Raw genomic sequence first — 57671 nt, forward strand, 5'->3', positions numbered from 1 at the left:
GCAAGGTTTTTACATGTGTGGTGACAACATGCAACACCATAATCAATAACGCTTTGCATATAAGTGTCCACTAATTTCTGTACAGTTTTTGCATCGCCTTCCCATACTCCCTGTTGTGCCATATAAATCATCCAAGCAGTTGAAGATTGGGCACCTGCAGCCAATTGAGAATTTGTTACTCCGGAATTAATTGTAACTACAGTATCGGCCAATTGATTACCTATTTCCTTGTTTAACTTTTCACCGCCTAAAATGTTGCTGGCGTAGAAGTTTTGGAATCTTGAAGCATATGAATTCATTCCAGCAGGAGTTTTAACCAATGCATTATAATATTGCGGGTTCAATAACATGCTGCGTATTTCAAACTCTATTTCTTCTTGATAGGTCCTTGAAATATAGTTGTTCTTATTTCTAATATCGAAAAATGCTGTATCCGGCTTAGATTTGCCTGATTTGTTTTTCAATGTATTTGCAGCATTATATAAACCGCCGAACCAATCATAATAATCATCTGAGTCAAATAATCTCCAAGTACTGTCAAAGTTCTGAGTAATTACATCTACATTATCAAGCAAGTACTTATAGTTCTCCTTTTCATTGTTGACAACAATGTTGCCCTTTTCATCAAGGGTCCATGAGTAAGATACTTTACTTAAATATATATCCATTGCATATTCATTGATTGAATCAATGCTCCAATCAGCAGTATTCGGAATAAGATTTGACATACCTGTACCTTCTAATACATTACCTGGAAGACCAAATAACCTATCCAAAGTAGGATTTTCTTCATAATGCTTTTTGACATAATTATTAGATGCGTCCTCACCAGTGACATTTAGGGCCAAATTAACTGAAGTCAGCATCCAAGTAATCCAATCCTTATTGTTTGTAACCATACTGGCAAATACATCAATTCTCGGCCTATTGACAACAGAACCATTATTCAATGTTACATTTAAATCTTCTAACGGAATTTGTTCAACTCCAAGAACTTTACCGTTATCCGCCCATACTGGCTTACAACCTAAGAAGTACATAAATTCAGCAACACCGATTCCTTCAGTTCTTGATATTTCAGTACCCCATAATATCAATGAGGTCAATTCAGGCCACTTGCCATGTTCCTCATAGTAATTGGCTAAAAGCATATCAACAATCCTAACGGCAGATTCGTATGCCGCAGGAGACGGCATTCTTGTAGGGTCTGAAGCATAACCATCATATCCTGTAGGTATTGAATCCCCATAAGAAGGATCGGCGAATAATCCTGATTTAACATAATGTCCACTTAATGATAATAAAATGGCATTCCACTCATTATTTCTCTGAATATTTGCAATGATATCCTCACAATAAAGTGTTGAATTGTATAATGCAGAACCTTCTTCTATTCCTAACTCTTTATTTAAATCTTTTACTGATGTTCCGTTTACAAGACGATTAGAATACTTGTTCAAGAAAGTTTTGATAGCTTCAACTTCCTTAGCATATTTGAAATTGCCTTGCATATCATCATAGAAATTCAAACCTTTCAAATCAGGATACAAGAATTCGATTAACTGATTATATATTTTTGTTTGAGAAGTTACGATTGTAATAACCTCTTCGGCCATTTCATAACCTGTTAAAACCTTACCTAATGTGTGAAGACCATAAGTATTGAAGTCATCCTCCATCGCATCCAAGTAATGGTGCAAGTCATCAATCCAATCCTGGAATGTTTCGTTATTTGAATAGTTTCTAAAACCTAATTTTGGAGCCAATTCCAAAATCATGTTCTTATATGATTCCGCATTGGAAGTCACATTAAGAGACAACTGTTCCTTATAGTAATTGATATAATTCTTCAAGGTAGTGTAATTACCATATAACTCAGACGAAACCATAGCAGGAGTCATGTGAGTGAGTAGCAATGCAGAGCTTCTGTCTCTTGCAACCATCGCTTCACCAGGGTTGGAAACAATATAAGGATAAACTGTAGGAATCAAAGTCAATTCAAAAGTCCAGTCCCCCGGAAATGCACCCAGATTAATACCCGGCAACCATTCCAAGGTACCATGAGTTCCCATACTTACAATTGCATTTATTTTAGCTGTCTTTTCCATCCATTTATAAAATGAAACATATTGCTGATGCGGAGGAATAGTCAAACTGTGATAATCCTGAACTTCCTCCCAACCTCTACTTGGCTGGAAAGTAATGAACACATTACCAAACCAGACACCAGGAATTACAATATAGCTGTCCTGATATACCATTGCAGGACCTAAACCATCGTTCCAATAAAGCATCATCTGATTAAATAAATCATCCCTAATATCAGCTGTCAGATATTCAAAATCTTCAAGGGAGATCAATTGATGATGTCCCATCAAATAATCCCAATTATCCTCAACATATTTGTCAAGCAATCCTGAAGCCCAAGACCCCTTGTTGTTCATGTCAAATATGATTTGAGTCAGATTATACAATGAAATTAATTTGGTTAAGGTTCCATTGATATTGTATCCTTTGCCTGCAGTCTTGATAATCCATTCATATGTATTGTTATAGCAGTTTAAGTATTCAACAGACCCCCCGATATCATATCCCTGACTATACAAGTTGATAAGCAAATCATATGCACTATTAAATACATCCAAGTATGACGCACCAATTTCAGCTTTACCAGGTGGGTAATTGTAAAGCATGACTGCGATTTTCTTATCGGCGTTGTTCAAATCATGAAGATCCGCCCATTTACAGTTTAACTGAACCATCTTTTCAACACCTTCCTGAATAATATGGGTCTTTCCTTCACCATCTACCCAAGTCAGTGCAACCTGACCGAATACTCCTTCAAAACTTGGATAAGTAACCATATATGTCCATTCAATTTGTGGACCCAATTCACTTTTATAACTGTATTCTGAAATTTCAACGATTCCTTTCAAAACATGCAAATCGATGTCGGTCAAATCAGGCTCTGCAGTACCATTGGCATAATCCAATGACCAGCTGCATAAAGAGTTAATAGCAGATAGGCCAACAGTTGATACAGACTTGATCTGATTGATTATTGAAGACATAGGAGGCTGGGTTCCAGTTTTAAATACGTTAAAAGCTGGTCTACCTTGTGCTTCATAACCCCTAATCAGCGCATCAGTGACTTCTTCACCACCATAATAAGAAGCAATTACTATGAAAGATTTATCGGGGTTGAATTTGGCAATATAATCATTTTCAAACTTTTTGAACAATTCAGTAGGGTCCAAAACATTCCTTAGCCATTCCACATAATTCTCAGTCATCCAATTCAGACTACCGTCTGAGCTGTGAGTATAACCCGGATTTTCGCAAATCCATTGATTGATTAGATTTCCACCCGGAACCAAGGTATAAATGCCTAAATCAGGATGGTAAAATCCGCATTCCGGAGACATTAAAGGAGCATTGGCCTCATCTAAGGTCGGATTGGAATATTTGTTAGGATTAATCAAATAATAAACATAATCTAAATAATTTTTCATGTTGGCCTGTAAAATATTGGATTCCACAATGTCTTTCGCTTGGAAATAGGAACCTATATAAGTGTTTTCAATGGTATCGAAAGTGTTGTTTCCAGCAGAGGCTCCGACAATATGCAAGCCCGTGTTGTTTAAGATTTGCTGTGAGAAAACACTGAAAGTGTATGCCACATTATATTTTGCATTAGCTGGAGATACTGCCAAAAGCTCTTTTAGATATTGTCCTGTGAGAACACTGTAAGCTGATTCCGAAAACATATCTATATGCATGAAATTGGCATATTCAACAAGCCAGGCTCTTGATTTATCAAAATCTGTAGTACTGATGTATGCCACCCTTTTTGACATGTTCATCAATAGGTCGACCTTCTCATTGTGAGAGTTATAGTCCACCAACAATAATATGTCCGGGACGAACATTACATCATCGATTTTAAGTGTACCGCTATTTTTTGTAAAATCTATGTTATTCAATTTGATTGGTTCATAAGTTGAATAACTTACTTCAAGGTTGTATTTATCTGAAGCCAAATTATTGATTACCACATTACCTTTCAAATCAGTAGTTTGTGTTGAAATCAATTTATTATTGGAATTGTATACCTTAACTGTAGCGCCAGCTAAATCAAACCCGTCTTCATCCCAAGTCTTGCCAGTTTCGTTATAAGAATCAGTAACATGAATATTGATTACATTATTATTTGCTTCTAATATCCCCTCCTCTGACTGAGATGTTGCAGCAACTGGAATATCTTGAAACCCATTTACCGAGTCCAGATCAGTTGAAACACCCACTACATCAGAAATTGTTTCATTATCTCCTGCAAATACTGCACTTGCAGAAAACAGAAGCAAAGTAGAAATAATAAATGCGAATACTAATTTATTACTTATTTTTACCGTATTTTCACCTCCTTTTAAATCGATTATAACAAACACATAGCAAAATATTTACTATAAGTTTAAATTTGATTTGAAAACATATAAAACTTGCTGAACTAAAATCCAAATTATAATTTTACACATTACATTAAAACAAATAAGATACATTTAAATACCTAATCAACAAATTAAAATGTACTAATATAATAGAGGTGATATTATGCGTAAGATTAGTATTGGTATGATTATCTTAGCAATAATCATGATAGGAATGCTTATCCCAGCAGGTTTTTCAGCTAATGACAATCAAGTTGTTATAACCTATGGTGAAACTACTCACCACAATGCAAATTACAAGAATATCGTTGATACATTCTTTGAAAATCAAGCAAATGTTGATTTACACGCTGTCGACTTAAAAATAATCACTGCTGATGAGGTAAACAAAATTTCAAGCACAATTACCGGAAAATATTATAATTCCGAACAAATTTTCTCTTCAGCATTAGTTGATTTGAATGATAATGATGATCTCGAAGTTAGCGTTGACAAATCCACAATTACAACAATAACAGGAGACATGTATTTATCTGCATTGAAATCAGTTGGAATTACAAGCGGACATGTATATGTAACCAGTCCGGTCACAGCTACTGGTGAATCTGCACTTGCAGGAATTATGAATTCCTATGAAGTGGCAACAGAAGTAGAAATTCCCGATACTGTAAAAGAAGCAGCCAACAATGAAATTTACACACAAGCAGAAATTGTTGAAAATTCAAATGTTAGCGCTGATGACTTATCCAAATTAGTGGATGACGTTAAAGAAACAGTACAAGAAGAAAATATTACAGATCACCAAACTATTGTAAACATAATTAATAACTACACTATTAATTATAACATTAACATTACAGATAGTGATATCGAAAACCTTGCAGACAGTATTGAACAAATTCAAAATGTCCAAGGAGATATTAATAACTATGAAGCACAAGTATCTGATGTTTTAAACAGTACTGATGCGGATAGTGCAACCGGATTTATAGATGGATTATTTAATTAATCCATTTTTTTATACTTTTTTTAAAAAATCGAATTAATATTGATAAAAAGCAGCCTAGCAAAAATTATGTGGATTACACGCCCATAATCAATTGAACCATATTTTCAGCACCGATTGCAATAGATATCAACACCATAACACCTGCAATAGCCATTACAAGAATCCAAATGCCCATATTCCACTTTAGGACTTTGGTTCCATCCAAGCTATAAATAGGGAACAGGTTAAATGCAGCCAAAAAGCTATTGACAGAGAAACCAATAGCACAAATTAGAAATATTAATTCAAAAACTACTGAATAAACCTTTAAAGGATACATTACAGCTGCAATTGCAATAAATACCAACGCAAGCACCATATTGGCCATTGGCCCTGCAATTGCGATTTTGCCATCGATTTCATCGGTAAGGTTGTCTGCATAGGTGTGAACTGTACCAGGTGTTGCAAATACAACTCCGAAAAATGATGATGCAACTGCAATCAATAATCCTAGAGGCCATAATTTGAATTCAGACCGGCATCCATACTTCATTGCCACGAATTTGTGTCCTAGCTCATGCAATACTGATCCTATCGCCACACCAACTATGATAATAGGCAAGCATGAAATGAACCCCTGAAGATTAAATCCTGAAGTTGCGAATGCAAAACAAAATATAAGCACGATAAATGCAATTGTCAAATCTCTTAATTCATCCTTTGTATATTCAACCATAATATTAAATATTTAATTATAGATATAAAATTTTTTCCTTAACTAAATTGACTTAAATAGCATTTCTTTATAGCACATATGTGGCTAAATTACAATGTGCATAATATTACATCACATTTGAGAGGGGACTTGTCTTTTTTAAGGCATAAATCCTCATCTTTAACGATGACCTTATCCTTAAGCTTTACATTATCGCTTTCTGTAGTCATGACAACAATCTGGCCCGGCGCAACTTTTTGTTTCCAATTTTCATCCACTGCCTGTGTTTTATCATTTAATTGAACTTTTATTTTGTCTCCATCAATATCGACAACACGCCCAATATCGCCATTATCAATTATCTTATAGGACATTTCAATTTCCAAATTTTGCTGGACAAGCTTTTCAATTAGATCCTGTCTGAACCTGACCAATAATTTAATGTCATGGTCGATTGTCTTGTTCAAATTTAGTTGGGCGGTTGTTTCGGAATAGGTGGGATGCTTAATTATAATATCAAAACTATCGCCGACAGTAGGTGTTTTGGAGGAAACTTCACTTAATATCTCTTCAAACACTTCACTCATTTTTCTTAAGTTTTGGGAAGGCGCCCATTTACTTGAAAGTAACTTCTGAGCTAGCTCTTTTGCATATTTATTGCCGAAAAGAATGATTCCATTATTGCCTGCCTTACGGGATTGAGTCTGAGAGCCTAACAATTCAACCAATTGATAACCGTTTGTTGTACCGTAAATCCTTCTTCTCTTTGTTTGAAAAGTTCCTTTGGAACTTACCTCACCACGGATAATCTCTCCAATAACCAGCAATTTGCTTGCATCATCAGTGATTTTGATTGCAACATTCAATTCCTCTGCCCTTTTTAGGAATTCCTCATCAGTCTGAATAGTGCCCCCATACAACTCACCTTCCAAGACATCCAATTCTTCCCTATCTCCAAAATAAGCTATCTTTCTTTTATCAGCTGCCATTACACAACCTTTTTTACCCATATATGCAATAATTAAACTCATAATATCCCCTAGAGTTGATATTTTTTTAAAATAATTTCATATTTTAAATCCAATTAATACTATATCAATCATAACTTATAAAGTTTAAAGAAAAATTGAGAAAGGGATTTATTATTTCTTGGCATTACTGATATTTTATTTAAACCATATGCAAAATAAGTAATATTCATGGCCTGTTAAGAGTAACCCACCTTCTGTTTAACAGCATTCATCTTAGCGTGCTACCTTGCCTACACAAGCGATTATCGGCAACTTTGCTCTTGCATCCTATGGAATGGCCGTTTCACCAATTCTTTTAATGTCCTCAATTAAATATCATCGTCTACCATTAAAAGCTGTATCGTTTCTGCTCCAGAGTCATGCCTCTCGGCATACGTTTTTCAACGCCATAGTCTTGTTTGATGGGCGGAGTTTCCTTAGTTTAAAAAAACCAGCAGCTGTCTTTAACTTGCCATGAAAAACATTAATTAAATAGTAGCAGGGCCTAGATTTGAACTAGGGATCTCGGGGTTATGAGCCCCGCGGGATCACCAGACTACCCCACCCTGCTATACGACAAAAATAGTATTACGACTACATATAAATTATAGTAAGGATAATATATAAACCTTTCTACAAAAGAAAAAAAAATAAAAGAAAATAAATTATTTATTTTCTAATGATTCTATTCTTTTATCTAAATCACCTAATCTTTCCTCAGTAACTTTCTGGAATTCTTCAGAGGATTTCTTAAATTCTTCAAAGTTTTTCTCTAAATTATCCACATTGTTAGTTGTTTCGGTGAATTTGGTTTGAAGCTCCTCCAAATCATTTGTAGTGGCCAAAGCCCAATCTTTAATCAATTCGTCACTTTTTGCATCTAAAAATGCATCGAGTTTGTTAGAAAATGCATCGGTATTTATGCTGGACATGTCAATGTCACTTAACTTGACTTTGATCCTCTTACTCATTGATTCGGAGTCATTCTCTCCATCGACTAACTCTTCTTTGGTTAAATCATAATCCTGTTTATTTTTGCCTAAAACCTCGTCCATATGTGCATCAGCACTTTCAGGAACAACACTTCGTAATTTAGACATAGTTTCAGGACTATTCAATAAATAATAATAAACTAAAACCACAATCGCAACAATTAAGATAATAATTGCAACTGCTTCCATAGCATCCATATTACCACCTATTTACTCATTTTTTTGAGTTTTTTCTCTTTTGCTTCAATTTCTTTAAGCATTTTTTCCAATTTTCTTTGTTCGGTTTCAGCTTCAAGTCTTGCTAGCCTTTCATTAATTTCTGAGTGAAGATAGCCAACATTGCTTCTTACTTCAGTAGTGGATTGCCTAATAGCTGAAAGGCTGTCTTGTTGCTCTTGTGGCAATGGAATTGGATTATCCATTAATCTTTTAGATTCAATGTCTTTTTCCACCATGGACATTTTTTTAAGTTCTATTTCTTTTTCAAGCACCAATATTGAATTTTTTGATTCTGCTACTTTTCTCCATTGGAAAACAATGATGAGCAATACAACAGCAACAATTATCAAAATAATCAAATAGAAAATTTGATCAGGAATTGCTGGAATATTTTCCATGTCATAACCTCCAAATAATATATACAGTATAATAATTATAAAATATTATATAAACTTTATTTATTAAATAATTAATTATTTATTCAAGAAGGTAATAATTTATGATAGAATCTTATTTAAAAGCTGGAAAAATTGTTTCAGACATACGTAGTGAAGCTTCAAAAATGATTACTGATGGAGCTTTGGTTATTGACCTTGTAAACTATGTAGAAACCGAAATTTTAAAAAATGAGGCTGAAATTGCTTTTCCATGTAATGTATCAATAAATGAAATAGCTGCACATTATACATCTCCTGCAGAAGATAAAACCCGATTTAAAGCCGGAGATATGGTAAAACTAGATTTGGGCGCAATGGTTGATGGCTGCATTGCCGATTCTGCAGTTACAATAATAGCCGGCGGAAACATCGATGAAAATTACACACAAGATGAAATTAACCTGCACGAGGAAATAGTTGAAGCATCTGCTGCAGGCCTTGAAGCGGCGATAGCCACAGCCAGAGCAGGGGTCGAAATATCAAAAATTGGTGCGGCAGTTCATGAAGCAATCGCAGAATATAAATTAAATCCAATATTCAACCTATGCGGACATAGCCTAGAGCAATTCAACTTGCATGCGGGAATTTCAATTCCGAATTATGACAACAATGACAACTATATTTTAGAAGAAGGCCAGGCAGTGGCAATCGAACCCTTCGCAACTAATGGGGAGGGTTACGTAAACGATGCACCGGGCCATTACATATTCTCATATATTGCAAATAAGCCTTTTAGAATGAGAACTACACAAAAAGTTCTAAAATATATTCAAAACAATCATGCATATGTTCCATTTTCAGGAAGATGGATTACAGACGAATTTGGAAACAGGAAAGGAGCAATTGCATTAAAACAATTATCAGAGGCAATGGCAATCTATCCTTATGCTCCGCTTCGGGAGAAAAAAAATTGTTTCGTAAGTCAAAAAGAGCATACAATAATTGTTGAAAAAGAGGGTTGTACAGTTACAACAATATAAAATTAGAAATGGAGAATATTTTCTTCATTTAATTCTTATTTTAAAAATTAGATTCTAAAAAAATAAAAAAAGAAAGAAGTGGAATTAGTATTCCACAGGAAGTGGTAATCCCAATTTAGCTCTTCTTTCACGTTCTTTTCCGTTTTTGTCCTTTTTCTGTTTAGCTAATTTTTCAAGCATAGGTAAACCGAATTTTTCATCGCTGACAGGTTTGGTTTCAATTAAACCAGCATCAACAGCAGCTTTAAATACGGATTCACCAACATCGGTTCTGGTTAAAACAGTAGACCATCCGTCAGGAGATCCTACAGAACCGGTGGATACATCAGACCATTCAGCAACATAATCCATACAGATGTTACAGCCAGCTTGTTCATATCCATGAGTTTCTTTAATAGCTAAACCAGAGTCTTCACCATCTTTGGTTAACCAGAATTTACCTTTACCAATATCCATTTTGGTAGCATCAGTTAAGGAGTCAAATCCTAATTTTGAAACAGCAAAGGTATCAAGAGAAGCCATAGGGAAGTTTTCCATACAGTAGATTCCGATAATCAATTTGATTTTTTCAGATACGAATCTGGCGAATGGATAAGCTTGCGCTTTTCTTAAACCTTGGATTTGACATGGAGTTGCTACAACACCAACTTTTTCTAATCCGTATTGACGGGTTGCTTCTTTTAAAGCAGATAAAGTTGGGGACATTGAGTATTTGGTACCAGCAGCTGCGATAACTTCATCAGCGGAAGTTACTACAGTAGGAATTGGTCTCCAATCTTCGTCAGGAGTTCCAGCTACAACAGCACCTTCAATGAGTCCTTCATCGAGTGCGTAACATAGTAATGCTGAAACAATTCCTCCATCTTGTGATACGTCAGTAATTTTACTATCAGTAGCTCTTGCAGATAATGCTTCTTTATAAGTTCCTAATGGCATGTTCAATCCTCCTATAATCCAGTTTCCTCTTTAATTCTTTTTATAGGTAACCATGCTCTTGGACACATTGCATAACAAGATCCACATTTAATACATCTGTCTCTGTCACAGCTAGGCCTACCTTCGCTAAAGCCCATAGCTCTTGTAGGACAAGCGAGAGCACAAGTTCCACATCCAGTACAAAGTCCGTTACGGATAACATTGGTTAATACATCACAGCCACAGCCAGTGTTGCAAGCAGCCTTATCCATTGCAGGTTGTAAGTATTCTAAGTCTCCACTGCATAAAGCAACAACAGCTTTTGCAATCATTTCAGGAGCTACAGGACAACCAGGAAGTGCTAAATCAACTTTAACTAATGAACTAATAGGTGCAAAGGATTCATGTTTAGGTTGTGCTTGTTGACCACCGCGTGCAAAGGTTGTAAAACAACCGGTCATTGCACAGGATCCAAATGCAGCGATTAATCCAGATTTTTCTCTTGCTTCTAATAATTCGTGAACGCTGTGTTCATCTTGTAAACATACGGAACCTTCAATTAAACATAAGTCCATTTCAGGCATTTCTTCAGCATAAGTTCCGTGAATCCATTTATCAACTAAAGTTTGACCATATACAATGTCGACCATATCAGTTAAAACAGCGGATAAAATGTCGTAGTTTTCGGTTAAAGACATTGCATCTCCGGTACAACCACTTAAGTGTATGTAACCAATACGTGGTTTTGCTGCAGCAGCTTTAGGTTCTTCTGCAGGAGCAGTTTCAACAGGTGCTTCTGCAGCCGCTTCAACTTTTTCTTCTACTTTTGGTGCAATTTCTTCTTTAGAACCACCAAAAATATTTTTTAATTTATCTAACATTATTTTACCCCGATTTCATTTAAAATAAGATCAATAGCTTCAGGAATTGCCTTTTCGATAGGTTCGGATAAACCAACTTCCACATCAGGAGTTGGAATCTCAGCCGGTTTGCAGCCAACGACTACTACTTCACATTTTTCTGAAATTTTTTGAAGAGGTTCTTCTACTGTCAAGCCATGAGGATTATCATACTTTCCTATCTGCATGATGTTAGGATCAAATGTATCCACAGTTCCAGGTTCTGCATCAAATTCAACGACATCAATTACGATTAATTTTTTCCAATCGTATTCAGTATACAATGGGAAGAAATTGGTTGGCGCTGCAGTACCTCCGTCAATAAATTGCACTCCCTCTGGCAAGGTCACATCTTCAAATTTCTCTTTAATCTGAATTAAAACATCTTTATCAAATTCTTCTTCAACATATGAAGTAACAGCTGGATCATAATAATCGTTTTTATCATTAAAATATTTCTGTAATAGATTAATTACTATTGGACCAAAACCATCATCTTTAAATAAGATGTTTCCACATCCAATAACGATTATGTCCGAATCATAAGGCATTTATTATCCTCCACAATTAGATTCTCACCATTTCATTTTTGAGAATGGATTTGTCTTCATCGTCAACTACCATTACATGAGTTGCACAGGATAAACATGGATCGTAAGCTCTGATTACATGTGGACCTAACTCATGGTGGAATCCTTCAGTTGCAGGACCCATAGTTGGAATATTCCAAGTAGTTGGTACAATTGCTGAGTAGAATTGGGTTTTTCCTTCGACAACTTTTGCCATGTGCACATCAGTTCCTCTAGGACCTTCTATGACACCAAACCCAAGTTCACCAGTTCCTCTCTTATCGTAAGATACATTTGCAGGTGCTGCAGGATCGATTGCATCTAAAGCTTCCATACAAGCTTCATAGTTTTTCAACATTTCATCTGCACGAGCTACATGTTGAGCAACTACACCTTTATCTTTGAATCCAGAGAATTTTTCCATTCTTGCTCTTGGACCAGTTTCAACATTAGTACCTTCCCATAATGGAATTACTGAACATCCTCTTTTACCTATTTCAGGATCATCATACCATGCTTCAGGTAATACTTCAGAGAATTTGTCCATATCGAAATCGTTGGTACCATAAGTTGCATCCATTGCCATTAATGGTTGGTTAACAACACCTAAATCTGCAGGTAAACCAGCTTCAGCAACACAGTTTTTAATAAATTCAACGTGTGCTTCAAGTTTTGGTTTTAAAGCAGTCATTCTTTCAATTAATCTTTCTTTGGTGAATGGTGTAATGTTTCTTGCCATTCCTCCAACTCTTATATCAGATGGGTGGATACCTTCACCAGCAATCATGTCAACAACATACTGTACATTTTTTCTTACTTCACTTACACTATTAACTGCATCTACGAATTTGTCCTCAGGGACAACGTCAGGTGCAACTAAGAAGTGGTGAATTGCTGCACTGTTAATGCCATGTGCTGCAGCGACAGCTTTTCTTAACAATTTAGCTGCTTTAGGAATTTCGATTCCTAATGCCATGTCCATAGCTTCTGCGGATGCTAAAGTGTGTGGAATTGGACATACTCCACAGATTCTTTGACATAGAACAGGAGCGGTTTCAGGTGCCTTGTTAAGAACCATCTTTTCTAAACCCCTTACAGGAGTTATACTAAAATACATACCTTTTGTAACTATCCCTTCATCATCAACTTCCATGACGAGTTCGGCATGGCCTTCTTGACGAGTTGTAGGAGATATAACTACTCTATCTTTCAAATATGTCACCTCAATTATAGAAATTAGAAACTAACGTGTATATATTTATTCATAAACATTAATAAGTAATACTGAAAAAATAAAATAGAAATATATATATTAGATGAGAAACTTAATTGTATTATTATATTTAATATAATCAAATTTATAGGAGGAAAAAAATTGGATAAAGCAAACATAATCATCTCCATTATTATCGTTTTATGTGTTGCAGCGGCAGTTGCGGCATATGGTATTACTAATAGTGATAGTCCAATATTTTCTGATTTATCTAGTATGTCAGCAAATGATAATGATGCTGGAAATGGTATAGGAAATTCAACTGACTCCGGTAATGGATCTGGCATGTCTGTAGCACAGACAGATGGAAGCGATTCTGGATCAAGTGATAGTGGTTCAAGCAGTTCTGGTTCAGGGTCCAGTTCAAGTTCCGATAGTGGAAGTGGCTCAGGAAGTGGCTCAAGTAGCGACTCAGGATCAGGCAGCGGTTCAGGATCAGGCAGTGGATCCGGTTCAGGTTCCTCTGTTTCAGCGTCAACTATAAAAAGTGATGCTTGGAATCATATTGGTGAAGAAGGATGTTACCCAGGAACTCCATATTATTCAGGCGGATACTGGTATGTAACAATCTATGATGCTGATGGCAATAATGTAGATTCATTCCAATACACTTCTGGTGGAACATTTTTAGGAAGAGGATAAAAATTAATTTTTAATCCTTTTTATTTTTTTATTTAAAAAATAGGTAACTATATATAATACAAAAAATAAAGATATAATTGTTATATGTAAGGGCCCGTAGCCTAGCTGGATAGGGCGTCGGACTTCTAATCCGAAGACCCCGGGTTCAAATCCCGGCGGGTCCGCTCTTAATATATTCTTTTTTTATAAAAACTTTAAAAAAGCAGTTATATTTTATTTAGGGCTTGTAGCCTAGTCTGGAAGGGCGTAAGACTCCTAATCTTAAGATCGAGGGTTCAAATCCCTCCAAGTCCGCTTTTAAAAATTATCCAAAGTAATAACTTTAGGCTTTTCTGGTTTTTTCAACACTTTATCAAATGAAATCTGACCGTATTTACCTCCACCGCCTGGAATGACATCAACAGACTTATTTCTAAACGCATCGATGGCAGGAGCAATTTCCAAATCAACATTTTCAATATCTTCCAAAGGGACATTTATCAAAACATCGATTTCACTGCCAAAACTATCAATTAATTTTTGCCATCTTCCCTGAACTGTTTTTGTTGTAACACCCTTATCTAAAATTGTAGATATAATCTCGGCAAGAGGCATCAAGTGAACATATTTTGGTCTAAATCCAGGATGTCTAGGTTCATTATAATCTGCAATCTCTGAAATTCTAAAATCCACACCTTTTTTAATCGTTCCTCCGCAGCTGCATCTCATCTTATTTTCCTTTGCAAAAACAGGATCGATTAACTTATAACATTTGGTGCATGCAGTCATGTGATATTTGCCCAAATTAGGTATAAGACCATAATTTGCCTTAATATCCCTATGCTGAATGGCATGTTTTATGGAAGAATATGAAATATCCATAAGTTCTATCTGATTAAATTCCCTACCTAATCTATGTGGCCATGGCGAATGGGCATCGGAATTTGTTAAAAATGGAAAATCCTTAAGTTCACTAACGCAATCGGCCATAAATGTGTCCGCAGACAAACCCAATTCCACAAAATCCGGCTTTTTATCATAACAGTCATAAATGCTATCATAAGACTTATACATTCCCGTCCATGGTGTAAACGCATGGGCCGGACCGATTAAGCAATCATAGTCTTTAACCAAATCCAAAAGTTGAGCACCATCCAGATTTGTTTTTGGCCGTCCATCAATTGCTTTATTTCTGGAAGGAAGCTTATCTGATAACTCGCGAGCAATGTCAATGTCCGGAATAATAATCAAATGATGGATTCTGTGCTTTGCCTCAACTTCAGTGGTCAAAACGAAATCCATATCCTCAACCGAATAGATTCCGTCTCCGGAATACGTTGTTGTCTCTTCAATGATATCCAGCCATCCCGGATGGAAAGCATCTCCGGTTCCCAAAAGCTTTAATCCTTTCAATTTGGATTTGGGAGCCATATTCTTAATCAACATGTCCTTTGATGATGCCATGGAAAAACAGCTGTGGACATGAAAATCGGCATTTACTAACATGTATAATTGTTAGAAGTTAGAATTATATTAAACTATCCAATAATTTTTTTACATCAAAAATCGGATATTTTTCTTTCTTTGGATACGAATCGATTGATAATTTATCATCGTTGACAATTCCATCGATATCCTCCAAATTTTTTAAAAAACAGTTAGTCTTGTCGATTAGCTCAATTAGTTGAGTTTGATTTGTTGGATAAGCAAGCTTTAAAGTGGGAATATTCAAATCCTGAACAATCTTTATCTCCAAATTACGGGCATTATTGCATGCATTTCCTCCGAACAATATCAAATCATTTAATGAATCATACATTTTATCCCGATTTTTTGGTCTTTTTCCAATTATAATGGCCGCATCAGCTTCATCTACAATTTTAGAAAAAAGAAATAATCTTGATTTAACGCCAGATGGCAATTCACTTGATGAATACTTAGAAATCAAATTATCAAAAGTTAGATTGCCCTCACAAATGTCCATATTATCATATCTGGAAAAATTAGATGGGGATAAATAGGCATGCCCATTTTTTTCAATTAATGGAATGACAATCATTGATGCATCGGGTATAACTATAACATTCATAAAAAAAAGTAAAAATAATATATCGGAAATTATCCAATATATCTTAAATCATCAGCATTTCCTGCATTAGCTCTATTAATTAAATCTTGTTCCATTTGTTGAGCTTTAGCAATCATTTGTCTGGTTTCTTCTGCTCTTTCATCCAATTTATCAACATTAATCTCAAAGTTGAGCAACAATGACAATTTCTTCAGGATGGCTTCAGCAGATTCTGCATCGATGAAATATCCTGGAGTTTCGCCCATAAGGCAAGTTCCTTGAATTCCCTGACGCACAGCCAAACCTAAAAACAAACCAGAAGCTCCAACAATTCCGCCATCATTAGATCTAATTTCAATTTCGGCTTCCCTTAATAGTTCAATATTGGCTTCATCTGTAGCCGCTCCATAAACTTTAGGATTTTCAACAGGCTGCGGGATGGCCATTCCACCAAGGGTGTAAATCCTATCAATACCATAACCTTTTACAAATTCCAAAATGTCTCTACAAATTAAGTATTGACCTTCCGGAGACAATGCCTGAGTATTGCCAACAAGAATAATTAAATCTAAGTTATTTTCTCCAACATCCTTTAAATAATATAACTCATTAGACATGTTTTCAATAATGCCCTCCTCTTTTATAAGAACTTGAGGGGGAAAGGTTGGAGAATAAATTTCAGCGAACTTTGTTGCCTCCAATTCATCAATCATATGATCAGCAGCAAGTTTGCCCACATGTCCAAGACCAGGTAACGCTTCAATGAAAATAGGATTTTCTAGTTCAATTTCTTCTAAAACATTAATTTCAGCAGCATTCATGTAATTACCTCTTCATTGATTCCTTTTTCAATATGCGACGATACTTGCCGTACTTATCCTCAACGGAAAATTTGGGAGGATAAATAACTTTAAGTTTCCCACCGCACTTAGGGCAGGAATCCTTTAAAGTATAAATTCCGCATTCAGGACATTTATTCATTTTCATATTCATAAGAATCTAATTATTATCTAACTCTCTTAGAAAAGAACCATTACCATCAGATTCTTCAACAACTGCAATACATCTATCTGCTGCTGCTTTAAGGGCTTTTTCAGCTAAAAGATAATCAGTAGATTTTACAGTGATTCTGTATCTAGGTGCCCCAACACATTGGACCTTGATTTCTTCCTCATCATCGCCATTATCTTCGGCTGCCTTAAGCGCCGCAATAATGATTTCAACACCATTCGGTACGAATGTTTCAATATCAACATAACCGCTGATGTGAACTTCCGGAGGAGTAATGTTTTTCTTAGCTACTTCAGTTATAGCATCAGCCCAATCTTGAGGGATTTCTTCTTCAACAAGAGATTCCGCACCTTCTTCTGAAGCGGTTTCAAAAGCACCATAGACATCACCGAAGATGTCCATGAGGTCATAACCTACTTCATCATAAGCATCATCTAAACTTTTATCTAATGATTTTGCAGCTAATTCTAAGAATTTTTCAGCTTTTTGTTCTATTTTCCAATGTTGGATTTTTTTAGTTCTTTGGTCTTCACGGATTCTTTTTAAAGAAGCATCCACATGCCCCTTTTTAGGATTTACTCTGAGAACACGACAGACGATTTTTTGATTTTCCCTTACATGATCTCTGATATTTTTTACCCAACCAGAAGAGACTTCAGAAATATGAATAAAAGCTTCTTTGCCCTGATATTCTTCTAATTTAGCAAAAGCCCCATAATTAAGAACTTTATAAACAGTACCTACAATAAGTTCCCCTTCATCAGGCCATTCTTGACTTTTTCTTACCATACTCTCACCAACATTATATAAAAATTATAAAAAAATAGTAAAAATAAGTTAAAAACTAGAGAATCTAGTTTAGAACTTTTTCAATGTGTGCAGTGATTTTTGCTTTAGCACCGCGAGATTTGACAAGAGTTTTACCACAAATAATACATTTTACATCAGAAGCTGCACGATCGAATATTACTTGTTCATTGTCACAATCTAAACATTTGACTTTTAAAAAGTTTCCTCTACCTTTACTAACCATATTAACCACCTATTTAGCTACAAATTCAGGTTTTCCAGTTCTGAAAGATTGTTTAATGTGAGATTTACCACATTCTTTACATTTAAGTCTTAAATCTAATTTTTTAACAGGTTTATTTCCAGCAGGTAAAGGTCTTGGGTAACCTCTATAACCAGCAGTTACACGTCTGAATTGTCTTTGTCCCCAGGTTAATTCACTAGCTTTCCTTTTTTTAGAAGTATGAACTTCATGCATAGTGTGTCTTTTACAGTGAGGACAGTATGTTCTTTTTTCTTTTGGTATCTTCATTTTTTCACCGTAATCAATAAATCATTGTAAATCTATCCATGAATTTATCTAACTCAATTTATTTCACAAAAAACGTAGAGATTCAAACTACCTTGTAACGCATCAAGTCTACATGCAGCAAAAATCCAAATTATATAAAATATAATTTTTTATTATCACAAATAGATACGTTCATTATATCTATCCATCAAGTTATTTAAATGTAATGGAAAATAAGTTAAATTTTAACTTGGCGACCCTTTCTATTTTTGAAAAATACTTTCGCATTTATCAAAGGCAATGTCACCAAATCCTGTGGCCTGAAAGGACCATAGACCTTCTCATCAACTCCCACAATAGGACCAATTTCATCAAACACCAGCATTGTGACGAGTTCCGTATCCTTAGCGACTTTTTTAGATTCAAAATCAAAAAATTCGTCTTGAGCATTTGGATTGTCTTCAACACTCTTAGCTTTTGGAGCGGGTTTGGATTCCTGTTCAATTTTGGATTTTAAGATTTGCTTCTCAATAGGCTGTCTTGGCTCTTCCTTAATCGGCTTTGCTTTACTAATCTCATCAAGCCTATTTAAAACTTCATCTTCCCCATTATCTTCAACCTTTTTAGGTTCTTCGGGAATCAGAGTATTCTTTTGGGTTTCCTTAGGTTTGATGCTTTTTTTATCATCTTCCTCATCGGATAATTTTTCCAGGGAAATGTTGCCCCTATGATTTTTCAGTGTATCAATCAATGAGAAATAGAACTTTTCCTCTTCAGGAGTTAGGTTGAGCGGAGTGGTATCGACCAAATCGAACTGAGGCTTGCCTGTGAACAGATGATATGACCTATGAATATTCAAAACAGCGGCAGCAGTTATTTTATGTTCCCTTCTCTCACAGATTTCAGTAGCTATAATCTGAGCTTCCTTAAGAATTCCGTGGACATTGGAAAATGGATCCCTAATTGCTTGAACCCTCAACTCGTCTATATACTCATGAATACGAGTATAAAAGTCTTCCTCTACACGAGCCAAAGTAGCATTATTACGCTCTTTTTTTTGAATTTTACGTAATTCCTGATAAAATTGATCCACTTAATACCATCTCTAGAATTGTCTTTAAAAAATAAAAAAAAGGATAAAACAAATGAAAACTATTCATCTGTTTCTAATCTAGGAGCAAGCAAGAAACTAAGCTTACCGTCACCGGTTACCATAGTGAGTGTTAGGCTTAATGGCATGTCGGTACCTAAACTGATTTCAGCTTCCTCTGAAAATTTATCTGCTTTAAGCATTTCTCTAATCTTGTCCAGTGAGAATAAGGATTTTGCATGTTCCTGAATATTTTCTCCGTGAAGATATTTGATGCTTGCATCACCGAATTCACCGTCAGCGGATGCAATGAAGTAGTCTTCATCGACTTGCAAAGCAATCTTGTCAGAGAAGATATCAATATCGTTGATACAATCCTTTAAGATTGAGAAACGTACTTTAAAGTTGGTTGGGTGATCGATTTGAGGTGGAACAGGGTTATCATATTCCATATCAATCAATCTGATTTTGAAAGTTCTTGTGGCATCGCCTTCAAATGTGATGATGAAGTTGCCTTCATCTACAGACATCAATACTCTGTCCTGTGATTTGGCTCTTTTAAGAACTCTCATAAACTCATCAGTATCAATGTTAATCTTTTCTGGAACATCACAAATGTATTCATCAAATAAACTAGATTTGAGTTCTAAATGAACGAAAGTTATGTGACTGCGGTCTAAGGCATCTAATCTCATGCCTTCACTGTCAGTTTGAATCTGTACTTCATCAACAATTGATGAAATAGCATCAAAACTGGTTTTTAATATACTAGAATCACTTAATTCAGCTTTAAACATAAATAATCCTCTTATAAATAATGTAATTATATTTGTTTTTTATATATTATAAGTTTATCTTTTTTAGCATATCATTCCATACACGCCTTCTTCATACTTGAAACATACTCTTTTAAAGCTTCAGTGGCATTTTCCCCATGTTCTTCAATTATTTTAACAATTGCACTACCTACGATGACCCCATCTGCAATTTTAGAAATATCTGATGCTTGTTGAGGAGTATTAATACCAAAACCGACCGCCAACGGCAAATCAGTTACCTCACGAATGTCTGATAAAATTGCATTCAAGTCCGTTTTGATTTCAGAACGCATCCCAGTAACCCCTAAAGATGAAACTACATAAATAAATCCGGTTGCATCACTTGCAATCTTTTTAATCCTTTCGCTTGATGTTGGAGCAATCAATGAAATGACATCAACATCATTTGAAAGTGCAATGTCTGCAATTTCGCCTTTTTCCTCATACGGCAGATCAGGGGATATGATTCCATCAATGCCTAGCTCTGCACATCTTTTAAAGAAGTTTTCATAGCCATAGAAGAAAACCGGGTTAATGTAAGTTAAAAATACCAATGGAATGTCTGTTTTTTCACGAACCCTTTCCACTATATCAAATACGTCATCGGTAGTGGTGTTGTGTTTTAAGGCCCTGACATTTGCATCTTGGATAACAACACCTTCAGCCATAGGATCTGAAAACGGAATGCCTATTTCAATCAAATCGCACCCTGCCTCTTCCATAGCCAAAATGTATTCAACCGTTTTGTCGATTGTAGGGTCTCCTGCAGTCAAGAAACCTATGAATGCTGTGCCGTCCTTAAATGCATTAGCTATCTTACTCATTTAAATCAACTCCTCTGTATTCTGCAATTGATCTTACATCCTTATCGCCTCTTCCTGAAAGGCATATCATTATAATTTCATCTTTATCCATCTGTGGTGCCAGTTTCATTGCATAAGCAACGGCATGTGCACTTTCTATAGCTGGAATGATTCCTTCCATTCTTGACAAGTATTCGAATGCTTCGACAGCTTCTTCATCCGTAATTGGAACATATTCTGCCCTTCCAATATCCCTCAAATAAGCATGTTCAGGCCCAACGCCAGGATAGTCAAGGCCTGCTGAAACTGAGTATACCGGAGCAATCTGCCCATACTCCCCTTGGCTGAAAATGGATTTCATTCCATGGAATATTCCAATTTGACCGTTGGTCAAAGCAGCCGCATTATAAGGAGTGTCAATGCCTTTTCCTCCGGCTTCACAACCTATAAGTTTTACTTCATCATCATCAATGAAATTATAAAAGGCACCCATTGCATTGCTTCCACCCCCAACACATGCAATAACTGCATTTGGAAGCTTTCCTTCCTTTTCTAAAAACTGTTCACGTGCTTCAGCACTGATTACTGCTTGAAAATCACGTACAATCATTGGAAACGGATGTGGTCCCATTGTGGAACCGATTACATAATTAGTATCATGGACACGAGCAATCCAATCTCTGAATGCATCATTTACTGCATCCTTTAATGTTTTAGTTCCGGATTTGACCGAATGCACTTCTGCTCCCAATAGTTCCATCCTATAAACGTTCAATGCCTGACGTTGGGTGTCGACTTCCCCCATGAATACCTCACATTCCATGTCTAAAAGTGCTGCTGCAGTGGCTGTTGCAACTCCATGCTGGCCCGCACCGGTTTCCGCAATCACTCTTGTCTTTCCCATTTTTTTGGCAAGCAGAACCTGACCCAAAACATTATTGATCTTATGAGCACCAGTATGGTTTAAATCTTCACGTTTCAAATAGATTTTGGCTCCGCCCAAGTCTTCTGTCATTCTTTCAGCATAATACAATAAAGATGGCCTTCCGGCATATTCCTTCAACAATGTATTTAATTCATCTACAAATTCAGGATCATTCATATAATGATTGTACTGCTCTTCCAAGTAAAGCAATTCGTTCATCAATGTTTCAGATATGTATTGACCACCATATTCCCCATATCTTCCGTTATTCACCTTATAACCTCCATTATTTCTCTGATTTTAGTTTCATCCTTAAATCCATCAACCTCAAGACTGGAACTTAAATCCACAGCATATGGATTAAATTCCTCAATAGCCTGGCAGATATTTGAGATGTCTAATCCACCAGCTAGGAAAAATTCCTTATTCAAATTTTTTCTAATCAAACGCCAGTCAAAGGTTTTTCCGCTGCCCTTGCCACTGTCTAAAAGTAGAAAATCAGCTTGCGTATCAGCAAAACTATCCAAATCAACATCCTTTGACATTTCTATTGCATTTATAATCTTTAACTTGTTATCGGTTTTATCTTTCAAACCTGCTATGTAATCCTCATTCTCACTTCCGTGAAGTTGCGCTACATCAATAATTCCCTGGCTAAACAATTTTAATATTTCATCCTGAGAAGCATCTACAAAGACACCAACAGGAATAATATTGGAATCTAGATTATCCTTTAATCTACAAGCCATCTCATGTGAAACCTTTCTTTTACTGTCTGCGAATACAAAACCTATATAATCCGGTTTATACTTGTTTACTATATCAATGTCTTCCAATCTTTTAAGTCCGCAGATCTTGATTTTAACCATTCTTCAACTCCGAAATCATAGCCTTCTTATCATCACATTTCATTAAAGTTTCACCAATTAAAACTGCATCAACATCATTTTCTTTTAATCTGGCGACATCTTCTTTTGTTTTAATGCCGCTTTCTGAAATAAAGATGACATCATTAGCGACGCATCTACGTAAGCTGATGCTATTTTCGATGTCTACAGTAAAATCATTTAAATTCCTATTATTAACTCCGATTATTTCAGCGCCAACAGTCATTGCACGCATTATCTCATCACCATCATGAGCCTCTACAATAGCCGAAAGACCCAAATCATGGGCCAAATCCAAAAATTTCCTTAGTGTGACAATATCTAAAATAGAAACTATCAATAACACGGCTGATGCTCCGAGCAATTTTGCCTCCCAAATCATATACTCATCAATTACGAAATCTTTTCTCAGAATGGGGATGCTGACATTTTCAGCAATTTCCTTTAGATACTCATTGTCCCCTTTAAAGAAGTAAGGCTCTGTTAAAACTGAAATTGCACTGGCACCAGCATCTTCATATTCCTTTGCAATTTTTAAATAATCGAAATCTTCAGCAATCAATCCCTTTGAAGGTGACGCTCTTTTAACCTCCGCAATTATTGAAATGCCATCCTCACTTAATGCTTTTTTAAATGGAAATTCGTCTGAAATCTCCAATTGTGAAACTTCTTTTTTAAGCTCTTCCAAAGGAATATTTTCTTTAGCCTGTTCAATTCTTTCTTTGGTTTTTTCTACAATTTCATCCAACATAATAATCAGCCGTTTGTAAATTCAATAAATTTTTCAAGTTGTTCCAATGCCTTTCCGGAATCGATTATTTCAGCTGCAAGGTCCACACCTTCCCTTAAAGATTCTACTTTGCCTGCAACATATAATCCTGCAGCAGAATTCAATAGGACCGCATTTCTTTTTGGTCCTTTTTCACCATTCAATATTGATAATGTAATTTCAGCATTTTCTTGTGCGTCTCCACCGATAAGATCCTCTTTAGATGCAAGTTCCATGCCGAAATATTCAGGTGAAATTTCATAAGACATTGTTTTACCATCTTTAAGTTCACATACAAAAGTTTTATCACTTGCTGAAATTTCATCCATGCCGTCCATTCCATAGACTGACATTGCTGATGCAACTCCCAAATTCTTCAAAACATCCATCAACGGTTCCACCAATTCCTTTTCATAGACTCCCAAAACCTGCATTGTAGCTCCGGCAGGATTTGTCAGAGGGCCTAAAATATTGAATATGGTTCTGATTGAAAGTTCCTTTCTAACGCTTGCAACATATTTCATGGACAGATGATAATTCTGGGCAAATAGGAAACATAAGTTAATTTCTCTTAAACATCTTAAACTTTTTTCAGGTTCAATGTAAATATTAACCCCCAACGCTTCCAATACATCAGCGGCGCCGCATTTACTTGATGCTGATCTGTTTCCATGCTTTGCTACAGGTACTCCTGCAGCCGAAATGACAATGGATGAGGTTGTTGAAATATTGAAAGTATTCGAACCGTCTCCACCGGTTCCTACTATTTCCAAAACTTCCAAATCATTTAATAATCTTACACAATGTGCCCTCATTGCTTCAGCGGATGCAGTAATCTCATCGATTGTTTCACCTTTCATGGACATCGCTGTCAAGTAAGCACTCATCTGAACTTCGCTTGCTTCGCCGCTCATGATTTCATCCATAGTCTGGTATGCTTCATCATAAGTCAAATCTTCATGTTTGTATACTTTTAAAATAGCTTCTTTAATCATAATATTCCTCTTTCAACCTTTTCTGTGAAATTTCTTATAATTGTTAAACCGTCAGGAGTCAATATTGATTCGGGGTGGAACTGCAGACCATAAACATTGAAATCTCTATGCTTTACGGCCATTATTTCTCCATCATCCTTTGATTTTGAAATGATTTCTAGACATTGAGGAAGCGTATCCTTAACCAAGCTTAAGGAATGATATCTTCCAACGCTGATTTCACTTGGCAATTCCTTAAAAATAAAATCATAATCCAGTGATATCTTTGATGACTTCCCATGCATCAATCTTTTTGCGTGGGAAATCTTTCCTCCAAATGCGGCGCAAATCGCTTGGTGACCTAAACAAACTCCCAAAATAGGAATCTTGTCATGGAATTCCTTTACGATATCAATGCAGATTCCTGCATTTTCCGGTTTTCCCGGTCCAGGGGACAATATGATGCATTCAGGATTTAACTCAGTGATTTCGTCAATGCTTATTTTATCATTTCTATAAACCAGAATATCCTGATTAACTTCACCAATCAATTGAAACAAATTATATGAAAAACTATCATAATTATCTATTAAAAGAATCATTCAATCCCCCCATCAGCAATTTTCAATGCATTAATGACTGCTGCCGCCTTATTCAAGCATTCGTCAAATTCCTTTTCGGGCACACTATCTGCAACAATTCCTGCACCTGAACGGATGAATACTTTGTTGTTGCGGGCAAAGGCAATTCTTATTGAAATGCATGTGTCGAGGTTTCCGCTTAAGTCAACATACCCTATGGCTCCTCCGTAAATTCCTCTCTTATTGTCTTCCAGTTCATTTATAATTTCACAAGCCCTTATTTTTGGAGCTCCAGACAATGTTCCGGCAGGCAAAATTGAATCGATTGCTGATAAGGAATCCAAACCTTTTCTTAAATCGCCTGTAACGGTAGACCCGATATGCATCACGTGTGAAAATCTCTCAATTGATAAGTATTTGTCCACTTTAACAGAACCGATTTCAGCAATTCTTCCAATGTCATTTCGACCCAAGTCAACAAGCATGTTATGCTCTGCCAGTTCTTTTTCATCAGCCAATAATTCCTCTTCCAGCCTCAAATCCTCCTCTTCGGTTTTTCCGCGAGGTCTTGTTCCCGCCAGAGGAAATGTGTATAGCTTATTATCATTTAATTTGACTAAAGTTTCGGGAGATGCTCCAGCTATCTCAATATCATTGCTTGAGAAGTAAAACATGTATGGAGATGGATTAGTTGTCCTTAAAACCCTATAAGTATCAAATAAACTTCCCGTAATATCCGCCTCGATTCTGTTGGATAAAACAACCTGGAAAATATCGCCTTCGCGAATATAGTATTTTGCCCTGTCAACCATATTGCAATATTTTTCACGTGAAAATGCCGGTTTGAAATCAGATTTCAATTCGAGCGGTTCAACATCTATTTTTTTACCGTTTTTAATCAAATTGGCAATTTCAACTAATTCATCGCATGCCTTTCCATAGTTACCTTCCAAGTCATCGGTTTTCATGTTTACGATAATGACTATTTTTTGCTTGAAGTTGTCAAACGCAATTACCTTATCAAACAGCATTAAGTCAATGTCTTTAAACTGATCCTGATTTTCGGCATCCAGCTTTAGGGAAGGTTCAGCATACTTTATATAATCATATGCGAAATAACCTACAAAACCCCCTGTAAAAGGAGGCAAATAATCCAATTTAGGAGATTTGTTCTTTTTAACCAAACCCTTAATAATCTCACCGGGATTATCGGTCTCGACAGTTACCTCATCATCTGTAAGTTCATTGAAGTCTTTATCCCCTTTTATGGTGACAATTCCATTTTGGCAAGTGAACTCCAAAAGAGGATCGTAACCTAAAAATGTGTATCTTCCCCATTTTTGTGAATCTTCAACACTTTCCAACATATAAGTATGGTCACTGATACCTTTCAAAATTCTTAAAACCTCTATGGGAGTAGCTATATCTGAAAAAAGTTCATAAGATACAGGTATTCGCTTATACTCCTCATCCTTTCCAATTTTTTTAACATCTTCTAAACTTGGGGAAAACATCCTATCACACATTTAAATTTACTATTATATAATTAGTATAATGTACTATTTAAAACCTTGTTGTAACAATTTGTACATTATAGTAACTTTGAAAAAAAATATCAATACATCTTGTCCTGTTGTTGGCTGAATTGAATAACGATTTTTTTAATTTCCCTGCTTTCCAAATAAGGGAGCTTTTCGCTAATCTCCTTTTCCAAATCACGATTCAGCTGAAGTCTCTTTTGAGCATATTCCTCCCCTTCGAATTCACTGCGATATTGTTTATTTAAATTAGAGTATTTTGTAATCAAAGGCTGAAGAACGGTGCCAATGTCCTTATCCAATTTGTCATTCTTGATTTTTTGTTTTCTAACTTCAATCACAAATCCTACAACAGTTATGAAAAATCCCAAAACGGTTATAGTCAATGCAGGAACAAAAATCTTATCATCATTTACAAAAAGAACAGTAGTGAAAATTCCAACAAATATTAAAAGAACACCTATTTTTCTCAAATCCATATTTACATATCTAAACTTATTATTATTTAATACTATTCAATTCCTTAATAATCGAATTTATAACCAAACCAAACGAAAGTATGGCCAAAATAGAAACTGCGAAAACGACAAAAGTATTTGTAAACAGCACATTTACCGTATCAAGAATAACAATGCTCTCTGCAACCAGATTATTTAAAAAATGTGCAAAAATCGGAACCAGAATATTGTCAGTTCTCAAATACAGGATGGCCATGCATATTGCAAAGATAAATGCCGCAACAATACTTCCATAAGTGTGCATAGAAGCGAACAATAAGGATGTAATCAATATTGAAAAGACCGTTGGCACAATTATCTTCAACCTATTTAATAAAACTCCCCTGAAAATCAGTTCTTCAGAAATCGGAGAGATAAATACTGTAGCAATGAAACTTTCAATGGCAATCAGGGAGTTATTCAAATATAATGAGGATACTTGAAAATTAATTAAATGGCCCATATCCGGAAATGCATTCAAAATAAACCCGGATAAATATAAAAATCCATAAGAAAGAAAAATATTCAAGATAACAATGATTAAAATGTTTTTCAAGGTTCCCATTGAAAAAACATCGATTAAATCCTGTTTAAGGCTTGAAAAATTATCTCTTAATCTAAAGATAAAATAAAAAATTATGCAAATGTAAATCCAAACAGAATTAATATGAACAATGTTTAAAGAATTAAAAATAAATTGAATTATAAATAAAATAATTATTAAAATCAATACCTCTTTTAAAGAAATATTTTTAAGTTTTTCATTAAATAAAGACATATCTATCAAGAAAAAAATTCATTAAAAAAAATTTGATAAGAATGACTAATTAGTCAAGTACGAATCATCACACAAATTAACAGCGTTCAATCATCATTACCAAAGATAAAAATATCTTCAATTGCATCTTTACCCAAGATCTTAGTTATATGATAGGCCAATAATAAGGAAGGGTTATAGCGAGCGTTTTCTAAAGCATTTATTGTTTGACGAGTTACGCCAACCAAATCGGCAAGTTGCTGTTGAGTCAAACCTTTTTCTTGGCGGAACAGTCTTATTTTAGTTTCCAATTAATCACCTATAATTCATAATTATAGTTATATCTATTTTTTATATGAAATAATATAAATCTTTCTAAAATCCTTAAATATTAATAATTTAAAAGCAAAATATTATAATGTTATCAAAAATATTAAAGGTGAGTTGATAAAAAATGGCTATACACCCAATTGAATTTAGATATGGGACACCCGAAATGAAAAGTATCTGGGAAGAAGAAAATAAATTGCAAAGAATGTTAGATGTTGAGTCTGCACTCGCTCAAGCTGAAGGCAAGCTCGGTATTATTCCACAGGAAGTTGCTGATGAAATTGCGGCAAAAGCAAATACAAAATACGTAAAACTAGAAAGAATGAAAGAAATTGAAGCAGAAACCAATCACGATATTGCCGCCCTATCAAAATCGATTACTGAAGTTTGTGAAAACGGTGCAGGTGAATATGTTCACTTCGGAGCAACATCAAATGACATTGTCGACAGTTCAAATTCATTATTGATTAAAGATTCAATCATTGTATTAAAAGAAAAGCTAGAAAGATTAACCAAAATAATGCTTGATTTAGCAAAAGAACATAAGATGAAAGTATGTATTGGACGAACACACGGACAGCATGCACTTCCTACAACCTATGGAATGAAATTTGGCCTATGGGCTGATGAACTCCACAGGCAATACGACAGACTGGAACATGCAGAAGCCAATGTATGTATTGGAATGATGGATGGGGCAGTGGGAACCACAGCAGCACTAGGAGAACAAGGCTGGGAAATCCACAAAACAGTTGCAGAAATTTTAGGCCTTCCTGCAGCAACAATTACAAACCAAGTATTGCAAAGAGACAACCACGTTGAATTCATAAGTGTTTTAGCCAATATCGCAAGTACATTAGACAAAATCGCATTAGAAATCAGAAGCTTGCAAAGAACTGAAATCATGGAAGTCGGAGAATACTTCGATCCTGAAAAACAAGTAGGAAGCAGCACAATGCCACATAAGATGAATCCTATTACAGCTGAAAGGATTTGTGGCGTTGCAAGAATTGTCAAATCATATGTGAATGCCGCATTGGACAACAATCCGCTTTGGCACGAAAGAGACTTGACCAATTCCTCCTGTGAAAGGATTATGTTTCCAGAAAGCTGTATCTTAACTGATTATATCCTAAACTTAACCATCAAATTAATGAACAATCTTGTATTCTATGATGAAAACATCGAGAGAAACTTGAATTTGACAAATGGTTTGATTATGGCTGAAAGGTTGATGGCGGAGCTTACCCGTGCAGGAATGGGAAAACAGACCGCATACGGAATTGTAAGGAAAAACGCAATCAAAGCCAATAAAGAAAAACTCCTGTTAGGTGAACTGATTCTAGAAGACGAAGAGGTTCAGAAATACCTAACTAAGGAAGATGTTGACGAACTGATGGACCCTCACACCTATATCGGATCCATACCAACCATCATTGACGAATTGCTTGAAAAATCCGAAACTTGGTTTTAAAAAATAGAATTAATTGATTTGAAAATCAATTAATTTTTACTTCTTTTTATTTCCGGAACATATCTCTTAAGCATTAATGAAAGAGTTATGACCGTTACTGAACTCAATGCCATGGCAAGGCCTGCCAATGCTGGCTTGAATGTTATTCCAAATGTAGGATACAAGACACCTGCTGCAATCGGAATCAGAATTGAGTTGTATGCAAATGCCCAAAAGATGTTTTCCTTGATTCTGCGCATTACCTTTTTGGAAAACTGCACTGCGGCAACGACATTCTCCAAATCTCCTTCCATTACGACAATGTCCCCGCTTTCCATAGCGATGTCCGTACCATTACCCATTGCTACACCAATATCCGCCTGCGTAAGTGCAGGAGCATCGTTGATACCGTCTCCAACAAATAAGACCTTTTTGGTGTGATTTGCCTGAGCTTCTTTAACAATGTCCAATTTGTTTTCAGGAAGAACACCCGCTTTGACATTGTCAATTCCAACTTCACGAGCTACATTCAATGCTGTGGCCTCATTATCCCCAGTCAACATGTAGGTTTCGACACCCATCTTATGCAGCTCTTCAATAGTCCTTTTGGAAGTTGCCTTGATTTTATCAGACAAGCTTAAAATGCCTTTAACTGATTTGTCTTGTGCAATAAGGATAATTGTTTTAGATAACTTTTCAAGTTCATGATACTTATCAACCAATTCTTTAGAGACATTGACATCTTCTGATCGCATTAAGGTCAGATTACCTGCTAAAACTTCACCGCCATTCAATTCGGCTTTCAAACCCTTACCTGTTATATTTTCAAAGCTTGAAGTTGAATCCAAATCGATATTTAACTCTTTGGCCTTATTTACTATGGCTTTTGCAATAGGGTGATTTGAATTCTGCTCAATGCTGGCTGCAAGCTTGATTAAATCCTCATCAGAAACTCCATATGGAATAATGTCATCAACTTCAGGCTTTCCCTCGGTTATTGTACCTGTTTTGTCGAATGCGGCCACATCAATTTGACCGGCATTTTCCAATGTGTCCCCGTTTTTAATCAGAATACCGTATTCAGCAGCCCTTCCAACACCAACAGTAACAGCAGTCGGAGTCGCAAGACCTAAAGCACATGGACATGCAACCACCAAAATTGAAATTAAGCAAGTAAGTGAGAACAGCAATGAAGCGCCCAATACAAAGTACCAAATTAAAAATACTGCAATGGCAATTGTCAAGATAACTGGAATAAAGTAAGAAACAATAGTATTTGCGAACTTCTGAACCGGAGGCCTTGAAGATTGTGCCTTTTCAACCAAACGAATGATATTTGATAGTACAGTTTCCTTTCCTATCTTTTTGGCCTTAATCTGCAATACGCCATCCTGATTGATGGTTCCGGCAAAAACCTCTTCACCATCTTTTTTTACTTTTGGAATCGGTTCGCCGTTAATCATTGATTCGTCAACATAAGACTCCCCACCGACAACATCGCCGTCAACAGGAATCTTTTCACCAGGCTTTACCAAAAGCAAATCATCTACAACAATGTCGGCAATGGAAACCTCTTTTTGTGATACAATCTCCCCATTTTCATCAACTTCAATAGCTGTTGCAACAGTCGGCTGAAGACCTATTAACTCACGAATAGAATCAGAAGTTCTTTTTTTGGCTCTAGCTTCCAAATATCTTCCAATCATCAAGAATGCGGGAAGCATTACGGCAGAGTCATAAAACATGAAGGAATGATCCAAAACAATATGGAAAGTTCCTAAAATACTTGAAACATAAGCTACAACAATACCCATTGAATACATTACATCCATATTCAAGTTCTTATGCGCCAATCCATTAAATCCCGCTTTTAAAATTGGCAGAGAAACATATAAAAATGGTAAAATACTTACAAGCAATGACAATAATCCCATGGAAGAAATGTTAATGCCTAAGGACTCATTGATACTACTGACAACACCCGCTAATGGATCCCACATGGTAAACATTAAAACCATTAGGATGGCTGATGCTATCAAACCAACAATGATTCTGTTACGTTTATCCTTTAGATCCTGTTGGTAAATTGCCTCTTCATCGATTTCAGTTTGCCCTTCGACACCTAGAAGCTCAAAACCTAAAGAAGTGATTACCTCATCAATTTCATCCAATGTGACTTTAGATGAATCATATCTAATTCTTGCTGATTGTGAAGTCAAATCAGCCTTAACATCAAAAATTCCATCTAATCTGACTAAGAAATTCTCAACATTCATTGTACATGAAGCACAATGCATTCCTTGAATTCTTATGGTCATCTCATCAGTATGAAGGTCAAATCCGAGGTTTTTTACTAACCTCTCCATCTCTTCATAGGAAATCTTTTTAGTGTCAACAGTAATATGCAATTTATTAGCTGCAAGGTCTGCATCAACCTCTTCTACACCTTCAATCTTCCCAAAAGTTTTATTTACACTTAAAACGCAAGATGCACAATGCATTCCTTCAATCGGCAAATCCATATGTTTATGTTTCACCATCTATCACAACCGTTATATTATATACAACAATATATCATTTTTTAGTAATATAAAGTTTAGGTAAATCTAAAAATAAGTAACTTTAATGTCTTTGTGAGGAATTGTTCTTCTGAATCTCACTTTAGGATATCCAATAATGAAAGCAGAATACATGTGTTTATTTTTATCGATATCTGGGAAAAATTCCATCAATTTATCATGATCTATTTCATCAGCTTTTAGAATGAACAAAGAATAAAATCCACCTAACCCTAATGAATAAGCAAGCAGTTCCAAGCGAACATTAGCTATAACTGCGCTTGTTTTATCGGTTGAGAATGTTAAAATAAGCTGTTTGCCTTGCCAGAGTAAAGGATGAAATTCTTTTGTAGAGTTATCTTTTAGATAATCACCAAATTCTTTAATTCTAAAAAATTCGTCTTCCTGGACTTTAATGATATCATAAACAAGCTCCATGAATTCATCAAGTTTTTCATCCAAAACTACAAATTCGACATCCTGCTGGTTTTGAGCTGATGGCGAATAATAAGCGCCTTCAAATAACTTGTCAAAAGTTCCTTTGTCAATCATTTTGTTTTTAAACCAACGGATTGATCTTCTTTGCTTTAATAATTGAAGTAAGTCATCATAATCGACCGGTATTTCACGGGGATTATAATCTTGAATCCTATCTTCCATACCTTCAAAAGACTTCAATGTTATGGCATTTTGCTTACAGATTGCCATGCAATGGCCACATTCAAAGCAATTGCCTCCAGTTTCAACTGCAAAATCCTCTACAATAATGTTATCACGAATACAAACAGAAGCACATTGTTTGCATGCCGTGCATAATTCTTTATCAATTACTAATTTCATTTCACTAATTCACCATCTTGAATAACACTTAAAACATTATCATTATCGCTTAAAATAGAAATATCATCCAAAGGATTGGAATTAACTAAAATCAAATCTGCAACATAATTCTCCTTAATGAGTCCAAGATTGTCTTTTCCTAAAAATTCTGCCGCTTTAACAGTGCCGCTGGCTATCGCTTCTGCTTCACTCATTCCAATATCAGTCAAATGAACCAATTCCTCCAAATTATGCCCATGAGGAATAACGCCGCTGTCTGTTCCCATCAAGATACTAACACCTTCTTGGTAAGCAATAACGATATTTTCCTTGTGAACCTTAACTATTTCTTTTAATTTGGCGGATTTTTCTTCAGCATAATTGTCCCATGCAGGAAAACCGCTTTTATACAGGAATTGATGAACCAGAAGTGTTGGAACCAAACTAACATTCCTTTTGACCATTTTGCAAGCGGTCTTTTTATCAATGAATGTTCCATGCTCTATTGAGCTGAATCCGACATCAATGCAATTGTTCATTCCCTTTAAACTATGGCAATGGGCTGAAACCTTCATGTCGCTTGCATTGGCTTCGCATACTATGGTTTTAAGTTCCTTTTTGTTGAATTGTGGAAATTCAGGTGAAGTGTTTGTGGTCAAAACCCCACCACTGCACATTACCTTAATAAAATCAGCACCCGCTCTTTTTACCTCACGGGTCTTTTTTAGGACCTCTTCAACGCCATCACATCTACCTTTTGGAAAACCAGGATACATTATCTCCATATCCCATCCGGAAGGCAGCAATAAGTCAAAATGACCCCCAGTCATGACCAAAGGAGTGATTGACAAATGAATTTTTGGAGCGACGAATAGCTTTCTTTGCTGAGCCAATTTGAAACTTAAATCGGCAGATCCGCAATCCCTAATTGTTGTAACTCCTGCATTGATTGTCTGCAGGGAATGTGGAACGGCATTATAAAAATGAATCCCTAATGGATTTGCCATATTTTCCTCTTTGTGGAAACCCTTTGCAAAAATATGAGTGTGACAATCAATAAAACCCGGAAGCAAATAATTATCTTCACCATCAACAACATCAACATTATCTTTTGTTGACGGTTTGTCTGATGAAATTTCCTTAATCAAATTGTCTTCAATCAACACATTCTGATGAGTTCTTACATCATCTAATGGGTTGATAACATTTACATTTTCAATTAGAGTTTGCATATTTACACCTATAAAATTTCGATTGTTCCGTTGTCCCCATCAACTTCAACCAAAGTTCCAGTAACCAAATCTTTGGTTTCGGCAGGTGAATCGACCATCGGAATATCAGACATTATGGCGCCGGTTGCTATAATTGGTTCTGCATTAAGACAGATTATAGCTTTTGGAGCGGTATTGCTTTTCATCATTTGGAAAATCACATAAGACCCGACTGTTGAGCCTTTACCGCCCGGAATGAATAAAACTTTATCCTTAATGCACTCGCCTTTCAATTCATGATTAGGGTCAATTATTACCCCAGTGTCTGGATTTACCCCGCCTAAAAAGCTGATAGGTTCTGATGAAACAATTAACTCTCCTTTTCCTTTTCCCTTTGCAATACTTCTACATTCAATCATAGACATCACTTAAGATTAGAATAACTTATCTTCAACGAATTCTCCTTTATTAATAGCCTCTGTTGATTTGATGGAGTCAACTAAAGCCCAAACCCATACAATAAGAACCAAAACAAGTCCAATTAATAAAGATACAAGAATTGCTGAAACAATATAAGCAATAATAAATGAAATTCCTTTTTTGTTTAAACCAAGGTACAAATGACCTAAACCGGGGAATAAAAAGCTTAAAATTGCTGCCAAAAGCACATTTTTCTCTCCGGAAGCAGGAGCATTAGCCACCCTAACACCGCAATGCGGACAGATTTCAGCATTGATGTCTATTTTCTTACCGCAATTCTGGCAGAATTTAGTTTCGGATTTTTCTTCACCTATGAATTTAAAACCACATTGAGGGCAGAAAGCTGTTTTGGCAACGACTTCAGTTCCGCAATTAGGACAGAATTTGGATTTTTTAACGACTTCGATTGTCTCTTCATCTGCCTCTTCAACTGGTTCCTCTTCAGCAGGAGTTTCAATGACTTCCTCTTCAACTGATTCTTCACTAACAGCTTCTTCTGGTTCTTGTTCAACTACTTCTTCCTCAACAGGAACATCAACAGTTTCTTCCTCTGAAGTTTCTTCCACAGGTTCCTCTTCAACAGTAGCTTCTTCAACTTCCTCTTCCTGAACTACATCTTCCACTTGTTCTTCTTCAACAGCAACATCAACAGTTTCTTCTGCTTTTGGAAGAAGGGAACCGCAATTAGAACAGAATTTTGCATCCTTTACTTCCTTTCCACAATCTGGACAAATCACCATATTAACACCATATATTCATTTATTGTTTACAATATAAAAAATTAAACGACATCCTTTTTCATCACTTCTCTTAAAACTGCAGTAGCATAAGATCCTTTATTTATTGAAAACTCGCATAAAACGCCTTCATCTGTTGGAGTTGCAGACGCATCCCATACCTGGAATCTCATTGACCTTCTAAGGCCATGGCTTCCCAAACGAGGCATTTTTGGAACTTCAAAATCGGCTTTTGTAATATTATAATTTTTTAAGATATTCTCTTCCATCTCCCCAACTGCACCATCGGCAAACGGAACTTTAGTACCGAACAGAGGGCAGGTCGGACTGGCTTCGAAGTTATCAATCATTTCCTGAATCTCTTCCGGAGTCTTGTCACGGACAATATGCTCTTCCGGGTCAATGACAATGTCACCTTCAATGTAGGTATTGATTCCCATTTCAACCCTTTTGCTTACCGCTTCATTAAAAAGGTAAGACTGATAGGCATGTACAAACATTCTTTGAAGCGGCTTTGGAAGTGCATGCAATGCGTTCATGTAAGATTTGTCTGTCAATTCTCCCTTTTTGGAATCCCTTATCAGTTCCTTAACCATCATCTTCTCATAACGCATGCTTTTGCCCATCAACTCAAGTGATTCTTCAAGGTTTCCGTCATCATATGCCTGTCTTGCCATCCGATTGTCTTCACCTTCATCATCCTGAGGATTTCCGATATAAGTGTTGACAGCCTTTTCAAGGTCGTTTTCAACTAGCGCTTCGCCAACCAAATGAGTTATTGTTCTAGGCTTGCCGAATCTCTGCCAGCCAAAGTAATTGGGAACACCTGTCACTTCAAGCTCCTTTAGGACCTCATTTGCAATGTCTGCACTTTCCTGAATGTCATCCAAATCCTTGATGAGAATTTTGAACTTGTTTCCCTTAAGCTGACCCATCCTAAGCTTTTTGCGGCCTCTGACAACCTTTAAAAAATCAGTCTTATAAATATCCAGGTTTTCAACTTGCCTGAACTGCTCTTCTGAGTCCATATTGGCTATGCAAATCCACTGACGGGTAATTGCCTTTTTATCCTTCATTCCTGCAAAGCCCATCCTTTTTCTTGAAATGTGCAAATCGCGGGCAATGTCCAATACAACATCCAGTGTTGTTCTTCCCAATTTTTCAATCCACACATAAACGTTAGGCCCCTCGCCTTCAGGAATGATTTCTGGAATTTCTTCAACATAAAAATCTTCATATTGGTTTCTGATTGTTCCACCAATACCTTTCTGAGCTGTAACATAAGTATTAGCATTCAACATAATAATCACGGAAAATTACAATGCCCTGGCCGGGATTTGAACCCGGGGAATGGGATCCGCAGTCCCATGTGTTATCCAAACTACACCACCAGGGCTAAACAAAATAAGATAACAACTTATCATATATTCTTTATAGTATTTAATTATTGCCATGTTGACAGACTATATGAATAATCCCCGTAATTCCTTGTTGCCACTGAAACATCACCTGCCCTTGAATAATTGCCGGATGATGCTAAAACCTTGCCTTTCAAAACATTGTTTTCTGTGAACTTATAGTTTTTAATGTTGAATGATTCAAACCTGTCCTTGCAAAGCTTTGAGACCTCACGAATGGATTCCTTTGAATTTTCGTTGCTTTTCAAAATCTCAGAGATTTCGCCTAGAAAAGTTTGGTCTGTAAAGTTCACCTTTCCGCTCAGCATCTCCATTGTGTCTTGGGCAGCCCTAATGTCTTTTGAATCATATGAATAATCAGGGCTTGGAATGGAAATGGCTGCATTTACAATTAAGAATACCATTAAAAGTAGCATTACTGCAAGAACTGCATCAATTATGTAAAAATATCCTTTTTGATCTAACATGGATTAAAATAGGATTTAAAAGTATTAAAAAAATAGTAAAGTGTGCAAAAATTAATTTGCACGAATGTGTTTTATCACTTTATCTTTTTTGCGAATTGCCGCATCTGAAGCCTTTTGAACTTTTTCCTTCATTTCTTCAAAGTCTTCAGGGGTTGTATCGCCGACCAATTTTTTGATTTTAGTATAAGCTGCTTCCCTGAATAATGGAACCAGCTTTTCCTCGGATGAATCTTCCCTAATCAAAATCGGCTCGCCGGAGTTATTGACCTCACCGATTTCAGATATTGCAACATCGTATTTTCCGACTGCCTTTTTAATATCTCCAACGATTTCCGGAGGTGCAATCAGCATCAAAGAGTCTGTTGAAACGCCTAATGGGTCAATATTTAATGTTTTTAGCATGTTCAACACATTTGGAGCAACCATCTTATTGATTTCGGTTTCATAGAACTCCAACCCAACACCGGTAGTGTTGGATATTTCATGGGCATCTCCCCTAAGACCTCCGTTTGTCACGTCAGTCATTGCATGGATGTCCTTTACAAGATCTGCTTCAAACAATGCCTGTGATGCCTGAACAAAGTTTACGTTCATTGTATCCCATACGACATCAAAGAATCCATTGTAAAGCGCTGTTGTTGTGATTGTTCCTCCACCGGAACCTTCTGTTAAAAGTATGATGTCTCCTTCTGTTGCTCCTTTTCTTGCAGTTGGAGGATGCGGTGATACACCTACACTCCCAACAGCGGAAACGAACCTGTCCCCAAGAACCATGTCTCCACCTATACGCAATGTGCTTCCTGCAACGATTGGAACATCAACGAGCTCTGAGACTGCCGCCACTCCTGCCGTATAGTCAAATATCTTTGCAACATCACCGTCATCTGCCAGGTGAACATCACTTAGGATTGCAACAGGATCAGCCCCCATTACACAAACATCCCTTAGAGTAGCACGGGTTACATGGAATCCTCCTAAAAATGGATATTCGCTTAAACGTGAGTGTATTCCATCAACGGCTGTTGTAATATAGACTTCATCATTTTTAACTGCAGCTTTTACAACACCTCCGTCGTCCTGTTCTGATGGATTAACTAAAGATGCAGTGTTGGTAGAGGATACGATTTCCGCGATTTTTCTGTGAACAAAGAAGTCTCCTGCTCCACGAGATCCCACTCCCATCTCGCCCATGCCTACGCCAGCCTTATTAACACTAGCTATTTCCTTTAGGAATTCATCATCGCTTTCCTGCAGTTTCAAGGTAGTTGACACTTCATCAATTACTGCCTTTGCCATTTCAATAGAGTTTTCTTCTGAGATTTTTTTGTATTCTCTGATTCTTACAGCCAAAATCTCTGCTAAATCATCATAACTGTAATCATCGATTCTTGCTCTTACAAATCCTTCAATATCCATTTTTATATCTCCAAATTAGTGAAATTCTTTAATATCTTCAATCCTGCTACACCGCTTTTTTCAGGGTGAAACTGTGTAGAAAACAAATTATTTTGACTCAAAGATGCAACAACATCTCCACCATATTCACAAACTCCTGCGATGATGCTTTCATCATCTGGAACTACATGATAAGAGTGAACAAAATAGAAGTATTCACCGTCGATGCCCTCTAGAATAGGTGAATCGTTTAAAACATTTAACTTATTCCAGCCCATGTGAGGAATTTTAACGCCTTCAGGCAGGATTTCAACATGTCCCCTGAATAAATCAAGGCCTTTGACACCGGGAGACTCATCGCTTGAACTCATTAGTACCTGTTGGCCAAGGCAGATTCCCAAAAAGGGCTTGTCATCATTAACATGCTCATGAATAATGTCTTCAAAGGGTTTTAAATTCTCCATTGCACTTCCGAATGCTCCGACACCCGGCAAAACCATAAAATCGCTGTTTGCAATGATTTCCTTATCATCTGTTATCTGATAATCAACGCCGATTTTCTTAAAACCATTTGAAATGCTTTTTAAGTTTCCACTTTTATAATCAATAATCGTAATCATTCGTTTAACCATCCAATAGCTGATCTAATCATTCCACCAAAATCAGAAAATACGATTTCATCTGTTCCTAAAGTTTTTGAGTGTGCATCAAGCTCCGCAACAACATGGGTGAAACCTAACTCCTTTAATGGTTGCACCAAACGAGGCCCATCGGTGACAGCAACTGATTCAACATCAAATTCCTCAATTGGAAATGCATGAGGCACTCCAAATACAACAATCAAATCCAAATCCTTATCTTTAAGGTATTCCGCCGCATTATTGGCAGTGATTGGGTATTCATCAAGCCCCCCAGTGATGAAATCAGGCCCAATATTCAATTGATTTCTAATGTTTACCGCATGCTGCCTGATTCTTGGAAGCCCAATATTCTCATCCAGATTTGCTACAAAAATAGGTTTATTGTCCGGATTGATCTCTTTGTAGTCAAAATTTATGATATCTGCAAATAGATATGATGTCTCCTTTTTAACATTTAAAATAAAAGCAACTTTCTTATTATCTTTTAGGGCTTTGACAACGATTTTAGCAACATTTTCTTTTGAATCTCCAAAATTAGGCTTGATATACTTACCCTGTGCCATTCCACGGGTTTTTTCAACTTCAGTTGCCTTTTCAAGCATTTCGATTTGCCTGTCCGCTTCCTCCCTTGGAATAACGCCACATTCAACGGCCGCATCTAAAACCATTATTGCTCCAACAGTATTGTCACCTTCACCGGATCCCCCATGAGATTCAACAGGGATAACAGTACACGGCAAATCTGCAGTAGCAATTGCTTCCTTTAAATCCTCACCGATAATCATACTTGCACAAGTACCTGCAATACCCATCAATTTTGGTTCGAATGTCTCATAGGCTTCAGTCAAAGTTTCTACTAATTTTTCACCGGCACCCAAAATGAAATCGTTTTCGGACATTCCTGTAGTTACGACACGTACACCGTCACCTTCTAAAAGCCTGGCTGTTCTAAAGCAGCAGCCGGTAGGCCCGTGCATGACAATAACATCGACATTCATGTCTCTTAATGTGTAAAGGGTAGCAGCAATTGGACTTGGTCTCGGATGTATAATTTTTATCACCTAATATGCTTTTAACAAATAAGTATTTTTAATTCTTAATTAATATAATTAATTAACAAATTCAGGGGATTGCATTATGAAACTTGACAAAGAAATATTAGAGGAAAAAATTAGGGAATACAGAAAAAGCCAAAGCTGCTCCGAGTCAACCTTAAGGGCACTTTGTGAAACTGCTGATGCGGACATTACTGGCGATGAAATAACCCGCTTAGGATCCGGATTTGCTGGAGGAATAGGTGGAACATTTGACGAAGGAACCTGCGGTGCCGTAACCGGCGCATTGATGGCAAACGGTATCGTTCTGGATGATGTCAGTAAAATCAAAACAAATGCCAAAGAAATCTTTAACACCTTTAAAGATGAATACGGAAGCGTATGCTGCGGCACAATAACAAACAATGGTAAGGACAAATCCCCATGCGTTGACTGCTGCGTGTTTATTGCAAACAAAGTTGCCGACATGTGGGACGAATAATCCCATAATTACCGCAAAATATTAATTTATAAGAAAAATGGAGTTTCACTATGAAAAAATTCTTGAACATAAATGATATTGAAATTTGCATTGATGACACAGAAAAGGGAGAAAAATCCTTATTATTGATTCATGGACTAACAGGAAACAAATCAACAATGTATCCTGTAAGAGATATGTTTAAAGATGATTATCGTGTAATTACCATCGATACAAGAGGACATGGCGAATCAACACGCCCTAAAGAATACACAATTGATGATCATGCAGATGATATTCATGAAATCATTAAAGAGCTGGACTTGGAGAAAGTCGATGTTTTAGGATATTCCATGGGTTCATATATCGCTCTTAGAGCGGCCGAAGTCAAAAGCGATGATATTGACCATCTTGTTTTGGTCTGCACTAAGCCAAACGGCAAAACCTCATCTGTTGCACGACTTTTGAAAGAAGCAAATCTTGATATAACTCAAGTAACACAGGAAGAAATGATGGGAGTTATACTAAAAGCTAGCCTTGCTCCAGATTCATATGAAAAAGCCGTTAATGGGGAACTGAACATTGACAAATACTTAAATGGCGATGAAAATCAGGAATTGAATGAAGAAGAGAAGGCTGCAGAAGATGCTTCACTTGCTAATTTCGATAATTCGAAGGATTATGATAAAGTAGACTGTAAAACATTGGTTATTGGCGCAGAATATGATGGTATCAACCCCCCGGAATTGGGCCGTGAAGTAGCTGATGGAATTAAGGATGCTCAGTTTGAATTGATTGAGAATTCCGGCCATTTGGCTGTTGCAGAACAACCTGATGATTTTCAAAAAATTATTAAAGACTTTCTAAACCAATGAGAAGAAGATTATTGTCTCTTTTGATTTTATCTTCTCAACTTTTTTTATTTTCTTATTTAAGAAAATGATTCGGATTAAACTTTTATTCCATTATATAATATGTCCAAGAATCTATCTGCATATTGATTTGCTTCAACACTAGGATTTTTATCATATACCCTCCATAGAATAATGGACTGGAACGTTATACTAAAGCACATAGCAGCCAATACCCGGGAATCGATATTCCTAATCTTGCCCTTTTCGATTTGAGATTTGAAAAATTCCTCTAATTTGCCGATAACTGCATTGGTAATTCTTGAAATCAATTGCTTTTTCTCAGGAATGTCTCTAACTTCTTCCATAGCAACTTTGATAATGCTGAAATCATTATCTGAAAGATCTAAAAGGCCAACAAAGTTGCTTTGAAGGTATCCTTCAATTTCGTCATCATCCTTAAAATCAAAAATCTCATCAAATTTTTCAAGAAGCATCTGAAGATAGTACTCCTTTGTAATCTCAACCAGATTATTTTTATTCTGAAAGTTTCTAAAAATGGTTACTTCATTTACTCCCGCTTCAGCGGCTATTTTTTTGGTAGTTGTTTTGGTGAATCCTTCATTTTGTAGAATTCCGAAAGTGGCTCTTATAATTTTTTCATCAGTGCTACTAAATTCCTTCATAAGTGTAATTATATTTCTAATCATATATATAATTCAATAATATTCCTATTACAGCAAATTTTGTCCAATTTTTTATTTAATTTATTCAAAATACTAAAATACCTAATAAAAAATTAATAAACTTGTAAACATTAATTAATAAATATTTAGAAAAAAACACTTTATATTGATTTTTAAAATCCATTTTAAAGATTAATAATTTTGTTTATATCATTTTTTAAATACATATGAATATGAAATTAATCTTAACAATAATCGTTTTAAAACAACTCCCCATATTCATTCACAGCCTTCATCAAAGGAAACGACATTTACAACAACTGCAATGTAACAAGCACAGTTGTCATTACAAGATAAAAACTTTAAAAATGAGGGAGCATTCTCTCATTTTCCAATTTTCTTTTTTAGCTATAATTTATTCCGATTTATTTAATAATCCCCTAATTTTATTATCTATGTTATTAACTAGAATAATGATTATTTAAATGTCAAAAATAGAGATAATGAATCGGAAAAGATAGAACAAAATGTTTCAAATATTAATAATGAACAGACTTTCAATTGATAGTATGATAAGTGTTAAAAAAAGTACATCTAAAAATAATAAATAAATTTATTATAGTATTAATTTTATAAACTATATCATATATTCAAATTGAAGGTCGGATTATGCCACGAATTAAGAAAACACTTTTAGCAATTATGCCTATTTTTATTATTTTGATGATTTTTTCACTGCCATTATATGCTTCAGATGTTGAAAATATTACTGATAATGATTTAATTTCTATTGATGAATCTTTTAATGAATATACAATAGGAACTGATAATCAGGATGAAGTATTTGGTGATGAAAATCCAGTATCGTTAACTGATATTTATGTTGATGAATCGCACAATACATACGGCAATGGTTCAATTAATAACCCATATCGTAGCTTAGAATATGTATCATTAAAGAATAATGTTGTTATTCATTTAAAAGAAGGAAATTACAAATATTCTTCAACCAATTTAAATAATGTGACTTTTATAGGGCAAGGTAGTGCAAATACCATAATTAATTTTGACAGAACAGTTATTTCCAATAATAATCTAATTCTTCAAAATTTAACAAGCAATAAAGCCTTTTTTAATAACGCCGGAAATTTCACGGCCAATGATGTGATTTTTCAAAATAGCGTCAGGCGAGCTTCGGATAGTTATGGCAACTCCTTTGGAGGTTGTATTTTAACTAAATATGATGAAGAGGATTTGACTTTGCATTCAATTTCATTGCACAATTGTACTTTTAAAAGCAATTCTGCCGAGTATGGCGGGGTAATAAATGCCTATAATGGGTATCTGGATATCGTGGACTGTTTGTTTATAAATAACTATGCTACCAATTATGGAGGGGCATTGTGTGTTGAAAATATGACTAAAATCAGAATTAGGAATTCCCGTTTTGTAAATGTCTATTCCCAACAGGATGCTGGAGGTGCAATATATGCCATATCCTCATATTTGGAACTGGACAATGTTAACTTCACTCAATGTTATGCTACATTTGGCTCAGCCATAACTGCATTAAACGTGACTTCAAACTTAAATAATGTTTTTGCCAATGATAATGTGGCAAATTATGATGGAGGCGCGATTTATCATTTGTATGGTAATTCAACAATTGCAAATTCCACGTTTCAAAATAATTCTGCTAAAAATGGAGGTGCACTATTTTTAAATAATCTGTCTACGCTCACTTTAATCAATAATCAGTTTATAAACAATTCTGCTACAGTTTCTGCAGGTGCTGTTTATTCTGTTCTTAATAGAGATACTTTAATAGAAAACAATAGTTATGATGACAATAGAGCACCAGTAAACAGCACAATTTCACAAATACATTCATTAGATTCTTTCATCAGGTCTTTAGGATATGATTTATATAATTCCTCCTATAATGAGAATATACAAATTCCATATCGTTATAATTTAGTTGACCATTCATTCGTCACTTCTGTTAAAAATCAGCAAGGCAGCGGCAATTGTTGGGCTTTTGCTTCATTGGCCGCTTTGGAATCTTGCATTTTAAAAGCAAGTAATGTCAACTATGATTTTTCGGAAGAAAACATGAAAAACTTAATGGCCATGTTCTCAAATTATGGCTGGCAAGTTGATCCGAATGGCGGAGGCATTGATGAAATTTCAATTGGATATCTTGTTGGATGGTTAGGTCCGATTAATGAGTCCAATGATTCATTTGACGATTATAGTGCATTATCCCCTCTTTTAAATTCATTGGTTCATGTTCAAAATGTTGTTTATCTTAAAAGAGAAAATTATTTAGATAATAATGAAATAAAAAAAGCAATTCTGAAATATGGTGCTGTTGCAACAGGAATGCACTATGATAGCGCCTACCTGGTTAGCGGCGGAAATTATTATTATGACGGTGATGAATATTCGAATCATGAAGTAATTATTGTAGGTTGGGATGATTCTTATTCAAAATCTAAATTTAAAAATATTCCTGCAGGTAATGGGGCATTCATAATTAAAAATAGCTGGGGTCCTTATTGGGGGGATAACGGATATGGTTATGTTTCTTATTACGACACCAGATTTGCTCAAGTAGGCGACAATAAGGCTTCCTTTACGTTTATCCTGAATGACACGATTAAATTGGATAAAAATTATCAGTATGATGTTCCTGGCATAACCGATTATCTGATAACAGGCAATGATACAGTATGGTATGAAAATATATTTAATGCCAGTGAAAGTGAAAATCTTGTAGCAGTATCTACTTATTTTAATGATATGACAAATTGGGATGTATCTGTTTATGTCAATAATGTCCTTAAAACAACAAAAAGCGGCGTTTCCAATCCAGGATATTACACTATCAATTTAGACAATGCCGTGTTTTTAAATGAAGGGGATATCTTTAAAGTTGCATTTAAAATTAAAACAGATTCCTATGCAAATATACCTATTTCCGAATCAGTTTTCTTGAATAATAGGTTTTATTCCTCAGGAGTATCATTCTTCAGTTTCAATGGTGAGGATTGGATTGATTTATATGATTATGCATTTGAAGGATTTAATCATACCTATAATTCACAAGTTGCATCTATCAAAGCATTTACAGCATTGAATTTGGATTCCTCAATTGAATTGTCTTATCAGTCAGGTTTCAATCATGCAATCATTCAAGCAAAAGTTTCAGACATGTTTGGAAATCCGTTGACCACTGGCAATGTTGTTTTCAATATAGAAGGTATTGATTATCCGGTTGGCATAATTGAGGGCATTGCTGAAATTACACATATTTTTGAAAATAGGTCCTTTAACAACATATCTGCTAAAATTGATGCTAAAGGTTATAATTCATCATATGCCGCCGATTTGATAGAATTAGATGAGTGCGAGATTAAAATAAATTGTATTGATGGAGAATGTGCAATTCTATTCAATTTATCTGATGGTGCAAAAGGAAACATTTCAATTAATGTTGATGGTGTTGAGATTCATAATAAATTCATTGATAGCGACTATATATTTAATTTAAATAACTTATCCGGTGGAAAACATGTAATTAAAGCCGAATACAACGATAATATTCATAAAATAATCAATATTACTAAGAATATTACAATACCTGAAGCTAACATTTTATCAGCAAGCAGTCTTACAATGTTTTATAAAGATGGTTCCACTTGGAACGTTACTTTAACTGATATTGAGGGGCATGCCATCTCCAACGTTGCTGTTAAAATTGGTCTTAACGGAGCAGTCAGTGAATTCATAACCGATGCTAATGGTATTGTAAAATTCCCTATTGATTTAAAACCAGGCACTTATGATGTTAATGCAACATTTGAAGGTAATGAATTGTATTCCAGCTCATTTATTAATTCAACAATCACAGTCAATAAAACCAAAGTGAATTTGACTTTTGAGGATAATGTTTTAACTTATGGCAATGACCCCGAATTATTCATTAGATTAACTGACAATGACTGCATTCCAATTAGCAATGCCATTATTTATGTAAATAATACTGTTGGTTATTATAAATATAGAACTGATAGTGAGGGCATTGCTAAGGTTGCAGTTAAATTAAAACCTGGCGAATATGAATTTGCTATAAGTTATTATGGTGATGACATCTATGAAGGGTTAAATGCTTTTAGAACTGTTGTTGTTAATAAAATGGGAATTGCTATCTACATTGAGGATATAAATGTGATTTATAAAGAAAATGAGAACTACACAGTTGCCGTTAGTGATGTAAATGGCAATCCTGTTTCAGGTATTACAGTTAAAGTTGACAATGGCATTAAGGTTTTAAGATACCGCACCGGTGCCGGCGGAATTGCAAATGTTCCGGTCACATTAAAACCCGGCGAATACACATTTACCGCTTCTTTTGACGGAAATGGCATTTATAAACCATCCAGCAACTCAAGCACCGTCATTGTAAACAAAGCGAATGTGAATATTGATGCAACCGACCTTGTTGTTGAATATAAAGACGGGTCAAATTTCACTGCAACATTGACTGATGCTGAAGGAAACGCAATCACCGGCATAACAGTCAAATTCGACAATGGCGCAACCACTTACAGATACCACACAGATGTCAATGGTGTTGCAAGCGCCCCGATCAAATTGAAACCTGGCACATACACATACGTAATCAGCTTCGCAGGAAACAGCATCTATGCAGCCGCAAACATTACCAAAACATTGACAGTTGAAAAGGGAACTCCTAACTTAGAGTCTTCCAATGTCAATATTGACTATAAAAACGGCAATTTAACCGCTAGACTCACTGATGGTGACGGAAACGCCATCACCGGAGTTACAGTCAAATTCAACAACGGAGCAAAAACATACAGATACCATACTGACAGCAACGGTGTAGCAACCGCCCCTATTAACATAAAACCGGGAAAATATGACTACACAATCAGCTTCGATGGAAATTCATTATACGGCACAGTAAATACTACTGCAAAAGTCGTTGTAAACAAAGTTGAAGCGGTTTTAACTGCTGATGATGTTAGCATGACCTTCAAAGACGGCACCAACTACACAGCAAGATTAACGGACGCCAACGGCAATGCAATCGCCGGAGCCATAGTTAAAGTCAACAACACTGCAGGAGTTTACAAATACAAAACCGACGATGAAGGCATGATTCATGTTCCTATCAACCTAAGATTAGGAGAATATGCATTCACCGCTTTCATCGAAGGAAACGACATTTACAACAACTGCAATGCAACAAGCACGGTTGTCATTACAAGATAAAAATTAGCAAAATTTGCTTCAGAGGTTATGTCTGAAGCATAATTATTTATTTTTCTGCTTTTTTTAGATAAACATTAAACAATCAGAATGATTAATTAAAAGATAAACCCCTAACAAAATAACCAGCAGAATAACATTTAAAACCGTAAATACCCCCAAATACCTAATTTTTAATTCATCATGCTCACGAACTAGAATCTTATATGAAATAAGATTGGCCATGGAAGCGATTAGAGTTCCCAACCCACCAATATTAATTCCAATGATAATGGCTTCATAATTAGTACTGAAACCACTAAGTAGCATTGCGGCAGGAACATTAGAAATAACCTGAGATGCAACAACGCCCCATAAAACCTCATTACCGATTATCCACCTTTTAAAGAGAAAGTTGAAAAATGGAATGCTTTCCAAGTTGCCAATCAAGATAAAAAGCGCAATGAATGTCAAAAGCAAATAATAATCAACACCTAAAAAAACCCTTTTAAAGAAATCTTTACTATCAAAGTCTATTTTACTCATTTTAGGTAGAACTATTGTATCTTTTGGAATGAAAAATAACAGTATTGCTAAAAATATCAAAGATACAAGGATATAAGGTAAAAGCAATAAGAAAAATGACTCAAACGGTATTTGAGATGCAGTATACATTACAATATTGTGTGGAGCCCCAATTGGAAGAACCATGCAACCAACATTGGCAGCAATGGTCTGCAATGAGACCGTGAATATTATTAAATCAATACGATCAACTTTTTTTAAAGCCAATATGGCAAAAGGCACAAATATTATTAAAGAAACATCGTTAGTGATAAATATTGAACTGAAAAAGCAAATAAAAACCAGTACCAAAACAAGTTCACGAGCATTTCCAATCCTTGTTAGCAATTTGCGAACCACTATCTCAAAAATAGCCAAATTTTTAAGAACCTCGACGATAAGCATTATCACAAAAAGCAATACGATTGTTTCCCAATTGATGTAATTCAAATAATTAATGGATGGTTTAACAAAAAAGCAGGAAATAATAGCCAATATTAATGATATGGAAAATATTATTTCCTTTTTAAAAAAATCAAAGCTTCTCTCTATTAGTTTATCCATAATAATTATTTTATTAAAAGAGTTATAAGAAATTATTCAAAAAATAATAATCAAACTCAATCGGCGTCTTCTTCTAAAGTTTCCAAAAGAAAACTTACAGGCCTAAATCCATCATTGCAGGATATCATTGCTGATTTTTTATTTTTCATCCATCCGCCATAGAAATCTTCAGCACCATTGGCTAAAGCCATTACAAACGGTGAAACGCTTTCCCATGCACTATCACAGAAATCTTCAGGCTTTTCCCATCCATTAGCAATATAAACTTGGCCGACTTCAACATCACATTCATGTTCAAGCGGATTTTCATACTCATCGATTAAATCGTCATGCCTTACCTTTCTCATGACTGTGATTTTTACTTTTTTCATTCAAACACCAAAAAAGAGAAATTTAAGAGGAATTATCCCCTTGTAACAATACTAATGATGTCACCGTCTTTCAGCTCATAGTCGCTAGCTACACGCATGTTTGATCTTGCATCAACCGCGTGCATGAACTTGTCACCAATGTCAGTATGGACAATATAAGCCAATTGCTTTGGAGTTGAACCTCTTTTGACCAAAAATCCATCAGGCAGGACATTGCCCTTTTGGTCTGTGTATTTGTGCTCATCCTGAACGGGATAGACAACAATCCTGTCAAGCAATTCAAAGATGCCATAATTCAGAGCATCCTGAACTCCTGTGCTTCCATACTTATCCAGGATATTGGTTTGGATATATTCAAGTGCCTTTAATTGATTCGGATTCAGCTCGTCAGGCTTTAATATTTCAAAGTGGTCATCTCCTGGAAGATAGGATATCAAACCAGCTTCGGAAGCCCTTACAAGTGCAATTTCGGATTCCGCTGATGTTGGAATCACATTCGGATATCTTTCCTTAATCCTTTCAATGTTTGCAGCAGAAGTCGGCAAATCCGCCTTGTTTGCAATAATCATCATAGGTTTTGCAATGTGCAAGATATTCCTTGTAAGTTCAATCAGGTCTTCCTCTTCCCATTTGTTGAAATCAGGTTCGACAGTTCTTTTAGCCTCAATTATATCTTCAATGGCTATTCCTGTACCGGACAACTGATCAAACAACACTTTTGAAACATCGAGGTGTTCAGCACCTATTTTCCTTACAAGCCTTACCCAATTTTTAGATAAGATTCCATACATCCACATCACGATTTCATTTTCCAAAAATTCCAAATCGTCAAGAGGATCATGGCTTCCAGGGTCAACAGGGTTTCCTTCAAGGTCGGTTGAGCCTGAAGCATCAATAACATTAATGAACACTTTAGCCTGCATTAAATCATCTAAAAACTTGTTACCTAATCCTTTTCCTTCATGAGCTCCAGGAACAAGTCCTGCAACATCTATCAATTCTATCGGAAGCAATCTTTTTCCATCCCTGCAGATTGAATTGTGAGGATTGCAAGTAACGCCCAATTCCTTACACGGACAATCCTTAATTACATGAGCAACTGCCTTATGAGCATCAATAGTTGTAAATGGATAATTTGCCATTTCTACGCTAGATGCAGTTGCTGAATTGAAAAAAGATGATTTTCCCACATTTGGTTTTCCACAAACTGCAATTTGAAGCATGATAATCACTTAATCTTTAATAACATCTAAATATCTGTTTTTAAAATTATAAATAGTTTCAGAATTAATTTATATTTAATGAAAGATGAAAATGTTGACCGCCCACAGGCAATGAAAATCCGAAAAGATATTCAGGAGGCCATGACCTTTTCGCTTCCAAACAAAAAGTTCTGTGAAAAGGAAATTGATTTGGTGGAAATCGATATCGGACTTGACAATTTAGGCTGGAACTTCCAGAACTTCAGGATTCTAAATTTGACCGATATCCATCTGGGCCAATGGATTAATCCCCAATATCTAAATGACCTTGTGGACTATGTCAACACCCTGAACGTAGACATGATTACATTGACCGGAGATTATGTTTCATATGTCATTGATGGATATGAAATATCCTTGGAAGAATCCTTCAGCAAGCTAAAAGCAAAATATGGCAAATTCGGAGTATTGGGAAATCATGACCATTGGATGAATCCCGATAAAATCAGAGAAATATTTAAAAATTCCGAGATAGTTGATTTGAGCAATGACGTATACACACTTGAGAAAGATGGAGATTTCTTAAATATCTGTGGCGTTGACAGCTCTACAGTCTGTGCGGATAATTTAGACAATGTATTGGCCAAGATGAGGGAGGATACTCCAAGCATTCTGCTTGCCCATGAACCGGATTTTGCAAAGGAATCCTCGAAGACTAGAAAGTTTGACCTGCAGATTTCCGGCCATTCGCATGGAGGGCAGTTCATAATACCAAAATTTGAAACCACCCCATTTAGAGGCCCAGATTCCAGAAGATACCCCGTTGGACTCTACAAGGTTAGAGGAATGACCCAGTACACAAGCAAAGGCCTTGGAACAAATTCCTTCAGAATAAGGATAAACTGCAAACCCGAAATTACAATAATAACGTTAAAGACCAACAAAAAACAAAAGATTGAGATAAAATGATAAAAAACAGAATTATTTCATCACTTAGAACAATAATATCAACATCATTGCTTGTAATAGCTGATGTTATCGCGATATATGCGGTGGACATTCTCAGTGCAGACTTTACAATCGGCCCATGGTATAATGCAATCATCATAGTGGTTGCAGTTGCAATAGCCAATGCATTATTATGGCCGATATTCAGAAGATTCTTCATGAAAATCATCATATTCACATTCGGGATTGGATCTCTTCTAATCAACTCGCTCATATTTTTTATCGCATCACTATCCATTCCAGGGGTTACAGCCGGCATTTATGGGATTTTAGAAGTCCCGATTGCAATGGCAATCGCCACAACATTCATTACAAACATTACCAACTCAAGTCACTATGACATTTACATTAAAAACCTCTTAAAATTTGCTCTCGGCAAAAAGACACCTTATAAAAAGAGATATTCGGGCGTTATTATGCTTGAAGTGGATGGCCTGTCAATAATTACCTTAAAGAAGGCAATTGACAAAGGAATGATGCCCAACATTAAAAAGTTCATTGACGAGAGAACACACACGTTAAAGGGCTGGGAAACCGACTTGTCTTCACAGACCGGTGCAAGCCAAGCCGGAATATTGCATGGAAACAACAGGAACATCATAGCCTATAGATGGGTTGAAAAAGAAAGCAACAATAAAATCGTTGTTTCAGGAAGATTAAGTGATGCACCGGAAATCGAAAAGAAAATCAGCAATGGTGACGGTTTGCTTGTCAACGGTATCAGTATTGCAAATATGTTTTCCGGAGACAGCAAAATCCCTACATTAACCTCTTCCAAACTAGACGGTTTGAAAAAAATATACAATAAAACCTTGGATGCAGTATTTTTGGATGCATACAACTTTCAGAGATTATTTATTATGTTTTTATGGGACATTCTCCTTGAATTGAAGTCACAGGCAATCCATTACCTAAGAAATATCAGACCCCGCATTAAAAGGAATTTCGTTTATGCTGCAGTCAGAGCAGGAGCTAATGTGGCCTTAAGGGAGGTGACAACCGACGTTTTGACAAGCGAGATATTGGCCGGAAACATTGACACCGCCTATGCAACATTCATGGGTTATGACGAGATTGCCCACCATTCCGGAGTGCAGGACGATGACGTGTGGGGGGCCCTAAAAAAGATTGACCATCAATTTGCTAAAATCACCTCTGCAATAGAAATGAGTGACCGGGACTATAAATTGGTTATTTTGTCAGACCACGGCCAATCAAACGGCGCTACATTCAAGCAAAGGTATGGAATTACATTGGGAAACTATGTAAGGAGGTTGCTTCCCGATGATTTGAAAATATTCAAAACCGCCTATAACATTGACCACTTTAGGGATGCAGTCATTCCAGAAAACAAGCAAATAAGAAACATAAAGGAAAAAGTAGGAGACATTCGCGACGGTTTATTTGAAGATAGCGACTCCTTGCAGAACATCAAAGGACAACTTGATAAAAGAAAGCCTGAAATAATATTTGAAAATAAGAAATATCTGAATTTGAGAAAGAGATACACAAATAGCCTGGATTACATCAGAGGCTATGAAAGTATGGAGCAAAGCACAAAGAAAGCAGAGGATTCTGAGTTAATAGTATTGGGTTCCGGAAATCTAGGCCTAATCTATCTAACACAATGGAAAGAAAGGCTGAATTATGAAGAAATTGTTATGCTATTTCCAGATTTGATTCCGGGCCTTGTAAAACATCCTGGAATTGGATTTATACTTGTAGATTCAATAACCAACGGTGGAATGGCAATAGGTCAGAATGGAATCTACTATTTGGACAGTGATGAAATTGTAGGTGAAAACCCACTTGAAGGCTTTGGCGAAAATGCTGCAATGCATCTAAAACGTGAAAACTCCTTTGATAATATGCCTGACATTCTGGTAAACAGTTTCTATGATTCCGAAAACAATGAAGTATGTGCCTTTGAGGAGTTGGTTGGATCACATGGCGGCCTCGGGGGAGACCAGACAAAGCCGTTCATCCTATATCCTTCAGATTGGACCGATCCCGGCGAATTGATTGGAGCCGCTTCAATATATTCGTTCCTGAAAAATGAGATTGATGAATTAAAATCTTAATAACAAGTTACTACATACCATTTAACAAGACAACATTTATGAAAATATTTAAAACTGATGATTGAAATGACTGGAAAAATTTATATTATTGGAATCGGACCCGGTGCAAGCGAATATCTGACCAAAAAAGCAATCGATACCGTTAAAGCTAGCGACTATACTGTCGGAAGTACACGTGCGATTGAATTGTTTGATGATGTGCAGAATAAAATCGCATTCAATGTAAAGGAATTGCTCGACAAACTTGAGGAAGGAGTCGGACTGGCCTGCAACGGAAATGCCGTTTCAATATTGTCAACAGGAGATCCCGGTTTTTCAGGCGTTTTGAATACCGTTTTGAGAATTTCAGCTGAAAAGGGTTTTCCAAAAGAAAGCATCGAAGTGATTCCGGGAATCAGCTCCCTTCAACTTGCGGCTGCAAGATGCCACATCCAATGGGACAGCGCCAACGTGATGACATTCCATGGAAGGGAAAACATAGAAGAGATTCTGCCGGTCATCAACAATGGAAAAACAACAATCGCCCTTCCTTCAAGAAAGGTCAAGGATATGGCACAATTCCTGATTGACAATGGAGTTGATGAGAATCGTGAAGTTACAGTCTGCGAGAGATTAAGCTACCCGGACGAAAGAATTGTTGATGCCAACTTAAAAGAGATTGCCCAAAGTGAATTTACATATATGTGCATTATGGTCATCAAATAGAACAATTTATGCTTAAAAACCATTTTAAATATCATTTACTATTTATTTTTAAAATTAAAGTTTATATGTTCGAGATATCATACTTTAATCGTTAATTAAATGAAAAATTAACAATTAAGGTAGGTACTATGAACAGGAAAATAAACACCATATGTTTCATTTTCGTTTTTCTTTTTTTGATTGGTGCCGTGTCGGCTGCAAACAGTGAAAATGAAACAATAGCAAGTATCGAACAACCTGACCCGAATCAGGACTTATGTAGATTAAGTGTAGAGAAAAATGAGGAAAAACTTGAAGCCAACAATGTCGAAACTGAAAAATTGGGAGCAACATCCACTGTTAAAAAAGAAAAAGTTACATTGACTGCCCCTAATTTAAAAATGTACTATAAAGACGGAAGCAAATTTAAAGTAACTGTGAAAGACAAAAACAAAAAAGCAATACAAAAAGTAAATGTTAGAATTAAAATAAATGGTAAAAATTATGATAAGCTAACTGACAATAAAGGCACTGCATCCCTTAACATAAAACTAAAAAGTGGTAACTATGTCGTTTTAACGAACTTTGCTGGGACCGGAAAATACTATAACCAATCGGTAAAAAGCAATATTACCGTTAAAAGCACAATAAAATGCAGTGACTTTACAAAATACTATAAAAATACTGCATATTACTCCTCTACTTTTTATAATCAAAAAGGAAACCTGCTGAAAAATGCTGATGTCAAATTTAAATTAAACAACAAAGCGTATTCAGTGAAAACCAATGCCAAAGGCCTTGCTAAATTATCCATAGACTTAAAGCCTGGAAAATACAGCATTTCATCAATTAATCCCAAAACTTCAGAAAGCATTACAAAAGCCATTACGATAAAATCGTTGCTCAAAACTAAAGATTTGATAATTTATGAAGGAAATGTTGGCAAATTCAATGCTAAAATTCTCAACAGCAATGGAAATGCATCAGCCAATAAGAAAATTACGCTAACAGTTGATGGAAAATTCTATACGAAAACTACAGATAAAAACGGAATTGCAAGTCTAAAAGTCAATTTAAAAGCCGGAAACTATACCATAACCACGGAATATGGCGGGCTTAAAAATAAAAATAAGATAACCGTGAATAAACCGGCAATTCAAAGTGAATACATCCATACAACATTGATACCTAATTATGTTAATGTTACGGCAAATTACGTATACTACAATTCCGCCTATTCATTAAAAACAGGATATTATGGAATTATAAAAATGCCTAAAAACGAAGTATTTCTTATCCAGATAGGATCAAATACCTACAGATTCTCCACAACTAAAATTGACGGTGTTGATTCTACTGTAATCGGTTACAAAAGCCATCTGATTCCATTTGATGGGAGTGAAATTAAAAGCGACATCGACAAAAGCAAACTAAAAGGAAATGGAATAATCATATCAAGGCCAACGGGATATACCCAAATCGATTATCAGAGCAAAACCAAAGCCAATGTTGAACTATTTGGATTTTATGCAAGCAAAGGAGCGGAATCATCCGAAACATTGACCTACATGGAAAATGATAAAGTGACGGCCAAAATCACATTCCTGACCTTAAGCTACGATGAATTAGGATTAAGATACAGCCTATCCAAATTCTATGGAAAAACAATCTATGACTTCAACTACAGAAGCTACGATGAAATAACAAATCACAATACTGCATCGATAAGATTTACAAATACTGGAAAACCCGTGACATTTAGCTATTTTGGAAAAAATATTGTAGGATATCCTTCAAAAGAAGACATCATAACAAAATTTAAGATTAACGGCAAAGAAGAAAAGGAAAAAACGGAAAGCATAAGCTATGGATTAAGTGAATACTACAGAAACACAATGGGCTTTGAAGTCCTACAGGCATACAGCATCATCAATGAAAGGATTAGTCGAAATATTTTAGAGAACTGGATTTCAAAAAATTCGATTTATTTAAACAGATATGGAGTAATGAATGTTTATGGAATGCATTTAGCCTCTCTTGAAACTATCTGGCTTGCCGATGAGCTTGCAGACAAGCATGCCAAAGATTACAATGTCAAATGGGAAAGAAACAAAACCCTAACTGTTTTAGGAGGAATAAACCTGGAAGACACGTATCTGGATATCTTAAATACAGATATGGGTATGAATGTGACTGGAAATAGTGCAAAAAAGGTCATTTTATTCAGAATGATGAATTCCATTTATCTTCCATATCTAGAGGACTATTCCTTAGATAAAGTCTCAAAAAGATTTGGAGATAATGCAATGAACTCTTTAGACAGCATTTACAATGCAATCAAGAAAAAAAATTTCAGCCTTGTGCAATGGGGCGATTTGTTGTATTTATTTGCAGAGGATGGAAGCAATTCCGCAATGGCAATGAATATCACAAGCGGAATAACCCATGTGATTATTAAAAAGGGAAATGACACATACAAAGGATCTGCACTTTCCACAACCAACGACTGCTGCGGAGTTGGAATGATTCCAAATGACATCATCAAAGGCATTAAGGAAACATTGAAATATTCATCACCCACTACGTACCTATTATCTGACAAATTTAGCAAGATTCATCCATTTAGCCTAATAGTTTACAGCGTGATTACTGCAATCGTTAAAAAGGCATCAACTGGAGTTACGTCATTGAGCTTGGGCTTGTTTGCTACGATGGCATTGACCCAAACGGTTGGAGTCAAATATCGGGACATGTCGAATCAGAACGACTGGCATGAAATGATGGACAAGGTCACCTTCACAAGACCTGGGTATCTGCAGGGAAAGAAAATATACAATATCCCAAATAAAAAGGGCGGAACTGACTATATTGAAGTCAAAATCAAAGATGATTTGACATTGGACAGGGATAATGCAGTCTACATCAGCAACGGGAAAACAAAACAGTTAACAAAACAGGAAACATACAAATATTTCTGTGAAGATACATGGACGCCGTTTAGCATGCCATCGAAATATTGGGATAAAAGCTGGAAAGGTTGATTTAAATGGGATTGATAGAAAAATTCAGAAAGCAACATGTGCTAATTCAAATTCTTGACATTCTATTCATTATTGTCTTGATTTATGAGACAATAACAATGGAATTTCATTCAATAACCATAGTAATACTCTTTTTGCTGTTCTTTATTCCATTTTGTCAGGAATTTTTCAAAAAAGAAGAATGAAAGTTAAAATAATAACTATTTTAACTTATTTTTTATTTTTTTACAATTG

Annotated in this window: 55 protein-coding genes, 4 tRNA genes and 1 other RNA gene (1 of these 60 running past the window's edge); 14 read left to right on the forward strand and 46 right to left on the reverse strand. The window is 35.8% G+C overall.

Annotated features, from left to right (window positions below; genetic code table 11):
- The coding region (locus ACJMLD_RS07675) for a cobaltochelatase subunit CobN (RefSeq protein WP_405270144.1) at window positions 1-4448 on the reverse strand (4448 nt) is incomplete at its 3' end.
- Between the two features lie 163 nt (window positions 4449-4611).
- Here ACJMLD_RS07675 and ACJMLD_RS07680 point away from each other — a divergent pair.
- Window positions 4612-5457: a DUF1002 domain-containing protein gene (locus ACJMLD_RS07680; RefSeq protein ID WP_405270147.1), complete on the forward strand. Its 846-nt coding sequence runs from the start codon at window positions 4612-4614 to the stop codon at window positions 5455-5457.
- 73 nt (window positions 5458-5530) lie between these two features.
- Here the strand turns inward: ACJMLD_RS07680 and ACJMLD_RS07685 are convergent, their stop codons facing one another.
- The 6 genes from ACJMLD_RS07685 to ACJMLD_RS07710 form a co-directional block, all read right to left on the reverse strand.
- Window positions 5531-6172, reverse strand: coding sequence for a site-2 protease family protein (locus tag ACJMLD_RS07685; RefSeq protein ID WP_405270149.1), 642 nt, complete (start codon window positions 6170-6172; stop codon window positions 5531-5533).
- A gap of 89 nt (window positions 6173-6261) precedes the next feature.
- Window positions 6262-7182: a DUF2121 domain-containing protein gene (locus ACJMLD_RS07690; protein WP_405270152.1), complete on the reverse strand. Its 921-nt coding sequence runs from the start codon at window positions 7180-7182 to the stop codon at window positions 6262-6264.
- Between the two features lie 171 nt (window positions 7183-7353).
- An RNA gene (rnpB, locus tag ACJMLD_RS07695) (RNase P RNA component) lies at window positions 7354-7634 on the reverse strand.
- A gap of 23 nt (window positions 7635-7657) precedes the next feature.
- A tRNA-Met gene (locus tag ACJMLD_RS07700) sits at window positions 7658-7732 on the reverse strand.
- Window positions 7733-7826: 94 nt separating this feature from the next.
- Complete coding sequence (locus ACJMLD_RS07705) at window positions 7827-8351, reverse strand: hypothetical protein (protein ID WP_405270155.1); 525 nt, start codon at window positions 8349-8351, stop codon at window positions 7827-7829.
- An 8-nt stretch (window positions 8352-8359) separates the two neighbouring features.
- Window positions 8360-8770 (reverse strand): hypothetical protein, encoded by a 411-nt coding sequence (locus ACJMLD_RS07710; RefSeq protein ID WP_405270158.1) that lies wholly within the window; start codon window positions 8768-8770, stop codon window positions 8360-8362.
- Between the two features lie 101 nt (window positions 8771-8871).
- On the opposite strand from ACJMLD_RS07710, the gene map reads away from it, so the two are divergent.
- Window positions 8872-9789 (forward strand): type II methionyl aminopeptidase, encoded by a 918-nt coding sequence (map, locus tag ACJMLD_RS07715; RefSeq protein WP_405270161.1) that lies wholly within the window; start codon window positions 8872-8874, stop codon window positions 9787-9789.
- Window positions 9790-9873: 84 nt separating this feature from the next.
- On the opposite strand, the gene frhB is transcribed toward map, so the two are convergent.
- Genes frhB through frhA form a run of 4 tightly spaced genes read right to left on the reverse strand, consistent with a single transcriptional unit; the run spans window position 9874 to window position 13385 of the window.
- Entirely contained in the window at window positions 9874-10725 is an 852-nt protein-coding gene (frhB, locus tag ACJMLD_RS07720) for a coenzyme F420 hydrogenase subunit beta (RefSeq protein ID WP_405270164.1), read from the reverse strand.
- 11 nt (window positions 10726-10736) lie between these two features.
- Window positions 10737-11585, reverse strand: a complete 849-nt coding sequence (frhG, locus tag ACJMLD_RS07725; protein ID WP_405270167.1) for a coenzyme F420 hydrogenase subunit gamma — start codon at window positions 11583-11585, stop codon at window positions 10737-10739.
- Window positions 11585-12154: a hydrogenase maturation protease gene (locus tag ACJMLD_RS07730; RefSeq protein WP_405270170.1), complete on the reverse strand. Its 570-nt coding sequence runs from the start codon at window positions 12152-12154 to the stop codon at window positions 11585-11587. Before ACJMLD_RS07730 ends, frhG begins: the two co-directional genes overlap by 1 nt.
- 16 nt (window positions 12155-12170) lie before the next feature.
- Window positions 12171-13385 (reverse strand): coenzyme F420 hydrogenase subunit alpha, encoded by a 1215-nt coding sequence (gene frhA, locus ACJMLD_RS07735; RefSeq protein ID WP_405270173.1) that lies wholly within the window; start codon window positions 13383-13385, stop codon window positions 12171-12173.
- 162 nt (window positions 13386-13547) lie between these two features.
- Here frhA and ACJMLD_RS07740 point away from each other — a divergent pair, with 162 nt between their 5' ends.
- From ACJMLD_RS07740 to ACJMLD_RS07750, 3 genes are all read left to right on the forward strand, one after another.
- Window positions 13548-14087, forward strand: a complete 540-nt coding sequence (locus ACJMLD_RS07740; RefSeq protein ID WP_405270176.1) for an endoglucanase — start codon at window positions 13548-13550, stop codon at window positions 14085-14087.
- A gap of 90 nt (window positions 14088-14177) precedes the next feature.
- Window positions 14178-14251: transfer RNA gene (locus tag ACJMLD_RS07745), tRNA-Arg, on the forward strand.
- Between the two features lie 56 nt (window positions 14252-14307).
- A tRNA-Arg gene (locus ACJMLD_RS07750) sits at window positions 14308-14381 on the forward strand.
- 3 nt (window positions 14382-14384) lie between these two features.
- On the opposite strand, the gene ACJMLD_RS07755 is transcribed toward ACJMLD_RS07750, so the two are convergent.
- The 19 genes from ACJMLD_RS07755 to ACJMLD_RS07845 all read right to left on the reverse strand — a co-directional run bounded on the left by ACJMLD_RS07755 (window position 14385) and on the right by ACJMLD_RS07845 (window position 28395).
- Window positions 14385-15572 carry a TIGR00375 family protein gene (locus ACJMLD_RS07755; protein ID WP_405270179.1) on the reverse strand — a complete coding sequence of 396 codons (1188 nt, stop codon included), beginning with the start codon at window positions 15570-15572 and terminating at the stop codon, window positions 14385-14387.
- A 22-nt stretch (window positions 15573-15594) separates the two neighbouring features.
- Complete coding sequence (locus ACJMLD_RS07760; protein WP_405270182.1) at window positions 15595-16155, reverse strand: DUF2112 family protein; 561 nt, start codon at window positions 16153-16155, stop codon at window positions 15595-15597.
- A 29-nt stretch (window positions 16156-16184) separates the two neighbouring features.
- Window positions 16185-16955 (reverse strand): proteasome assembly chaperone family protein, encoded by a 771-nt coding sequence (locus tag ACJMLD_RS07765; RefSeq protein WP_405270185.1) that lies wholly within the window; start codon window positions 16953-16955, stop codon window positions 16185-16187.
- Between the two features lie 4 nt (window positions 16956-16959).
- Window positions 16960-17127 (reverse strand): RNA-protein complex protein Nop10, encoded by a 168-nt coding sequence (locus tag ACJMLD_RS07770; RefSeq protein WP_405270188.1) that lies wholly within the window; start codon window positions 17125-17127, stop codon window positions 16960-16962.
- 6 nt (window positions 17128-17133) lie between these two features.
- Window positions 17134-17934, reverse strand: coding sequence for a translation initiation factor IF-2 subunit alpha (locus ACJMLD_RS07775; protein WP_405270191.1), 801 nt, complete (start codon window positions 17932-17934; stop codon window positions 17134-17136).
- Window positions 17935-17998: 64 nt separating this feature from the next.
- Window positions 17999-18178: a 30S ribosomal protein S27e gene (locus ACJMLD_RS07780; RefSeq protein ID WP_067044971.1), complete on the reverse strand. Its 180-nt coding sequence runs from the start codon at window positions 18176-18178 to the stop codon at window positions 17999-18001.
- 9 nt (window positions 18179-18187) lie between these two features.
- Window positions 18188-18466 (reverse strand): 50S ribosomal protein L44e, encoded by a 279-nt coding sequence (locus ACJMLD_RS07785; protein WP_303345557.1) that lies wholly within the window; start codon window positions 18464-18466, stop codon window positions 18188-18190.
- Window positions 18467-18683: 217 nt separating this feature from the next.
- A complete protein-coding gene (locus ACJMLD_RS07790) occupies window positions 18684-19538 on the reverse strand; it encodes a hypothetical protein (protein WP_405270194.1) in 855 nt (284 codons plus the stop codon).
- 59 nt (window positions 19539-19597) lie between these two features.
- Window positions 19598-20332: a proliferating cell nuclear antigen (pcna) gene (gene pcn, locus ACJMLD_RS07795; RefSeq protein ID WP_405270197.1), complete on the reverse strand. Its 735-nt coding sequence runs from the start codon at window positions 20330-20332 to the stop codon at window positions 19598-19600.
- Window positions 20333-20403: 71 nt separating this feature from the next.
- Window positions 20404-21177 (reverse strand): tryptophan synthase subunit alpha, encoded by a 774-nt coding sequence (gene trpA, locus ACJMLD_RS07800; RefSeq protein WP_405270199.1) that lies wholly within the window; start codon window positions 21175-21177, stop codon window positions 20404-20406.
- Window positions 21170-22354: a tryptophan synthase subunit beta gene (gene trpB / locus ACJMLD_RS07805; RefSeq protein WP_405270202.1), complete on the reverse strand. Its 1185-nt coding sequence runs from the start codon at window positions 22352-22354 to the stop codon at window positions 21170-21172. The genes trpA and trpB overlap by 8 nt, the downstream gene beginning before the upstream one ends.
- On the reverse strand, window positions 22351-22950 hold the full coding sequence (locus tag ACJMLD_RS07810; protein ID WP_405270207.1) for a phosphoribosylanthranilate isomerase: 600 nt from the start codon (window positions 22948-22950) through the stop codon (window positions 22351-22353). The genes trpB and ACJMLD_RS07810 overlap by 4 nt, the downstream gene beginning before the upstream one ends.
- Window positions 22943-23719, reverse strand: coding sequence for an indole-3-glycerol phosphate synthase TrpC (gene trpC, locus ACJMLD_RS07815; protein ID WP_405270210.1), 777 nt, complete (start codon window positions 23717-23719; stop codon window positions 22943-22945). The genes ACJMLD_RS07810 and trpC overlap by 8 nt, the downstream gene beginning before the upstream one ends.
- 5 nt (window positions 23720-23724) lie before the next feature.
- Entirely contained in the window at window positions 23725-24732 is a 1008-nt protein-coding gene (gene trpD, locus ACJMLD_RS07820; protein WP_405270213.1) for an anthranilate phosphoribosyltransferase, read from the reverse strand.
- A complete protein-coding gene (locus ACJMLD_RS07825) occupies window positions 24729-25313 on the reverse strand; it encodes an anthranilate synthase component II (RefSeq protein ID WP_405270216.1) in 585 nt (194 codons plus the stop codon). The genes trpD and ACJMLD_RS07825 overlap by 4 nt, the downstream gene beginning before the upstream one ends.
- A complete protein-coding gene (gene trpE, locus ACJMLD_RS07830; RefSeq protein WP_405270218.1) occupies window positions 25310-26806 on the reverse strand; it encodes an anthranilate synthase component I in 1497 nt (498 codons plus the stop codon). Before trpE ends, ACJMLD_RS07825 begins: the two co-directional genes overlap by 4 nt.
- Window positions 26807-26907: 101 nt before the next feature.
- Window positions 26908-27309, reverse strand: coding sequence for a hypothetical protein (locus ACJMLD_RS07835; protein WP_405270221.1), 402 nt, complete (start codon window positions 27307-27309; stop codon window positions 26908-26910).
- Between the two features lie 22 nt (window positions 27310-27331).
- Window positions 27332-27808, reverse strand: coding sequence for a CPBP family intramembrane glutamic endopeptidase (locus tag ACJMLD_RS07840; protein WP_405270225.1), 477 nt, complete (start codon window positions 27806-27808; stop codon window positions 27332-27334).
- A 383-nt stretch (window positions 27809-28191) separates the two neighbouring features.
- Entirely contained in the window at window positions 28192-28395 is a 204-nt protein-coding gene (locus ACJMLD_RS07845) for a helix-turn-helix transcriptional regulator (protein WP_405270228.1), read from the reverse strand.
- 143 nt (window positions 28396-28538) lie between these two features.
- Between ACJMLD_RS07845 and purB the strand changes: the two genes are divergently transcribed.
- Entirely contained in the window at window positions 28539-29888 is a 1350-nt protein-coding gene (gene purB / locus ACJMLD_RS07850) for an adenylosuccinate lyase (RefSeq protein WP_405270231.1), read from the forward strand.
- A 29-nt stretch (window positions 29889-29917) separates the two neighbouring features.
- Here the strand turns inward: purB and ACJMLD_RS07855 are convergent, their stop codons facing one another.
- The 11 genes from ACJMLD_RS07855 to cfbD form a co-directional block, all read right to left on the reverse strand.
- Window positions 29918-32407 carry a heavy metal translocating P-type ATPase gene (locus tag ACJMLD_RS07855; RefSeq protein WP_405270234.1) on the reverse strand — a complete coding sequence of 830 codons (2490 nt, stop codon included), beginning with the start codon at window positions 32405-32407 and terminating at the stop codon, window positions 29918-29920.
- A gap of 66 nt (window positions 32408-32473) precedes the next feature.
- A complete protein-coding gene (locus ACJMLD_RS07860; protein ID WP_405270238.1) occupies window positions 32474-33265 on the reverse strand; it encodes a nitroreductase family protein in 792 nt (263 codons plus the stop codon).
- The gene (locus tag ACJMLD_RS07865) at window positions 33262-34476 is read right to left on the reverse strand and encodes an amidohydrolase family protein (RefSeq protein ID WP_405270241.1); all 1215 of its coding nucleotides are present in this window, start codon (window positions 34474-34476) and stop codon (window positions 33262-33264) included. Before ACJMLD_RS07865 ends, ACJMLD_RS07860 begins: the two co-directional genes overlap by 4 nt.
- An 8-nt stretch (window positions 34477-34484) precedes the next feature.
- Entirely contained in the window at window positions 34485-34874 is a 390-nt protein-coding gene (locus ACJMLD_RS07870) for a DUF126 domain-containing protein (protein WP_405270245.1), read from the reverse strand.
- Between the two features lie 15 nt (window positions 34875-34889).
- Window positions 34890-35675, reverse strand: coding sequence for a zinc-ribbon domain-containing protein (locus ACJMLD_RS07875; protein ID WP_405270247.1), 786 nt, complete (start codon window positions 35673-35675; stop codon window positions 34890-34892).
- Window positions 35676-35716: 41 nt separating this feature from the next.
- Window positions 35717-36973 carry a tRNA pseudouridine(13) synthase TruD gene (gene truD / locus ACJMLD_RS07880; protein WP_405270249.1) on the reverse strand — a complete coding sequence of 419 codons (1257 nt, stop codon included), beginning with the start codon at window positions 36971-36973 and terminating at the stop codon, window positions 35717-35719.
- Between the two features lie 21 nt (window positions 36974-36994).
- Window positions 36995-37068, reverse strand: a tRNA-Arg gene (locus ACJMLD_RS07885).
- Window positions 37069-37116: 48 nt separating this feature from the next.
- Window positions 37117-37557: a hypothetical protein gene (locus tag ACJMLD_RS07890; RefSeq protein ID WP_405270251.1), complete on the reverse strand. Its 441-nt coding sequence runs from the start codon at window positions 37555-37557 to the stop codon at window positions 37117-37119.
- Window positions 37558-37608: 51 nt separating this feature from the next.
- Entirely contained in the window at window positions 37609-38973 is a 1365-nt protein-coding gene (locus tag ACJMLD_RS07895; protein ID WP_405270253.1) for an AIR synthase-related protein, read from the reverse strand.
- 2 nt (window positions 38974-38975) lie between these two features.
- Window positions 38976-39572 (reverse strand): imidazole glycerol phosphate synthase subunit HisH, encoded by a 597-nt coding sequence (hisH, locus tag ACJMLD_RS07900; RefSeq protein ID WP_405270255.1) that lies wholly within the window; start codon window positions 39570-39572, stop codon window positions 38976-38978.
- Window positions 39569-40642, reverse strand: a complete 1074-nt coding sequence (gene cfbD, locus ACJMLD_RS07905) for a Ni-sirohydrochlorin a,c-diamide reductive cyclase catalytic subunit (RefSeq protein WP_405270331.1) — start codon at window positions 40640-40642, stop codon at window positions 39569-39571. Before cfbD ends, hisH begins: the two co-directional genes overlap by 4 nt.
- 88 nt (window positions 40643-40730) lie before the next feature.
- Between cfbD and ACJMLD_RS07910 the strand changes: the two genes are divergently transcribed.
- A complete protein-coding gene (locus tag ACJMLD_RS07910; RefSeq protein ID WP_405270257.1) occupies window positions 40731-41129 on the forward strand; it encodes a C-GCAxxG-C-C family protein in 399 nt (132 codons plus the stop codon).
- A 50-nt stretch (window positions 41130-41179) separates the two neighbouring features.
- Window positions 41180-41983: an alpha/beta fold hydrolase gene (locus tag ACJMLD_RS07915; RefSeq protein ID WP_405270259.1), complete on the forward strand. Its 804-nt coding sequence runs from the start codon at window positions 41180-41182 to the stop codon at window positions 41981-41983.
- A 74-nt stretch (window positions 41984-42057) separates the two neighbouring features.
- Here ACJMLD_RS07915 and ACJMLD_RS07920 read toward each other — a convergent pair whose 3' ends face one another.
- Window positions 42058-42645, reverse strand: coding sequence for a TetR/AcrR family transcriptional regulator (locus tag ACJMLD_RS07920; RefSeq protein ID WP_405270261.1), 588 nt, complete (start codon window positions 42643-42645; stop codon window positions 42058-42060).
- Window positions 42646-43368: 723 nt separating this feature from the next.
- Here ACJMLD_RS07920 and ACJMLD_RS07925 point away from each other — a divergent pair.
- A complete protein-coding gene (locus ACJMLD_RS07925; RefSeq protein WP_405270263.1) occupies window positions 43369-47946 on the forward strand; it encodes a C1 family peptidase in 4578 nt (1525 codons plus the stop codon).
- A gap of 63 nt (window positions 47947-48009) precedes the next feature.
- On the opposite strand, the gene ACJMLD_RS07930 is transcribed toward ACJMLD_RS07925, so the two are convergent.
- Genes ACJMLD_RS07930 through ACJMLD_RS07940 form a run of 3 tightly spaced genes read right to left on the reverse strand, consistent with a single transcriptional unit; the run spans window position 48010 to window position 50644 of the window.
- On the reverse strand, window positions 48010-49050 hold the full coding sequence (locus ACJMLD_RS07930) for an SLC13 family permease (protein WP_405270265.1): 1041 nt from the start codon (window positions 49048-49050) through the stop codon (window positions 48010-48012).
- 56 nt (window positions 49051-49106) lie between these two features.
- Window positions 49107-49421 (reverse strand): TIGR04076 family protein, encoded by a 315-nt coding sequence (locus tag ACJMLD_RS07935; RefSeq protein ID WP_405270268.1) that lies wholly within the window; start codon window positions 49419-49421, stop codon window positions 49107-49109.
- A gap of 32 nt (window positions 49422-49453) precedes the next feature.
- Window positions 49454-50644 carry a redox-regulated ATPase YchF gene (locus ACJMLD_RS07940; RefSeq protein ID WP_405270270.1) on the reverse strand — a complete coding sequence of 397 codons (1191 nt, stop codon included), beginning with the start codon at window positions 50642-50644 and terminating at the stop codon, window positions 49454-49456.
- 78 nt (window positions 50645-50722) lie between these two features.
- Here ACJMLD_RS07940 and ACJMLD_RS07945 point away from each other — a divergent pair, with 78 nt between their 5' ends.
- The 5 genes from ACJMLD_RS07945 to ACJMLD_RS07965 all read left to right on the forward strand — a co-directional run bounded on the left by ACJMLD_RS07945 (window position 50723) and on the right by ACJMLD_RS07965 (window position 57622).
- Window positions 50723-51592, forward strand: coding sequence for a metallophosphoesterase (locus ACJMLD_RS07945; protein ID WP_405270272.1), 870 nt, complete (start codon window positions 50723-50725; stop codon window positions 51590-51592).
- Window positions 51589-53712 (forward strand): alkaline phosphatase family protein, encoded by a 2124-nt coding sequence (locus ACJMLD_RS07950; RefSeq protein WP_405270274.1) that lies wholly within the window; start codon window positions 51589-51591, stop codon window positions 53710-53712. Before ACJMLD_RS07945 ends, ACJMLD_RS07950 begins: the two co-directional genes overlap by 4 nt.
- A 66-nt stretch (window positions 53713-53778) precedes the next feature.
- Window positions 53779-54417 carry a cobalt-precorrin-7 (C(5))-methyltransferase gene (locus ACJMLD_RS07955; RefSeq protein ID WP_405270276.1) on the forward strand — a complete coding sequence of 213 codons (639 nt, stop codon included), beginning with the start codon at window positions 53779-53781 and terminating at the stop codon, window positions 54415-54417.
- 128 nt (window positions 54418-54545) lie between these two features.
- Window positions 54546-57437, forward strand: coding sequence for a hypothetical protein (locus tag ACJMLD_RS07960; RefSeq protein ID WP_405270278.1), 2892 nt, complete (start codon window positions 54546-54548; stop codon window positions 57435-57437).
- A gap of 5 nt (window positions 57438-57442) precedes the next feature.
- On the forward strand, window positions 57443-57622 hold the full coding sequence (locus ACJMLD_RS07965; protein ID WP_405270280.1) for a hypothetical protein: 180 nt from the start codon (window positions 57443-57445) through the stop codon (window positions 57620-57622).
- Between the two features lie 40 nt (window positions 57623-57662).
- Here ACJMLD_RS07965 and ACJMLD_RS07970 read toward each other — a convergent pair whose 3' ends face one another.
- Window positions 57663-57671, reverse strand: the final stretch of a protein-coding gene (locus tag ACJMLD_RS07970) for an ArsA family ATPase (RefSeq protein WP_405270282.1). The gene runs 1005 nt beyond the window's last position; only the last 9 of its 1014 coding nucleotides appear in the window; its start codon lies beyond the right edge, outside the window; the stop codon is at window positions 57663-57665.

The organism is Methanobrevibacter sp. (assembly GCF_045112895.1).
GTDB lineage: Archaea > Methanobacteriota > Methanobacteria > Methanobacteriales > Methanobacteriaceae > Methanocatella.

Excerpts from the sequence above, each read along its gene's own strand:
- ACJMLD_RS07925 (WP_405270263.1), top strand. The coding sequence starts at position 43,369 with ATGATTTTTTCACTGCCATTATATGCTTCAGATGTTGAAAATATTACT.
- ACJMLD_RS07765 (WP_405270185.1), bottom strand. The coding sequence starts at position 16,955 with ATGAATGCTGCTGAAATTAATGTTTTAGAAGAAATTGAACTAGAAAAT.
- truD (WP_405270249.1), bottom strand. The coding sequence starts at position 36,973 with ATGTTGAATGCTAATACTTATGTTACAGCTCAGAAAGGTATTGGTGGA.
- ACJMLD_RS07895 (WP_405270253.1), bottom strand. The coding sequence starts at position 38,973 with ATGGATATTGAAGGATTTGTAAGAGCAAGAATCGATGATTACAGTTAT.
- ACJMLD_RS07710 (WP_405270158.1), bottom strand. The coding sequence starts at position 8,770 with ATGGAAAATATTCCAGCAATTCCTGATCAAATTTTCTATTTGATTATT.
- ACJMLD_RS07950 (WP_405270274.1), top strand. The coding sequence starts at position 51,589 with ATGATAAAAAACAGAATTATTTCATCACTTAGAACAATAATATCAACA.
- ACJMLD_RS07785 (WP_303345557.1), bottom strand. The coding sequence starts at position 18,466 with ATGAAGATACCAAAAGAAAAAAGAACATACTGTCCTCACTGTAAAAGA.
- trpE (WP_405270218.1), bottom strand. The coding sequence starts at position 26,806 with ATGTTTTCCCCAAGTTTAGAAGATGTTAAAAAAATTGGAAAGGATGAG.
- frhB (WP_405270164.1), bottom strand. The coding sequence starts at position 10,725 with ATGCCATTAGGAACTTATAAAGAAGCATTATCTGCAAGAGCTACTGAT.
- ACJMLD_RS07955 (WP_405270276.1), top strand. The coding sequence starts at position 53,779 with ATGACTGGAAAAATTTATATTATTGGAATCGGACCCGGTGCAAGCGAA.
- ACJMLD_RS07875 (WP_405270247.1), bottom strand. The coding sequence starts at position 35,675 with ATGGTGATTTGTCCAGATTGTGGAAAGGAAGTAAAGGATGCAAAATTC.
- ACJMLD_RS07870 (WP_405270245.1), bottom strand. The coding sequence starts at position 34,874 with ATGATTGAATGTAGAAGTATTGCAAAGGGAAAAGGAAAAGGAGAGTTA.
- ACJMLD_RS07940 (WP_405270270.1), bottom strand. The coding sequence starts at position 50,644 with ATGCTTCAAATTGCAGTTTGTGGAAAACCAAATGTGGGAAAATCATCT.
- ACJMLD_RS07865 (WP_405270241.1), bottom strand. The coding sequence starts at position 34,476 with ATGCAAACTCTAATTGAAAATGTAAATGTTATCAACCCATTAGATGAT.
- map (WP_405270161.1), top strand. The coding sequence starts at position 8,872 with ATGATAGAATCTTATTTAAAAGCTGGAAAAATTGTTTCAGACATACGT.
- trpC (WP_405270210.1), bottom strand. The coding sequence starts at position 23,719 with ATGTTGGATGAAATTGTAGAAAAAACCAAAGAAAGAATTGAACAGGCT.
- ACJMLD_RS07775 (WP_405270191.1), bottom strand. The coding sequence starts at position 17,934 with ATGGTAAGAAAAAGTCAAGAATGGCCTGATGAAGGGGAACTTATTGTA.
- ACJMLD_RS07890 (WP_405270251.1), bottom strand. The coding sequence starts at position 37,557 with ATGTTAGATCAAAAAGGATATTTTTACATAATTGATGCAGTTCTTGCA.
- ACJMLD_RS07910 (WP_405270257.1), top strand. The coding sequence starts at position 40,731 with ATGAAACTTGACAAAGAAATATTAGAGGAAAAAATTAGGGAATACAGA.
- ACJMLD_RS07780 (WP_067044971.1), bottom strand. The coding sequence starts at position 18,178 with ATGGTTAGTAAAGGTAGAGGAAACTTTTTAAAAGTCAAATGTTTAGAT.
- ACJMLD_RS07755 (WP_405270179.1), bottom strand. The coding sequence starts at position 15,572 with ATGTTAGTAAATGCCGATTTTCATGTCCACAGCTGTTTTTCCATGGCA.
- purB (WP_405270231.1), top strand. The coding sequence starts at position 28,539 with ATGGCTATACACCCAATTGAATTTAGATATGGGACACCCGAAATGAAA.
- ACJMLD_RS07810 (WP_405270207.1), bottom strand. The coding sequence starts at position 22,950 with ATGGTTAAAATCAAGATCTGCGGACTTAAAAGATTGGAAGACATTGAT.
- ACJMLD_RS07935 (WP_405270268.1), bottom strand. The coding sequence starts at position 49,421 with ATGAAAAAAGTAAAAATCACAGTCATGAGAAAGGTAAGGCATGACGAT.
- ACJMLD_RS07945 (WP_405270272.1), top strand. The coding sequence starts at position 50,723 with ATGAAAGATGAAAATGTTGACCGCCCACAGGCAATGAAAATCCGAAAA.
- ACJMLD_RS07920 (WP_405270261.1), bottom strand. The coding sequence starts at position 42,645 with ATGAAGGAATTTAGTAGCACTGATGAAAAAATTATAAGAGCCACTTTC.
- ACJMLD_RS07965 (WP_405270280.1), top strand. The coding sequence starts at position 57,443 with ATGGGATTGATAGAAAAATTCAGAAAGCAACATGTGCTAATTCAAATT.
- ACJMLD_RS07930 (WP_405270265.1), bottom strand. The coding sequence starts at position 49,050 with ATGGATAAACTAATAGAGAGAAGCTTTGATTTTTTTAAAAAGGAAATA.
- ACJMLD_RS07690 (WP_405270152.1), bottom strand. The coding sequence starts at position 7,182 with ATGAGTTTAATTATTGCATATATGGGTAAAAAAGGTTGTGTAATGGCA.
- ACJMLD_RS07825 (WP_405270216.1), bottom strand. The coding sequence starts at position 25,313 with ATGATTCTTTTAATAGATAATTATGATAGTTTTTCATATAATTTGTTT.
- ACJMLD_RS07680 (WP_405270147.1), top strand. The coding sequence starts at position 4,612 with ATGCGTAAGATTAGTATTGGTATGATTATCTTAGCAATAATCATGATA.
- ACJMLD_RS07685 (WP_405270149.1), bottom strand. The coding sequence starts at position 6,172 with ATGGTTGAATATACAAAGGATGAATTAAGAGATTTGACAATTGCATTT.
- ACJMLD_RS07760 (WP_405270182.1), bottom strand. The coding sequence starts at position 16,155 with ATGAATGTTATAGTTATACCCGATGCATCAATGATTGTCATTCCATTA.
- frhG (WP_405270167.1), bottom strand. The coding sequence starts at position 11,585 with ATGTTAGATAAATTAAAAAATATTTTTGGTGGTTCTAAAGAAGAAATT.
- pcn (WP_405270197.1), bottom strand. The coding sequence starts at position 20,332 with ATGTTTAAAGCTGAATTAAGTGATTCTAGTATATTAAAAACCAGTTTT.
- ACJMLD_RS07855 (WP_405270234.1), bottom strand. The coding sequence starts at position 32,407 with ATGGTGAAACATAAACATATGGATTTGCCGATTGAAGGAATGCATTGT.
- ACJMLD_RS07730 (WP_405270170.1), bottom strand. The coding sequence starts at position 12,154 with ATGCCTTATGATTCGGACATAATCGTTATTGGATGTGGAAACATCTTA.
- ACJMLD_RS07705 (WP_405270155.1), bottom strand. The coding sequence starts at position 8,351 with ATGGATGCTATGGAAGCAGTTGCAATTATTATCTTAATTGTTGCGATT.
- ACJMLD_RS07835 (WP_405270221.1), bottom strand. The coding sequence starts at position 27,309 with ATGGATTTGAGAAAAATAGGTGTTCTTTTAATATTTGTTGGAATTTTC.
- ACJMLD_RS07915 (WP_405270259.1), top strand. The coding sequence starts at position 41,180 with ATGAAAAAATTCTTGAACATAAATGATATTGAAATTTGCATTGATGAC.
- ACJMLD_RS07960 (WP_405270278.1), top strand. The coding sequence starts at position 54,546 with ATGAACAGGAAAATAAACACCATATGTTTCATTTTCGTTTTTCTTTTT.
- trpD (WP_405270213.1), bottom strand. The coding sequence starts at position 24,732 with ATGATTAAAGAAGCTATTTTAAAAGTATACAAACATGAAGATTTGACT.
- ACJMLD_RS07860 (WP_405270238.1), bottom strand. The coding sequence starts at position 33,265 with ATGAAATTAGTAATTGATAAAGAATTATGCACGGCATGCAAACAATGT.
- trpA (WP_405270199.1), bottom strand. The coding sequence starts at position 21,177 with ATGAGTAAGATAGCTAATGCATTTAAGGACGGCACAGCATTCATAGGT.
- ACJMLD_RS07770 (WP_405270188.1), bottom strand. The coding sequence starts at position 17,127 with ATGAATATGAAAATGAATAAATGTCCTGAATGCGGAATTTATACTTTA.
- hisH (WP_405270255.1), bottom strand. The coding sequence starts at position 39,572 with ATGATTACGATTATTGATTATAAAAGTGGAAACTTAAAAAGCATTTCA.